Raw genomic sequence first — 57,671 nt, 5'->3', positions numbered from 1 at the left:
CCTGTTACAGCAAGATCTCCTTCATCATTGTAAATCTCATATCCATAGCTGACGCGGAATCCGTCATACTCTTCAATCCAGGTTTTTATCGTCGCAGTTTGACCATAGCGCAGTGGTTTTTTGTAGGAAGCCAGGATATCCAGAACAGGCGAAATGATGCCATCCTTCTCCATTTCAGCATAGCTGAACCCCAGATCTTTTATGATCTGTGTCCGGCCAAGCTCCATCCATACCAGATAATTGGCGTGATACACGACTCCCATTTGATCTGTTTCTGCATATCTTACTTCTATTTCTTTTGTTGAAATGAGCATACCTATTCCCCTTTGCTGATCTTTTTTAAGGCGATTTCAAAATCTTCTTTTTCCAAAATGCTAACCTGTTCTATATCCTCATCAATTGCTGATACGATTCTCATTGCCTGTGCCTGAATAGCCTCATCTGCGAGGTTGGCGGCAAAGCGTCCATTCCCATTTATTTCGATCTTTGCTAAAGTGCGGTTAAGGTAGTCCCCTGCTTCTTCCGTAAGCGTATATTCATATTGTCCAGCATACGATATTATAATTTCCAATAGCTCTGCCGTTGAATAATCCTTAAAATGAAAGAACTTTTTAAAGCGGGACTTTAGCCCCGGATTACTTGACATTAGTTTTTCCATTTCATTTGGGTAACCCGCTAAAACAACGACAAGATTTTCATTATGTTTTGTCATTTCATCCACTAATGTATCGATGACTTCTTTTCCGAAATCTCCTGATGTCTGGGAAAGAAGTGAATAGGCCTCATCGATGAAAAGGACCCCGCCTAACGCTTCTCTTATCTTTTTCTTTGTTTTAATGGCGGTTTGGCCTACATAGCCAGCTACAAAATCAGCACGGCTCGCAACCATCAAATGTCCGCGTTTCAGAAATCCGCATTCCTTCAGCAATTCTGCATAAATCTTTGCTACAGTTGTTTTCCCAGTCCCCGGATTCCCGGTAAATACTGAATGCAGCTGGATAGGGACAACAGGCAGCCCTTTTTCACGGCGCAGCTGCTGCATCTTAACAAATGACACTAAGTTATGAACTTCTATTTTAACTGTTTCAAGTCCAATTAATTGGGCAAGCTGCTCTTGTGGATCCATTAGCTTTTCTTCTTCTTCACTTTCAAAATCTTCTTTTTCCAAGAGTGTATATGCCATGATGTTTTCGTTCTTTTCAGCTTGTGAGCCTTTTCTAAAAATAGCATCTAGAACAATGTTTCTGACAGTCCGGGCATTTCCGAACGTATCATCAACCCGCTCTTTTTCAATTCGCTTTCCAAGTTCCTGCTTTGCCCCTTCCGTCAGGACATAATCATTATCCGCAGACAGCTTTTCTGCAATCTGGAGAAGCTCCTCATTAGAATAATCAGGCAGCGCAATAAAATTCGACTCTGGGAAACGGCTGCGAAGGCCAGGATTACTGTCCAGAAATTGTCTCATCTCTTCTGGATAACCGGCCATGATAACCGCAAACTTTCCTCCATATTCCGTACCGGTCATCAGTGATACGAGAGTATCAATGGCTGTTTGTCCATAGTCACTGCCGGTCTGTCCCTCACGCTTTAAGCTGTACGCCTCATCAATGAACAGCACTCCACCGATAGCCTTTTCCACGGCCGCCCTGACATTTTCCTCCGTTTGACCGACAAATCCCCCAACCAGCTGTGACCGATCTGCTTCTATTACTTCTTCCCGCGGCAATACACCCAGGCTATGATAAATCTTTGCCAAAAGCCGGGCGATAGTTGTTTTGCCTGTACCTGGATTGCCAGTAAGAATCATATTAAGGCTGAGTTCATCTTTCGTTTGAAAACCAAGTGACTTGCGTTCATTTTGATATTTTAAAAAACGGTAAAAGTCATGTACTCTGTTTTTGACCGAGTGCAGGCCAACCATTTCATTGAGTTCAACCAGAGGGTCTTTTGGTAAATCAGACTCTTCATCCTCCGATTCAAATATCTCTTTCCATTCATTTTTAAGTCTGTTGATGGCATTCAAGTGCTTTTTCATATCGGTGTAATAGGTTGAAGTATGGAAAACACCGGATATAGATTGCTCATATTCTTCAGCAGCTTTTAAAAGAAAAGCTGTTTCTTCAATAGCTTTTTCCAGTATTTCAGTCAGCTTCCGGTATTCCACATCCTCATAGGCATGCTGCTTTTTTTGCAGATCTTCCAACTCATCATCTGATTTGTTGATAAAGCTTCTGCAAATTTCTATGAATTGCTCAGCTGTCTTCTTTTTTGCTGCCCTGTTATCGGTTTCCCGAATCGGCGGGAAAGTCAGCGTTTCAAGAAGATTGCTTTTATTTTTCCACTCGGATTTTCCTAATTGGGCAGCCGCCAAACTATTGCCTGTGTCCAGTTCAACAGCCTTCTGAAGCCACGCACTGGCAAGAGTATCATCGGTATACTTGCTTAACCTGGATATAGCAGCGATGGTCAGTAATTCCGAAAGAAGCCGGGGATCTGCTTTTTCATTGATATTTTTAATAACATTTAGCAATTCTGCTTCATTTTGTATGTATCCGTACTGATCAAGCTCATTTTTCCAATGATAAACCTGGCCCTCCGCCGGTTTTGCCTGTCTTTTCTGTTGTGTCATCGATTATCACTTCTTCTTCTTAGTTTCCACAACTTATCTTACCATATTTCTGTAATGATCTATAAAGAATGAGCTCCTTATCATGATCTTTCAATAGGAAAAGACCTAATCACACTGGATTAGGTCTTTTTTGGTTGTTAATAATTATTGTTCTCGCTGGTATTGCCGTTCTGCTGTGCCTGATACTCGTCCTTTATTTCAGAACGGAATGAAGCAAGGCTTTCCCTGCGGCGTTCATTTTTTGCTTCAATCCTGGCTAGGTCCTCTGCATTTGCATACTTCATTGATTCTTCAGCTTCGTCCATATTCTCGATCGTATGAACGATCATGGACTGAAGCTTTTCAACGTTATCGCTGCGGTCATCTGGATTTGGTCTGTTATGTGCCATGGTTTGTTCCTCCCTTTTTTAGGTGTTGGTACAAAATTAGTTTGTGAAAGAACAAGAAAAATATTGGCGGAAATGTGTGGGCAGCTTGCCTGAAAGTATGCCTGACTTTTGAAACAAAAAACCTGCCGTAAATGAAACAGCAGGTTAATTACAGTTATTCGCCTTTAGTTTGAATCACTTGAGCATGCTGCCCGGATTTGTCCTGCATTTTCTTGCCTTTGTTGCCGCCAAATCCGCGTGATTGTGTACCAATATGGTTCGGGGCAAAATGATTAGGGTGTCTTTTTTGATTACTCATGGATATCCCTCCTCATTTTAAGTATGGTCAAATTCAGAGGGTTTCATGAATGGCAAGTAATTCTATTCGGCCTTGTTAAGTCGTTTAAGCTCGAGGCGTTCTTCGATTTTTTCCATTGCATCTTGATCTTTAAGCAGCTGGCGTTTATTTTCTGAAACTAATTCTGCAAAGGAGCGTTTTCTAGGCTTTCTCATAAATCTTTCACCTTCCTTTAATAACATTGTAACAGTCATTATCTCCAGAAACTCTTTAAATTATTACAACTTTTCGAAAATTTAATCCGCATATACCCAGAATACGTGAAAAAAGTACATAAGGTTCACTGCTATTGGTAAAATATTCAGAAAAAAAAACCATTTCATCTAAATTTCCTTTTTTATGGCGGTGTAAACCTATACAAAAAAACATCTGCTCCCGGCAGATGTTTTTTACATTTCATCTATATACTGATTCATAATTTCAAGGGACATCGCACTTAAATATTTATTCCGGATAATTCCTTCTTCATCAATAAAAAAAGTGGTAGGAATCGTTATTATTTGATAGGCATTGGATGCTTTATCATTCACATCAAGGAGAATTGGAAAATTCACGCGCATTTCTTCTGCAAAGCCGGCAACATCAGATTGAGGATCGATGTTCACTGCCAAAATAACAACTTCATTTCCCTTTTGAATATAGAATTTTTGGATATCAGGCATTTCAGCTTTACATGGAGGACACCATGTTGCCCAAAAGTTGAGCATGACTTTCTTTCCTCTATAATCTGAGAGCTTTACTTTATCCCCCTGAAGGTTTTTCAATTCAAAATCTGGGGCTTTCAAGCCAATTCCTAAACCAGTCTGATTAACGGGATGACTCTTGACTTCATCTTTTTCAACTGCCTGCACCACAAAAATTGCAGTAGTAATTATTAATAACACAGCAGCTGAAAACATTTTTTTGAACATGCTGTATTCCCTCCCGGCTATTAAGGGCTTTTTGCTTCCTTGATTGTATTTTAACCTAGAAAAGCAAAATTAATAAGGTTCTAAACAGCCAATAAGACAGCATAAATGTGACAGATCCGTAAACAATTCCATAAATCCAATTTTTGAGCGGATATTTGTATTTCATCATTTCCTTTACTAAATAGAAAAGAGCCAAAAAAGCCCCTAACATGGTTCCTTTACTTCCTCCTGAGAAATATAAAATCCCCATAGGGTTGCTTAGAATGGTTTTTGTCTGAAAGAGAATTGAACTAAATTTATAAGTAAAAAAGCCAATTAGAACTGCATTTATTATGACATTCAGAAAGATTTTTTTATATTCCCCGTTATCTCTTAATGCATTTGCAATAGTAAAATAAGCAACGATAGCTGAGAGCAGGACTAATGCCCATTCATACTTCACTAATAAAGGCCCAATTAAAAATGCACCCAAAGTCAGCCCCCCAAAGTTAATATATAGTTAACATACCTGAACCCGTATATTTTGTAAAATAAAAAACCGCTATGTGAACGAGCACATAGCGGCAGTCTTAATTAGTTAGCCAGTTTATCACGAAGAACCATTTGCAGGATTCCGCCGTGACGGTAGTAATCAATTTCAACTTCAGAGTCAAAACGAACAAGAGCTTCAAAAGAAGTCTGATTGCCGTTTTCATCTGTAGCTGTAACCTTAACAAAATCACGTGGTCTAACATTTTCATCGATTTGAACATCGATTGTTTCTTTTCCTGACAAACCAAGAGTTTCTGCACTTTCGCCTGCCTTGAACTGAAGCGGAAGTACACCCATTAGAACAAGGTTAGAACGGTGGATACGCTCATAGCTTTCAGCAATAACTGTTTTAATTCCAAGCAGGTTCGTACCTTTTGCAGCCCAGTCACGGGAAGATCCCATTCCATAGTCTTTGCCGGCAAGAACTACTAAGCCAGTTCCATCTTCCTTGTATTTCATGCAAGCATCATAGATGGAAGTTACTTCGCCTGTTGGCCAGTATGTTGTGAAGCCGCCTTCTGTACCAGGTGCGATCTGGTTGCGGATACGAATGTTTGCAAATGTACCGCGCATCATAACTTCATGGTTACCGCGGCGGGATCCATAAGAGTTAAAGTCGCGTGGTTCAACACCGTTCTCGCGAAGGTATTTTCCTGCTGGTGTATCTTTGCCGATCGCACCTGCCGGAGAAATATGGTCAGTTGTGACAGAATCACCGAACTTGCCGACAACACGCAATCCTGATAAAGGTTTAACTTCATCAGCATTAGGAGTTAAGCCTTCAAAGAACGGAGGATTCTGGATATATGTTGAATTATCATCAAATGAATATAACGGCTCATTGCTTGTCTGGATTTGGTTCCAGCGGGCATTGTCATCAAATACATGCTCATATTCTTTACGGAACAATTCAGGTGTAACAGTCTGTTTAACCACTTCATTAACTTCAGCAGTAGATGGCCAAATGTCGTTAAAGAAGACATCGTTGCCATTCTTGTCTTTTCCGATTGGCTCGTTTTGAAGATCGATATCGACTGTTCCAGCTAGTGCATAAGCAACTACTAATGGCGGAGAAGCCAGGTAGTTAGCTTTTACAAGCGGATGGATACGCCCTTCGAAGTTACGGTTACCGGAAAGAACAGATGTTACAAGAAGGTCGCTTTCAGCTACAGCCTTTTCGATTTCTTCTCTTAATGGGCCGGAGTTACCGATACATGTTGTACAGCCATAACCTACAAGGTTGAATCCAAGCTGTTCCATGTATGGAAGAAGACCTGAATCACGCAGGTATCCAGTAACAACCTTAGATCCCGGAGCCAAGGAAGTTTTTACGAACTTAGGAACTTCCATTCCAAGTTCAACTGCCTTTTTCGCCACTAAACCTGCACCAACTAAAACATAAGGGTTTGAAGTATTTGTACAGCTAGTGATTGCCGCAATGGCAACTGCACCCGTTTTCATCTTGGTTGAATCACCATTTGCAAACTCAACAGTGATTTCTTTGTCGATTTCTTTCTTATCCAAGCCAAAGCCCTGGTTGCCTTGAGGAGCTGTGATAGCGTCATTGAATTCCTTTTTCATAGCTGAAAGCGGAATTAAGTCCTGTGGACGCTTAGGACCTGAAAGGTTCGCTTCGATTTCGGCAAGATTGATTTCAACTACATTCGTATATACTGGCTCTAGAGCCGGATCAAAGAACATTCCATTTTCTTTGCAGTATTTTTCCACAATGTTGATTTGCTCTTCTGGACGTCCAGTCAGGCGCATGTAATCCAGGGCTTCCGCATCAACAGGGAAGAATCCGCAAGTAGCTCCGTATTCTGGTGCCATGTTAGCAATTGTAGCTCGGTCAGCCAATGGAAGCTGTGTAACACCAGGGCCGAAGAATTCTACAAACTTGCCAACCACTCCCTGGCTGCGCAGTACCTGGGTTACCTTTAAAGCAAGGTCAGTGGCAGTTGTTCCGTTAGGAAGCTCGCCAGTAAGCTTAACCCCTACAACTTCAGGCACAGGGAAATATGAAGGCTGTCCAAGCATACCAGCTTCAGCTTCAATACCTCCTACACCCCATCCAAGAACGCCGATACCGTTGATCATGGTTGTATGGGAGTCAGTACCTACAAGGGTATCAGGGAAAGTTTCAAAATCGCCTTCTGTTGTTTCCAGTGCATGAACAACATTCGCAAGGAACTCAAGGTTCACCTGGTGAACAATACCCGTTGCAGGAGGAACTGCACGATAGTTGTCAAATGCTTTTTGTGCCCAGCTCAAGAACTGGTAACGCTCAGCGTTGCGTTCGAATTCAAGCTCCATGTTGGCTTCAAGAGAATCAGGCGTACCATACTTATCTACCTGTACAGAGTGGTCGATAACCAGATCAACCGGCTTCTCAGGATTGATTTTGTCAGGGTCCCCACCCATGTCAGCCATTGCCTTACGCAATGAAGCCAGGTCAACTACTGCCGGAACTCCAGTGAAGTCCTGCAGAATTACACGTGATGGTTTGAAAGGAACATCTACTTCTTTTACTTCAGAAGTTCCCCATTTTGCCAGGTTTTCAACATGCTCTTTTGTAATTACACGGCCGTCATATTGACGAAGTACTGATTCCAATAATACCTTAATAGAATAAGGCAATTTGGAAACATTACCCACTCCAGCTTCTTCAAGAGCGCCTAAATGATAGTAGTGATAGCGCTTCCCGTCCAGATCAAAGGATTTGCGGGAATTGAACACATCATTCTTTGCCAAATGTATTACCCCCTCTTTCAATAAACATCATATACCAAGTGTTAGGTAATTGTCGAAAAGTTTGAATTTTCATCCATCCTTACTTTTCTCACAATTCCTATATTAATACAACCTGTTATATAAGTAAATAACAAGAAAGTTATTGTTTTTGATAAGTTTTTCTTATCATAATTTCTTATTTACTTCTTCTAGCCTTTTAAATGCCGTAATTGATAGCGTTTTTCAATTAGAAGATAAAACCGGTTCTTGCTTGGTTATTATACTGATAAAACGAAAAAGAGGAATGTCTCTTTTAAAAAACAACATAAAATGACATCATCCACGGAAAAATAGTCCTACGGAGGTGATTCGCTATGGCTAAAAGAAAGGCTAATCATATTATTGAGGGTATGAATGCTGCAAAAGGGCAGGGCATGGGCACCGGCTACAATGAGGAATTTGCCAATGAACCCCTAACAGAAGCGCAAAAGCAAAATAATAAAAAAAGGAAAAAGAATCAGTAAATAAGGAAAGCGGAAGCGCCTTGCCTGCCCCAGGACACTTCGAGGAGGCAGGCTGCTTTTGCCGTAAAGATATCGAAATGCACAATCCTTTATCTGCTTATTAAATTACCCGGCTGGGCTTCAGCCGGGTTTGGTTGATTTTATTCATTCATAACTTTCTAGTATTGGTTCACATCATCAACCATGGATCGCAAGTCCTGCTGAAATCTCTCCAATTGTGCCCGTTGATGATCCGATGCAACCTCTAAGGCATTTTCAATTTGAGCGTACGCTTCATTTACCTCCTGCTTAAGATGTTTAAGCTGATGGCCGTAACTGGCAGAATCTTTTACAATTTCAGCATATAGCTCCTGTGCATCTTCCATTCCCTGCTGTGCTGCCTGAAATGCCTGCTGTTTATCTTTATGATATGGCATGCTTAGTTCACTCCTAACAAAATTTGTACCATTAAATTGCGCAATTGACCCATAAAATATTCCGCCAAATCACTCAGGCGGAAATCTTGAAATTCAACCACAATTTGCAAGGCAATTTTTCATGTAAAAGAGCCAAACTAACACATGAGATGAAGGTGAATATCTCCTTCTATCTTATTGCCCATCAGCCAGTAAGACGGCAGCACAGTACAACAGCTGCCTGGAGCGGAAGTCAGCATCCTATATTATGAGGAGGGCATCAAATGAACAAAAACAATGGCAAAGACATGCGAAAAAATGCACCCAAAGGACATAATAACGATGGACAGCCTGAACCATTAAGCGGCTCGAAAAAAGTGAAAAACCGTAACCATACCAGACAAAAACATAATTCCCACCATGATATGTAAAATTTAATCAAAAGCAGCTGCCTAAAGATCAGGCAGCTGCAAGAATTAAATGGCAGTTAATGCTTTTATAATGATGTCTTCCTCATTTGCAGTTACTGCCCGGAGATCAATCAGTATTTCTTCCTTATATATCCTGACTATTACAGAAGGAGTACAATTTATTCTTAACTTGCGGCCAATATGCTCCGCTGAGTAGCGCCTGTGCTTTAAAACGGCAATCCAGGACGGCAGTTCAACATCAGGCATTGTGCCTCCCCCAACTTGCCCTGTACTTTCTCTCATAGAGCATTCATAATCCTTCGCAGCTGCTTGTAATCTGTGAAGAAATTGTGCTGTTCTCGCTTCGAGTTCATCACTGGTCGTCAATACATCATGGACCACCGGAATATTTTTCAGACCCTCTTCCCCTTTTAAGTAATCCATAAGCGTGCCTTCAAGCGCAGCAATTGTCATTTTATCAACCCGAAGAACCCGGGCAAGCTGGTGTTTTTTCAGCTTTTCGATTAAGTCCTTTCTACCGGCAATAATGCCTGCCTGCGGACCGCCCAAAAGCTTGTCCCCGCTAAAAGAAACGATATCTGCTCCCATTTTTACCACATCGCTAACAGCTGGCTCATTGCCGATTCCCTTGCTTTTAAAATCAAATAGTGCACCGCTGCCCAAGTCTTCATAGAATATGATACTTTTTTCTTTTGACAGGCGGGCAAGTTCGTCAGTTCCAACTTCTTTGGTGAAGCCAATAATTTTAAAATTGCTCGTATGCACCTTCATAATCATCGCTGTATCTGCGTTGATGACTTTTTCATAATCTTCCAAGTGGGTTTTATTCGTAGTTCCTACCTCAACCAGCTTTGCACCGCTTTCTTCCATTATGCTTGATACCCTGAAGGAACCCCCGATTTCAACAAGCTGGCCGCGGGAAACTATTACTTCTTTTTCTTCAGCAAGCGCTTTTAGAATGATATAAACGGCAGCAGCGTTATTGTTAACTGCCATAGCAGCTTCTGCACCTGTCAGCTCTTTGACCAGGCTTTCCAGGTGACTGTGCCTGGATCCCCGTGCTCCTTCATTCAAGTTATACTCCAAATTGGAATAGTTCCTGGCAATTTCAAGCATATGTTCGGCTGCTGATTTGCTTAAACGCGCTCGGCCAAGATTAGTGTGAAGAATAGTGCCGGTGGCATTGATAACCCTTTTAAGTGTATAACCATACCGAACAGTGATTACCTCTTCTGCTTTTTTAAATATAGCGGCCGTAAATTCTTCCGTACCAGGCTCCTCACCGGCCCAATTCCCATCAAGAATGTTATTCCTGATCTCAGCAATGACCTCTTTAAAAACGTTAGTTGTATGTATAAAGTCAAGTTCATACTGTTTCATTAAATGAGTAAATCGCCGGTCTTGTTGCAGTTCATGAACCGGCAAAATATTTCTGACTGTACTTTTCATAAAGATCCCTCCAGCACTTGCCTGATTATTATATCATTTTTCACTATTTTACATTAAATGAATACTATAGATTGAAACAAGGGGGTTTTGAAATTGAACAAAAAGGAAGATTTCCATCCGTTTAATTTGGATGAATTGGAAAAATGGATGGAGGATTATTACTTGGACCCGCTTTCATCATATTTGGATCAAATTACTTTTCGCATCGACTTATATGATACGGAAGCGGAAATTATTGTTGAGGCGCTTTTAACAGGTTGCGTTTCAAAAGATGTAACCGTTTCCTTAAAAGAAAACACCGTGATCATTAAAGCGGTTAAAATAGATGAAACTGGTCCAATTCGCTGCGGCCAGCCATGTATGCGTAAGGTAAAGCTGCCTTTTTCAGTTATTAATAAAAGGGTAAGCGCAGATTTTTCAAATGAGATATTAGAGATTTTTATAAATAAAAATGAAGCTGGTCCAGGATGCGATAGAGATATCAGCATCGATTGATAAACTGAGATAGAGGTAGCCTTTTTGCCCTTTGTTTACATAAAGTGAAACCTCAATCAGCTGGGTTTTATCCCCCACTGATTGTTTGTTGAACCAATCGGGCCTTTACGGGCAGTTTGACCCCTAATAATCCTCCATTGATTCTTCTGAGTCTTGAAGCGGGAGTCTTACTGCCCGTTAGACTGCGATAATATTATTATGGATCAGTAAAAAACCTCCTCCCTGAGGAGAAGGTTTGGCAGTTTATAACTGCATCTTTTCAATTATTTCTTTGGTTTTAGGAAAAATGCCAGTCTCGAGCTTGGAATATAGCTTTTTTCCATTAACTGTCACTTCAAAAGCTCCACCTTTACTTGGAACCAGTTCCATTTTTGAAATCTCAGAGCGAAAATGTGTAAAAAGTTCTTCCGCGAAACTCGCGGCTTTTGGTGCGTAGTTTCACATCATGCAAAATTCAACAGTTACTTCATATGCCATATTAAAACCCCCGTGTGTAATTTGCTAAAATGTAAATATAATGACATTTTAGTATAATTATTTCATTACTGCAAATTGATTTGCTTTTCCTTCTTAATGGTTAAAAAAAGATTATGGAGTGATTTAATGGATGCACAAAAATATTTAAAACGCATTGCAGTATCGGCTGAACGTAATCTGGATCTTGATTATCTGAAAGAACTTCAGAGCAGCCATATGCACAAAATTCCTTTTGAGAACTTGGACGTAACAAGAAAAATTCCTATTCAGCTGGACAGAGATGCGTTTTATGAAAAAATTCTTGAAAGAACCAGGGGAGGCTTTTGCTATGAATTAAACGGCCTTTTTCAATACCTGCTGTCAGAACTGGGATTTCAATCCCACTTGATTTCCTGCACCGTCAAAAAGCCGGATGGATGGGTTAGAGAAGATTCCCATGCAGCCATACTGGTTTATTTGAATCAAATTCCATATTTGGCGGATGTAGGATTCGGCGATTCTGTCAGGCAGCCTTTACCTTTAACGGGTGAGGAAAAAACAGATGTAAGCGGAACTTACAGGATAAGAGAGTCCGTTGAAGGTAAATATGACCTTCAAAGACTTGAGGATGGTGAATGGAGGATTCTTTACCGTTTTTCTGATAAGCCAAAGCAGCTGATTGAATTTCATGATGCATGTTTTTTCAATCAGACTTCTCCTGAATCCCATTTTACACATGGCGACCTGGCCACTATTGCGACAAAGAATGGCCGTGTTACACTCTCAGGATTGACTGTCACTAAGTCTGGAGAAGGCACAAAAGAAAAATATGAACTAACCGAAGAGGAAAAAAAGGAATTTCTCCGCGAGCAATTCAATATAAAATTGTAAAAAGGGACTGCCATACGGCGTCCCTTTTGCTTTTTCATAACTTTGTTCTTAGTTTATCAAGCATATCAGCAGTCATCTTGGCTAGATCGAAATCTGCTTTGAAGCCCCACTCTTCTTTTGCTGCGCTTGCATCAATCGAATTTGGCCAGCTGTCGGCAATCGCCTGGCGCACTGGATCCACCTCATAGGAAATTTCAAACCCCGGAATATGCTTTCTGATCTCTGCCGCAATCTGTTCAGGTTCAAAACTCATTGCAGTTACATTGAAGGAATTGCGGTGAATGAGTTTATCTGCATCGGCTTCCATTAAATCAACGATGGCATTTAATGCATCCGGCATATACATCATGTCCATATATGTGCCCTGGTCGATATAAGAAGTATAGCGGCCATTTTTAATCGCTTCGTAGTAGATCTCAACAGCGTAATCAGTCGTTCCGCCTCCTGGAGGAGTAACATAAGAAATTAAACCAGGGAACCGCAAGCCTCTGGTATCAACACCAAATTTGTAATAGTAGTAATCAGACAGTAATTCGCCCGCTACCTTGTTCACGCCATACATAGTAGTTGGGCGGTGAATTGTATCCTGAGGTGTGTTGTCTTTTGGCGTAGAAGGGCCAAATGCGCCAATGGAGCTTGGCGTAAAGAATTGTGCGTTGCACTCTCTAGCCGTTTCAAGTGCATTCATAAGCCCCCCCATATTTAAATTCCATGCAAATACTGGGTTGGCTTCAGCTGTTGCTGATAACAGGGCTGCCATATGGATGACTGTATCCACATTATATTTTTTAGCCGTATCCAGCATTGATTTTGCATCAGTAACATCAACCATTTCAAACGGTCCTGATTGGGCAGCTTCAGACTCATTTTTTCTGATGTCTGTTGCAATAACATTGTCTGTTCCATAGATTTCTCTTAATTTCAAGGTTAGTTCAGAGCCGATCTGGCCTAAAGCTCCAGTAATCATAATTCGTTTCATCTTATTCCTCCAACATTTCCTCTTTGCCTTCTAGATTTTGCTTTATAGTCAAACTTAAATAATTCCCATTTCTTTGCCGACTTTTTCATAAATGGCAATAGCCTGATCCAGCATTTCTTTCGTATGTGCCGCAGAAGGCATATTTCTGACACGTCCCGTTCCCCTTGGGACAGTCGGGAAGACGATTGATTTCGCATAAACGCCTTCTTCATTGAGTTTTTTGCTGAATTCCTGTGTTTTTACTTCATCTCCAACAATACAAGGAGTGATTGGTGTTTCACTGTCCCCGATATCAAATCCTAATTTTTCCAGACCATCCTTAAGATAGTTGGCATTTTCCCATAACTTTTCATTCAGCTCTGTGCTTTCCATCAGCAGTTCAATGGCTTTCGTGCTTGCTGCTACATCAGCAGGTGTTAAAGAAGTTGAGAATAGGAATGGTCTGCTGCGGACTTTCAGCCAATCAATCAGGTCCTTTTTGCCGGCCACATATCCGCCGACAACACCTATTGCCTTAGAAAGTGTTCCGATCTGGAAGTCGATTCTATCGGAAAGGCCAAAGTGTTTAACAGTCCCTGCTCCTTTTCCAAGCACTCCTGAACCGTGTGCATCATCAACATAAGTGATCAGATCGAATTCTTCCGCGATCTCCACAATCTCAGGAAGCTTTGCGATATCCCCATCCATTGAGAAAACACCGTCAGTAATGACCATGATTTTGTTGTACTGTCCAGATTCTTTTGCTTCCTTCGCTTTCGCCCTTAAATCTTCCATATCAGAATGATTTACGCGAATAATCTTAGCTTTCGATAGACGGCATCCATCAATAATGGATGCATGGTTTAATTCATCAGACAGAATTGCATCGTTTTTATCCATTACAGCTGAAATAGCTGCCATGTTACAATTAAAACCAGACTGGTATGCGATGGCTGCTTCTGTATGTTTGAACTCAGCAAGCTTTTCTTCAAGTTTTGTGTGAAGTTCAAGCGTTCCATTTATAGTACGGACAGCACCTGCTCCAACCCCATATTTCTCAATTGCTTCGATGGCTGATTTTTTAAGTCTTTCATCAGTGGCCAAACCTAAATAGTTATTGGATGAAAGATTAATCAGTTCTCTTCCATTGATTTTGATTATAGGGCCATTTGGGCTTTCAAGAGGGTCGATTACGTTGTAAAGTCCTCTATCCTTTAAATCCTCCAGGTTTTCCTGTAAAAAAGCATCTAAAATTTTGCTGGTCATCTCAGTATCCCCCAGTTCATTTTTATTGAATGTCGCCAACTCATACACAACTGTATTTTCAGCACGGACATTATTTCATGAAACAAATAAAGCTATGTAAAGGTTTTTTCAATTTATACTTTAACACATTTTTTCATTTTGTACACTTATGAAGGACAGATTTTCTTTCAGTTTCATTATGATTGCCTGTTATATAGTTTGCCCTTTTAGTTTGAAAAAATTTACCCTTCCCATTTTACCCAATTGAATAAATATGCACACAAATTAGCTGTTTACTCTATGAAAACAAAGGGAACCAATCAAACATAGAAAAATAGGTCAGGCATTTTGCCTTTGGAGGTATTTATAATGAAACATCCATTAAATGTAACTTCTGAAATTGGAGAATTAAAGACGGTCCTTCTGCACAGGCCGGGCAAGGAAATTGAAAATCTTACACCTCAATATTTGAAAAGACTTTTATTCGATGACATTCCCTTTTTGCCTGCCATTCAAAAAGAACATGATTATTTCGCCAATATACTAAGCAATCGGGGAATTGAGGTCTTATATCTTGATAAATTGATGACAGAAGCCATTCAGCAGGACGAGACGAGAATTTCCTTTATTGAAAAGGTCTTATGGGAAAGTCAATCGAATATAAATGGTTCCTACGAAACAGTAAAAGACTATCTCTTATCTCTTCCGCCAGATGAGCTGGTAAGGAAAGTGATGTCAGGTGTCGTAAAATCGGATATTGATCAGGATAAGAAAATTCATCTTCATGAACTGATGCCGGATCATTATCCTTTTTATCTGGACCCGATGCCAAACCTCTATTTTACCCGGGATCCTGCTGCGGTTATAGGTGAAGGGATTACCATTAATCGAATGCATGAACCTGCAAGGAGACGGGAATCCATTTTTATGGACTACATAGTGAATCATCATCCCCGTTTCAATAAACATGAAATCCCTGCTTACTTTAAACGTGATGATCTCTATTCACTGGAAGGCGGAGATGAACTGATATTGAGCGATGAAGCGGTAGCCATTGGTGTCAGCGCAAGAACTTCTGCACAAGGGATAGAAAAACTTGCAATGGAACTATTCGCCCGCCAGAAATCCATAAAAAAAGTTGTCGCAGTTGAAATTCCCAAAATCCGGGCATTCATGCACCTGGATACTGTATTTACTATGATTGACCACGATAAGTTCACCTACCATCCAGCTATTGAAGATAGAGATGGCAGTATGAAGATTTACATACTGGAACAGGAGGAGAATTCCGACCTTCTTAAAATTACAGAGAAAAACTCTTTGAAGGAAACTCTAAAAGAAGTTCTTCATCTTGATGAATTAGTGTTAATCCCTTGTGGAGGAGGCTGCCCGATTGCATCGGCACGTGAACAATGGAACGATGGATCCAATACACTCGCAATTGCTCCAGGTGTTGTTGTAACTTATGACCGGAATTATGTCTCAAACGACATCCTCCGTCAAAATGGGGTTGAGGTCATTGAAATTCTCAGCTCAGAACTCTCAAGAGGACGGGGTGGCCCAAGATGCATGAGCATGCCGATTATAAGAGAAAATATTAGCCAGTAAATCGGGCGGTTCCCTATACCGCCCGATTTTTTTATGTGCTCCAATAAATTTATATGATCATCCTCCTCTCCTCCTTCTGAAAAAACCAGTTCTTTTAAGAAAAAACGCAAATATAAATATATTAATGCCATTTAAAACAAGCATTCTCCTCACCTTTTTATAGGATTTTCTTCTTAATAATTGATTTTTATTTATAATAATTATAAAAAAGTATTGATTTTACTTTGAGAAGTGTTATCATTACAAATATAAGCAAGTTATTAAAACTTTTATGAGGTGATTATCGAATGACAAAAAAGAATAATCTCACGACAAGCTGGGGCGCACCTGTTGGCGATAACCAAAATTCAATGACTGCAGGCTCAAGAGGGCCAACATTGATTCAGGATGTTCACTTACTGGAGAAGCTCGCCCATTTTAATAGAGAACGTGTGCCTGAGCGTGTTGTTCATGCAAAAGGTGCGGGTGCACATGGCTATTTTGAAGTTACAAATGACCTCACTAAATATACAAAAGCCGCATTTCTGTCTGAAGTAGGCAAAAGAACGCCTTTATTCGTACGCTTTTCAACTGTAGCCGGCGAACTTGGTTCTGCTGATACTGTACGCGATCCGCGCGGCTTTGCCGTTAAGTTTTATACAGAAGAAGGAAACTACGACCTTGTAGGAAATAATACGCCTGTATTCTTTATCCGGGATGCAATTAAATTCCCTGATTTCATTCATACACAAAAGCGTGATCCAAAGACACATCTGAAAAATCCCACAGCCGTTTGGGACTTCTGGTCCTTATCCCCTGAGTCTCTGCACCAGGTAACCATCTTAATGTCAGACCGCGGCATACCTGCAACCCTTCGACATATGCACGGTTTCGGCAGCCATACATTTAAGTGGGTAAATGAACAAGGAGAAGGTGTCTGGGTAAAGTATCACTTTAAAACTGAACAGGGCGTTAAAAACCTTAGCGTGGACGCTGCAGCGAAAATGGCTGGAGAAAACCCTGATTACCATACAGAGGATTTATTTAATGCAATTGAGAATGGCGATTTCCCATCGTGGAAACTATGCGTGCAAATCATGCCGCTAGAAGATGCAAATACTTACCGCTTCGATCCATTCGATGTAACAAAGGTATGGTCACAGAAAGATTATCCTTTAATCGAAGTAGGACGCATGGTACTGAATAAAAATCCTGAAAACTACTTTGCTGAAGTTGAGCAGGCTACCTTCTCTCCTGGAACGCTCGTGCCGGGTATTGATGTTTCACCTGACAAGATGCTCCAGGGCCGTCTGTTCGCCTATCATGATGCACACCGCTACCGCGTAGGTGCAAACCATCAGATGCTGCCAATCAACCGCCCTAAGAACGAAGTGCAAAACTATCAGCGTGACGGTCAGATGCGCTTTGACAACAATGGCGGAGGTTCTGTTTATTACGAGCCGAACAGCTTTGGAGGACCTACTGAGGCACCGGAGCACAAGCAGGCTGCATACCCTGTTTCCGGTTTAGCCGAAAGCGCTGTGTATGATCATAATGACCACTACACACAAGCCGGTGATCTATACCGCTTAATGAGTGAAGAGGAACGCTCCCGTCTTGTGGCAAACATTGTTGCTGCCATGAAGCCTGTAGAAAAAGAAGAAATTAAGCATCGCCAGATTCAGCATTTCTTTAAAGCGGATCCTGATTACGGTACACGTATTGCTAAAGGTCTTGGCCTGGCAGTTCCGCAGGGAGTTAAGTGAACCATTAGAAACAGAGAAAGGTGCCAATAACCTAATTGGCACCTTTTTTCCGGGTAAAGTGTTAGTGTGACCCCCTATTTGATAATCCCCCAACATTACTTTCAATTTATCCCTATAATCGAATTACATTTTTCACAGGAAATAACTTTAGATAGAAAAAACAGTCTAAATCTAGTAAGATATCCACATGGAATATTAGAGAAGGGGTAAAAAAATGAGCGTATTAAATGTACAAAATTTAAGTCACGGTTTCGGTGATCGTGCGATTTTCAATGATGTGTCTTTTCGACTTTTAAAAGGTGAACACGTTGGACTAGTTGGGGCAAATGGTGAGGGTAAGTCTACTTTCATGAATATTGTTACCGGGAAGCTGCAACCCGACGAGGGGAAAGTTGAGTGGTCACGGAAAGTTCGTGTTGGTTACTTAGATCAGCATGCTGTACTTAAAAAAGGCACTACGATGCGTGATGCTTTGAGTACTGCTTTTCAATATCTTTTTGATGCGGAATCAGAGATCAATGAACTTTATGCAAAAATGGGTGATGAAGGCGCTGATATCGATGCATTACTTGCAGAAGTTGGCGAGCTGCAAGAAACTTTAGATAGTAATGATTTCTATCAAATTAATTCAAAAGTTGAGGAAGTTGCTCGTGGCCTGGGATTAGACGATGTTGGACTTGATCGTGATATAGATGATCTTAGCGGTGGGCAGCGTACGAAAGTTTTACTAGCTAAGCTTTTGCTGGAAAAGCCTGAAATCCTTTTACTGGACGAGCCTACAAACTATTTGGATGAACAGCATATCGAATGGCTGAAGCGCTATTTACAGGAATATGAGAATGCATTTATCTTGATTTCACATGATATTCCATTCTTGAACAATGTTGTTAACTTGATCTATCACATGGAAAACCAAGAGTTGAATCGCTATGTTGGTGACTATGATAACTTCTTAAAAATATATGAAGTGAAAAAGCAGCAGCTGGAGTCTGCATACAAGCGTCAACAACAAGAAATTGCTGATTTAAAGGATTTCGTTGCTCGCAACAAGGCAAGTGTTGCGACTCGTAATATGGCGATGTCTCGTCAAAAGAAGCTCGACAAAATGGAAATTATTGAATTGGGAAGAGAGAAGCCGAAACCAGAGTTTATTTTCAAAGAAGCTCGTGCAGCCAGTCGTTGGATTTTCACGACTGAAGATCTTGTTATTGGTTACAATGAACCACTTTCCCGCCCGCTGAATTTGAAAATGGAACGCGGACAAAAAATTGCATTCGTGGGTGCTAACGGTATTGGTAAGTCTACTCTTTTAAAAAGTATTCTTGGATTGATTAGTCCCATTTCGGGTAAAGTGGAACGCGGTGAGTATCAATACATCGGTTACTTCGAGCAGGAAGTTAAACAGTCCAACTACAACACTTGTATTGAAGAGATTTGGAGCGAGTTCCCAAGTATGAATCAGGCTGAAGTTCGTGCTGCTCTTGCAAAATGCGGATTAACGACGAAACATATTGAAAGTAAAATCGAAGTCCTTTCTGGTGGCGAAAAAGCCAAAGTTCGATTGTGTAAAATTTTAAACACAGAAACGAATTTATTAATTCTGGACGAACCTACCAATCACTTGGATGTGGATGCAAAAGAAGAATTAAAGCGTGCTTTAAAGGCATATCGCGGAAGTATCTTGATGGTATCCCACGAACCTGATTTCTATCGTGAAATTGCGACCGATATTTGGAATTGTGAGGATTGGACTACGAAAGTTTTTTAATCTCAATAAATAAGTTTAAACGGTATCAGGTCAATAAAGTAAACACAATCACACTCCCCTGCCAAGCAGGGGATTTTTCATTTCAGGCCCCTTTTTATCAGGTACAAACATTGTTCACAAAAGATACTTAATTGCCTTCAGGAGCTCCATATAAACATTCTAATAGCATACTCTGGTCATTTCCTATAAATGGATCACTCAAAAGCAATACAGGCAATGATTTCTTCGTGTATAATAAGGGAAGTTTTCAATAATGGAAGCGGTTAATATTGATGAAAAATAATTGGCAAAGGACTTAGAACATTCATGATAAAAAAGAAGATTGCCTGGATTACAGACAGCACAGCTTATATTTCTGAGGAGCTGCTCGAACATCCTGATGTTTATGTTGTGCCTCTATCAATAACATTCGGTGAGGAGTCGTTTGAAGATGGCATTGATTTAAACACAGAGCAGCTATATAGCCGAATCCGGACTGAAAAAGAAGTTCCTAAAACTTCACAGCCATCTTCCGGGAGATTTGCTGAGCTATTTGAATCATTGAAGAATGAATATGATGCTGCGGTTGCCGTACATGTTTCCAGCAAATTAAGCGGCACGATGAACAGCTGCCTGGCTGGATCAGAGCTGGCAGGGTTCCCTGTATCGGCAGTTGATTCAAAATGCATGTCTTATGCCATTACGTCTTTAATGTACAAAGGATTAAAGCTTGCTGAGAATGATATGCCAGCACATAAGATTGCTGAAATCCTGCAAGGTGAGGCAGCTAAATCTGAGAATTATATTTTGCTTGGAAGCCTTGAGCAATTTTATAAAGGCGGCAGAATGTCAGGAACACAATACTTGCTGGGAAGCATATTGAAAATAAAGCCAATAATCCGGATTAACCGGGACGGGGAGTTTGAATTGTTTGATAAAGTCCGTTCGGATAAAAAAGCAATTAAAAGAATGATAGAATTGCTCGGGGATGCATACGAAAGCCACACCATTCCTCAGGTTCAAATCATGCACGGGAATGTGCCCGGAAAAGCGGAGGAAATGGCGGAGGAAATAAAATCACACTTTCCCCGCCTCGATATTATCATTGGTGAAATAAGCTCAACTATTGCTGCCCATGCAGGTGAAGGAACCATCGCTATCATTTGGCAGAATGAAAAGTAGAAAAAAGCACTCTCCCTAAGGAAAAAGGGAAAGTGCTTTTTACTATTCAACCCACGTATACATGTACTTTTCATCTTCTATTGACTTAGCTTTCTTTACCAATTTTAATGGCCTGAATGTATCAATCATTACAGCAAGCTCGAGTGTTTCCTTTTTTCCGATGCTGGCTTCTGTTTTCCCAGGATGAGGCCCATGTGGAATCCCGCTTGGATGAAGGGTGATAGAGCCTTCCCTGATACCCTTTCTGCTCATAAAGTTGCCTTCCACATAGTAAAGCAGTTCATCACTGTTGACATTGCTGTGATAGTAAGGGGCAGGGATGGCCTCTGGATGGTAGTCATATAACCTGGGAACAAAAGAACATACAACAAAGTTATGTCCTTCAAATGTCTGATGAACTGGCGGGGGCTGATGGACCCTTCCAGTAATCGGCTCGAAGTCTTCAATATTAAATACCCACGGATAGAGATAGCCGTCCCAGCCTTCCACATCAAGCGGATGATGGTTCAGGATATGAGAATGCAAATATCCCCTTGTTTTCGTAATAACTTCATGTTCCCCTTTTTGATCATATGTTTCCAAGGTCTCCGGTCCCCGAATATCTCTTTCGCAGAATGGACTATGTTCGAGCAGCTGTCCATATTCATTCCGGTATCTTCTTGGGGTTGTAATTTGGCTGAAGGACTCCACCAGAAGCACTTTAGTCAATTGCTCTTTGTCCGGAATCACCCTGTAAATTGTGCCAATCGGAATAATGACATAATCCCCCGGACGATAGGTTAATGTTCCGAACATGGTCTCAATCTTTCCTGTGCCATAGTGAATATAGAGCATCTCATCGCCATCACCATTCCGGTAAAAGCTTTTCATCGGCTCTGTAATATTTATAGTGCCTATTAAAAGATCATCATTCCCAAGCAGATATTCCCTGGCTGAAAGCGCATCCCCTTTCTTTTCGATTTGATCTGTAAACAAATGGCGGTGCTTCAAGCTTTCCTGCTCTTCATACTCGGGAACATATTTTCCTATCAGCTCACTTCGTGCTACCTCTGTAGGCATATAGTGATTATAAAGAATGGATTGGGTACCGGAAAAACCTTTTGTTCCCATAACCTGTTCCCTGAAAAGAGTTCCATCCGATTTTTTGAAAGTCGTATGCCTTTTGTGCGGGATTCTACCCATTTGGCGATAAAACATGTTTCCACCTCACTCGTTTGCAATTCGATTTTTTAAGACTCCAAGACTTGCAATCTCAAGCTCCACTTCATCTCCTGATTCAAGCCAGCGGTGAACATCTGTGCCGAGCTCAAGGATGCAGCCGCTGCCAACAGTCCCGGAGCCTATCAGTTCACCTGGGCAAAGGGTTACACCGTCAGAAGCCCGCTCAATCATTTCGTAAAAAGAATAGTAGATATCCTGCATATTCCCTTCAGATAGAAGAGTCCCGTTTACTTTTGCTGTCATCGGCAAATCATAGCCGTTTTCAACACGGAAATCCTCAAGCTCATCTTTTGTAACGATATATGGCCCTGCAGAAGTGGCAAAATCCTTCCCTTTTGCAGGGCCAAGGCCTACCTTCATTTCTTTGCGCTGAATGTCTCTTGCACTCCAGTCATTTAAGATGCAATACCCGAAAATATAATCATCGGCTTCAGAAGCTTTGATATCCCTTCCTTCTTTTCCAATGATGCAGCCAATTTCAAGCTCATAATCAAGCCATTCGCAATGGCTTGGTCGTAAAATTTCTTCATTCGGCCCCTTGATGCTTAAATGATTTGAGAAATAAAAAACTGGTATGTCATACCATTCGGGTATCATATCAAGACCGCGGTTGGCTCTTGCTGTTTTCACGTGTTCCTCGAAAGCATAAAAATCCCGGAAGCTTTTTGGATTTGGAAGTGGAGCTTTTAAGGTGACTTCTGATAAAGGATAAACCCCTCTATCAGTGTCCTTCAGTTTTTTGCCGGAAGATAAGTATTCCATAAAAAATTCATGATTCTCCAGGAATGCCAGCATTGTTTTAGGAAGAACACCATTGGTTGCTTCATGCATATCAACGGCATGCTCCTCATTCTTCAGCCAGCCAGCTCTAATGGATCCATCTGATTTTTGGAAGGTTATGAATTTCATAGCATCACCTTGGGTCTGTTTTTCGGATTAATTCAAATATATCCGTCATCGGCCTGGTATATATATGTCCTGCCATCCGGCCAACTGGCTTCAATTTCTCTGAATTGATCCTTCCATTTTCGTATATTCCTTCAGCAACATGCACATGCTCCACTTTTCCAATCACAAGGCTTCCTGAACCAGGTTGTTCTCCAAAATGGAGCACCTGATGGAGACTGCATTCCAGGTGGACTTTTGATTCTTTCACCCGAGGAGGATTCACAGTCGCACTTTTTTCTTTAGTTAGCCCGGCGGCGATTAGTTCGTCTGTACCAGCAGGATAATCCGCAGCACAAATATTCATCTTTTCAGTAAAGTCCTCACTGACAATGTTAATAACGAATTCCTTTGTCGCTTCGATATTGGCGAGCGTATCTTTCTTAGAGCCATCCATCCCTTTTCGCATAGGTGAAAAACAAATCAGCATCGGATCTGCACATATAGCAGTAAAAAAGCTAAATGGAGCTGCATTTACATTTCCATCCACATCCATCGTGGTAACAAACGCAATGGGACGCGGCAGGATAGAACCAACCAGCAGCTTATAAGCGTCATTCCATTCCAGACTGGCAGGAGTTAATTCCATACACTTTACACCGCCTTTTCATTTAAAAGTTTGTTTATCACATTCATGGCTGCTTCATTATCTTCTCTTGTACCTAAAGTCATCCGAAAAGCATCAAGATATCCCTCAAGCTTCATTTGCCGTACAACTAAGCCATTTGCAATCAAGTTTTCCGCCAAAGGATACTGACTGTAAATATAAATAAAGTTGGTTTGGGAAGGAAAAAAGCCAACGTGTATATCTTTTAACTTTTGGCTCACAAATTCCATCTCATTGGCATTTTTGTCAGCACATTCCCTTATAAAGCCCTGATCATGTAATGCTGCTGCAGCGGCTGCCTGTGCCAGATGATTGACATTAAAAACATCTTTTACCTTTTGTAGTTCATTCACTATCTCGGAATCCATAATTCCATAGCCGACACGGAGTCCGGCTAGACCATAAATTTTTGAAAAAGTCCTCAGAATGATCAAGTTTGGCTTTTTTTCCAAAAGTGAAATAGAGTCAAGGTAATCTGCAGATTGCACATATTCATAGTAAGCTTCATCTAGAATAATCAAGACATTCGAAGGAACTTTTTCGATGAATTGCAGAAGTTCTGTTTTACCGACAATGGTTCCGGTAGGATTGTTAGGATTGCAGATAAATACCATTTTTGTTTTTTTGCTGATCTGCGCATACATGGCATTTAGATTATGAGTGCCATTATGCAGCGGGACAGTTATAGCACTGCCGCCTTCAATCAGGACGTTTGTTTCATATCTCGGAAAGGTTACCTGTGCCATAATAGCTTCGTCTCCAGGACTTATGTATGCTCTAGTCAATAAGCGGATGATTTCTTCTGAACCATTGCTTATTATAAATTTATCTTCACCAATATTGTAGAACCCGGCCAGTTTGCGCTTGAGCAGGGAAACAGTTCCGTCCGGATAAAAATAAATACTGTTCATTGCTCTGCTGATGCTGTTCTTCACGTCTGGTGAACACCCATACACATTTTCATTATCAGACATTTTCCGGACAGCCATTAAATTGAACTTTTCTTTGATCTCTTCCGGCGAGCTGCCAAGAGGATAAGAAACAATCTTCTCCACTGCGCTTTTGGTCTGGATTCTGGACATCTGCGCTGCCTCCTTACTTAATTATTAAAAAAGGGAGAAAGCATCTCCCTTTTAGGCTGAAAAATTATAGGTTCCCGCGTCTTTCCTGTTCCCTCTCAATTGATTCAAAGAGTGCTTTAAAGTTGCCTTCACCAAACCCTCTTGCACCTTTACGCTGAATGACTTCAATAAAAAGGGTGGGGCGGTCAACTATTGGCTTCGTGAAGATTTGCAGCAAATACCCTTCGTCGTCACGGTCAACGAGTATATTCAATTCTTTCAGTTTATCAATCTCTTCATCAATCTTTCCTACGCGTTCAGAAAGCATTTCGTAGTAAGAATCAGGTGTACTTAAAAACTCCACCCCATTTTTGCGAAGGATGCTGACAGTGCTGACGATATCCTCTGTCAGGATGGCCAGATGCTGCACACCTGGGCCGTTGTAGTATTCAAGGTATTCCTCAATCTGGGATTTGCGTTTCCCTTCTGCAGGCTCATTAATCGGGAACTTTATCCTGCCGCCATTATGCATGACCTTTGACATCAGTGCGGAATATTCTGTTGTAATGTCTTTATCTGTAAAGTGTTTCATTTCCTTAAAGCCCATTACATTTGCATAATAATTCACCCATTCCTCCATTCTCTCTACATTTCCAACAACATGGTCGATTCCTATAAAACCGGCATCTTCAAATGGAACTTCCGTTTGATAAGGCTCAAAGCCAGGCATGAATACGCCTTTATAGTTATTGCGTTCGACAAGTGTGTGAATTGTATCTCCATATGTACCAATAACTGCTTTTTTTACTGTGCCTTGCTCATCCTTTATCTCAAAAGGCGGCTGTATTTCAATTGCGCCTCTTTCGACTGCAGCATTGTAGGCAGTTTCAACATCATCGACGGCTAAAGCAATATCTTTTACGCCATCCCCATGCTTTTTAATGAAATTCGATACTCTGGAACTATCATTTAAAGTTCCGGTAATTACGAGGCGGATCTTTCTTTGCTGAAGAACATAAGACACCGTTTCCCTATTGCCTGTTTCCAGACCAGAATAAGCAACTGGCTTAAAGCAGAAAGCCGTGCAGAAAAAATGGCAGGACTGTTTCGCATTCCCTGAGTAGATTTCTAAATAATCTACTTCCTTCACAGGAAAGAAATCGGCTTTATTTTGTTCCTTTAACATTTTTTCATCTTTCATGCTAACCCCTCCATTTCAAATATTAGTAATATTTTGAATTTATCATATATGAAACCTGCAAACGTTCTCAAGAGTTCAAGTTAAAGCTATAATGCACTTCTGCATTAAAGTAAGCTACAATTTTAATATTTGCTCATTTATACTTTTGGGCGGGATGTGAATAGCCTGATTCCTTAAAGCTTCTACAGCTTCGAGCAAGCTTTCATTTACACTTGGATGGGGATAGTTTGGGAAAATTAGATCTTCATCCCTGGCTGCCATTTCCAATGCAATAATGCCGGCTGAAATTAGCTCTATTGCCCCAGTGCCTACCATGTGGATTCCCAGAAGAACTTGTTTTTCCTTGCAGCTGATGACTTTTATAAATCCTTCTTTTTTTCCGGTCAGAGCGCTAAATCCGTTGGCGGACAATGAAAATTGGCCAATTTCAATATCGTTGCCCATGTTAATTGCTTCCTTTTCCGTTAACCCTGCACTTGCAATAGGAGGCTGTGTATGAGCTACAATTGGAATGAAATGGAAATCCGATTGAGATTGAATCCCAGCAATAGCTTCTGCAGCTGTTTTTCCTTGTTTAATTGCTTTAACAGCAAGGGCCGGACCTTCTGTTACATCACCCACTGCGAAGATATGATTCTGTGTAGTCCTGCTTTGGGCATCCACCTTTATAAACCCCGCTGCACATTGTTCAACCCCTATTCGGGATAGTCCCAGCTGATCAGTGTTTGGTTTAATGGGTGTTGAAACAAAAAAATGTGAGCCTGAAATTGTTTCTTTTTTTCCCTTTAATTCGAAGGACACTGTAAACATGCCTTCATTTTGCTGTAATTCCATTACATCCGAATTTCTTACAATGTCTATTTTTTTCTTTTTTAAAATCCTCTTCAGTTCCCGGCAAATGGATTGATCAAAATCAAAATCCTCTTTACCATCATTAAGGATCATAGTCACTTTAGATCCCAGTGTCTGAAAAGCCATACCTATTTCAAGCGCAATATAGTCACTGCCATAGATTAATAGTTTATCGGGTAATTCACTCAACTCTGAAATGGAATGCTGATCTAATACCATTTCACTTAACTCTCTGATCCAAGGTGGTTTGTCAGGTGTTCCTCCGGTCGCAATGATTGCATTTCTGAATCTGAAAACATCAAATTTGTCTCCTTTTTCGATGCCAACCTTATCCTCCGACAGAAAAAAAGCTGAACCATTAAGCATCTCAATTTTATTGGCTTTACAGAGTGCTTCAATTCCTGCCCGGAGCTGTTCAACTTTCTTCTGCTTGTATTGCTTAAGCTTGTTTAAATTAATCGATATATCTCCTCCTTCAAGCCCCCAGTTTTCCCCCTCTTGAAATGAAGTGAATTTTTCTGCAGACTGTGTTAGGATCTTTGAAGGTATGCAGCCTTTATTTAAGCAAATCCCGCCAAGCTGGTCCTGTTCAACCAATGTAACACTGCGTCCAAGCTGTGCAGCACGGATCGCAGCATGATACCCTCCGGGACCGCCGCCGATAATGATGACATCGCGCTCATGTGCCAGTTCTCCAACTACCATTTATACCATCTCCAGAACGAGCATTTTCGGATTTTTAATCAATTCAGCAAACCGGTTAGTAAAGCGTACAGCTGTCGCCCCGTCTGCAACTCTATGATCAAAAGACATAGATATATTCATCATTGACCGGATCACAATCTGGTCATCGTCTGTCACAACAGGCATCTTCTTTGTTTTATGAAAAGATACCAGTGCGGTTTGCGGATGCTGAATAATCGGTGTCGCTCCAAAGCTTCCGCCCAGGGGTCCCACATTGCTGATCGTGAATGTCCCTCCAGATATTTCTTTGACAGAAAGCTTATTTTCCACTGCTTTTTCCGTGAGCAGTTTCATCTCCGCATGAATTTCTCTGATTGTCTTATTCTCAACATGGGTAATGACCGGAACGATGAGCCCCTCATCCGTATCAACCGCAATACCGATATGGTGTACACTTGCCAAATGTATTTCTTCTTTTTCTTCATGCAGGACTGCATTGAACACAGGAAATTCTTTCAGGCAAATTGACAATGCCTTCAGGAAAAAGGCTGTTGCAGATATATTTTCGTTCAGAATTTTAAGTTCTTTTCTGAAAGTGATCAGCTCGGTTACATCGATTTCTTCAAAATGGGTACAATGCGGAATGGTATTGAGGGATTGTGCCATTTTCCTGGCAATCTGTTTTCTTCTGCCCCTAAACGGAATGATTCCTTTCTCAGCAGGCGGGCTTATTATAGTATCTATCGAATCCGCTAGCTCCTGTTCAGCTGGGTCAGGCTTACTCTGTGCAGATGCTAAGTATTGATAGATATCTTCATCCAAAATACGGCCGGCAGGACCAGTCCCTGTAATATTCTCAATGTCTATCGAATTTTCGCGTGCTATTTTTCTCGTAAATGGGGAAGCAAGCACCCGTTTTCCTTTGAATGCCGAAAAAGATTGCACTGGCTCCTGCGGCTTAGGAGTGTTTGCAGGATGAGAAGTGACCTTCACTTTCTCAATGGCATCATGTCCCGAAGTCTCTATAATTAAGATGGTCGTCCCCACTGTAATCCTATCGCCAGGCTCCACTTTAAATTCCTTAATAATTCCCGCTCTGGGAGCAGGTATTTCAGCAGTCATTTTATCAGTCTGTACTTCAACTAGCGGTTCATCGGCTCTGACAGCATCACCAGGTTTGACTAAAAAGCAATTGATATCTGCTTCTGTCATGCCTTCTCCAATATCGTGAAGTTTCACTTCCACAGTCTCTCCTCCTAAAACTTCATTACTTTTTCTATTGCTTGCTGGATCCTTGCCGGAGTTGGCAGGTAATGGTCCTCAAAACCGAAATATGGCACTGGTGCATCAAATCCAGTAACCCGTTCAACAGGTGCTTTCTGATATAAAAACGATGTATCATTAATAATGGCGAGCACGTCATTTCCTACTCCGCCGGTAGCATGAGCTTCATGGACAATGACTGTTCTCCCTGTCTTTTGGACAGATTCTGCGATCATATCTTTATCCAGAGGGAAAAGAGTTCTTAAATCAATCACATCACAATGAGTGTTTTTTTCTTTCATCAGCTTTGCCGCTTTCATAGCCTCAGGCACCATGGCTCCCCATGTAATGACCGTCACATCATCACCCTCCATGAGCTTATTGCCTTTGCCAATATCAATGCTATACTTCCCTTCAGGAACTTCCTCCTTGGCCGAACGATAGCAGCGCATCGGCTCAAGAAACAGAACTGGATCCGGGTCTTCAATGGCAGCAATCAGCAGTCCTTTCGCGTCATAGGGACTGGAAGGACAGACTACTTTAATGCCTGGCATATGTGTAAAAATGGCTTCCGTTGAATCACAGTGAATTTCCGGAGCCCTTACACCTGCACCATATGGAGCCCTTATAACCATCGGAACAGTAAAATGTCCCATCGTCCTCATTCGGATTCTCGAAGCATGTGTCATGATTTGTTCATATGCAGGATAAATAAAACCCAGAAACTGAATTTCAATCACCGGCAAAAACCCATTTACAGCCATGCCAATCCCCGCTCCGACAAATCCCGCTTCACTTAAAGGAGTATCAATTACACGGCCTTCGCCATACTTAGCCTGAAGACCATCAGTTGCGCGAAAAACACCACCGTTCTTTCCGATATCTTCGCCCAGCAGCAAAACCTCTTCCTTTTCATTCAGCATGGTATCCAGTGCATCGGTAATAGCTTGAACCAATGTCATGGTTTTTGCTTCTACTGCCGTTTTCATTATCGGTCACCTCCCATCATCTTCAGGTACTCCTCTTTCTGCTGCCTGATTTGCCATGTCGGCTCTGCAAAGACATGGTCAAAAATAACTGCTGGATCGGCAGGAGGAAAATCCTCCATTTCAGCTATAGCCTTATCTATTTCAGCAGCAGCTTTCTCTTCAGTTGTCCGCACCCATTGCTCATCGAATCTCCCCTCATTTTTCAACCAGCGCTCCAGTCTTAAAATAGGGTCAGTCTCCTGTCTTCTATTGGTGCTTTCCGATTGATCACGGTATTTAGATGGATCATCTGCAGTGGTATGTGCCCCATATCTCCACGTAACTGCTTCGATTAGTGTCGGCCCTTCACCTTTACGAGCCCTTTCTAATGCATTTAAGGTTTCAAAATAAACCATGAAAACATCATTCCCATCTATTCTGACTCCCGGAATATCGTAAGCCAGGGCTTTCTGGGCGATTGTTTTTGTATTCATCTGCTTGTTAAATGGAACAGATATGGCGTATTGATTGTTTTGATTAAAAAAGACAACCGGAGCTTTAAAAATACTGGCGAAATTCAACCCTTCATGAAAATCCCCCTCTGAAGTCGCACCGTCTCCAAAATAAGCAATAGCGGCATTTGATGTACCTTTTTTCCTTTCAGCGAAAGCAGCTCCTGCCGCATGAGGGATTTGTGTCGCAATCGGGATGGCCGGAGGAAAAATTTTCTTTCCATCAGGCGGCACACACCCTTCATTTCTTCCGTTCCAAAACAACAGGATATTTCGCAGTGAGTGGCCAAAGGTCATAGCTGCTCCGTGATCGCGATAGGTAGGGAACATCCAATCGTTCTCCCTTAGGGCAGCTGCAGTTCCGACCTGGGAAGCCTCCTGTCCTTCATAAGGTGCATATGTGCCTATCCTGCCCTGGCGCTGGAGTGAAATAGCCTTGCGGTCAAAAATACGGATTCTTACCATATGTCTATAAAACTCTTTTACAAGTTTTTCAGTTATTTTTTCTTCATAATCGGAATTGATGATGTTTCCATTTTCGTCCATTATCCGTCTGATCGGAAAGTGATTTTCCATCTTCTCACCCTTTGGCTATTGAATTATTTTTATCACTTTTATACGGTACATACATTGTTATCCAAGCAAAAAAATTAGGTCCTTACTGACCACTTCGGGCGTTTCATATGGGAGAAAAAGCTATTTCTGCGTGTGCGCGCTTCAATGCGGCTCTCGCAGAATTGGTTGGCTGCTTCCACTGTTGTTATACCATTTGCTTCAGCATGTTCGTAGATGTTCAGAAGAGAGTTATAAATAGCTTTTGTTTTGCGGAGTACCCTTTCCTTATTAGGTGTGTATAATTCGTCTGCTACCTGGATTAATCCCCCTGCATTCACAATATAATCGGGAGCGTATAATATGCCCTTATCTTTTAGGATCTGACCATGTCGCATATCTATAAGCTGGTTATTGGCAGAACCTACGATCGCTTTTACTTTAAGCAGGCCGATTGTATCATCATTAATGACCCCGCCCATTGCACATGGAACAAAAAAGTCTGCAGGTGCCTCATATATATCATTTCCGGATAGTACCTTCACCCCGGCACCAATTTCTTTCGCTTTGCATAGGAGCTGGTCGATTGCCTGCCGGCTGATATCTGTCACATATAAATCTGCCCCTTCCTCCAGCAGTCTTTCTGCCACTTTATATCCAACTTTGCCTAGTCCCTGAATGGCATAACTTTTGCCTGAAAGGTCCTCTGCTCCTGTCAGGGCTTTACTGGTTGCCTGCAGGCCATAAATAACACCTTGTGCAGTTGGTACCGAAGAATCGCCGCTTCCTCCATAAACCTCATCAACCCCTACAATGCAATTCGTTTCCTTTAGGGCATGAACAAAATCTTCTGTAGAAGTACCCATGTCTGTTCCTGTATAGAATCTCCCGTTCAATGATTCAACAAATTGGCCAAAAGCACGGAATAGTTCGGGTGTTTTATCTTTTAATGGATCCCCGATAATTACAGCCTTCCCGCCTCCGAAGTCACAATCGGCAGCTGCACATTTATAGGTCATGCCTTTTGATAATCGGAGGACATCTTCAAGGGCATCATCGACACTGTTGTATGGAAACATACGGCAGCCTCCCAATGCCGGCCCCAATCTGGTGCTGTGGATTGCAATAATAGCCTTTAAACCGGTAGATTCATCGTTGCAGAAAACGACTTGTTCATGATCTTTAATTTTTTGAAACATATCTGTCATTTCATTCTCCCCTTTATTTATGATAGCGCTTACAATAAGATTAAATTAAAATGCCTTTTTTAGGCTCAGATGCTTCTAATCTTTTAAACTCTCTTTAACATTTCTGCAATCTTGCTTTTCTTCAGAATCACCTGTTTGACTTCACCTTTGCCTGCCAGGATTTTTCCATTATGGACGGTTACAGTTGAGTAAACTGAATTTCCATCCAGCTTGGATACGGTAGCCGTAATGATAATGGATGAGCCTTCAGGTGATGGGGATAAATGCCTGGCAGAAACAGCTCCCCCCATCCCTTCTTCTCCCTCTTCCAAGTAAGGGATAATCAGCAGGCGGGATGCCCACTCCATGTGATAGATCATCGTTACGGTTGAATAGACAGGATGAATGACCTCCCCTTCAAACTGTGCGAACATCTCAGGAGATACCACTGCATGGACAACTGCCTGATTTCCAATTTGCAGCCCAGGTTTCATTCCATCACTCCCTGTTATATATAAAAATATGTATGACGTTTATTTAACGATATGATACCATTACGTTAAATAAATAGTCAATAAATTGTAAAAACTTTAAAAATTCTTTTCATTTACACCCATAAAAAAAGGATTAACCAGCAAATTTGGCTAATCCTTTTTATTGTTCTAAGAAAGCAGAGCACGATCACTTGCCATTTTTGTTCCGCGAATCCGCTGAAATTCGTTCAGAAGCTGCTCAATTGTTAAATGCTGTTTCTGTCCATCATCTACTTCAAGAATAATCTGGCCTTTATCCATCATAATCAGCCTATTTCCTAAATCCAGCGCCTGCTGCATATTATGAGTGACCATTAAAGTAGTTAAGTTGTACTTTTTAACAATTTCTTTTGTCAGATTCGTTATAAGCTCTGCGCGAGCCGGATCAAGAGCAGCGGTATGTTCATCGAGCAAAAGAATGGATGGCTCCGTGAAGGTAGCCATTAATAATGAAAGTGCCTGCCGTTCTCCTCCTGATAATAAACCAACTTTTGCATTTAGGCGGTTTTCAAGGCCAAGATGGAGAGTTTCAAGAACTTCACGAAAATAGTCTTTGCGCTTTTTCGTAACTCCTTTTCTTAATGTTCTTGTTTTATTCCTTGAATATGCCATCGCGAGATTTTCTTCAATTGTCATGGATGGAGCCGTACCAGCCATCGGATCCTGAAAAACCCGGCCTATGAGTTTTGCCCGCTTATATTCAGACATGCCCGTGACATTTTGGCCATCAATATAAACGGAACCAACATCAGGGATCATGACACCGGAAATTATATTCATTAAAGTGGACTTCCCTGCCCCATTACTTCCGATTACGGTGACAAAGTCCCCCTCATTCAATGTGAGATTGATCGTATCCAGTGCAATCTTTTCATCTGGAGTACCTTCATTGAAGACTTTATGAATCTGATTTAATTGCAGCATCAGTCTCACCCTTTCCGCCTGATGGCAATTCACTTATGTTCAAGCTTCCTGCCAGTCTTTTGGCTTTCCGTTTCTTCTCCTTTGTGCGGTCAATAATCTTCGGCATTATTAAAGCAAGGATGACAATAGTTGCTGTAATCAGCTTCATATCACCAGGTTCCAGGAACTCCACTCTCAGCGCCATGGTCACTACGATGCGGTAGATAATCGCTCCGCCAATAACCGCCAGAGTAGTTCTGGCAATGGATTTTGTGCCAAATAACGCTTCACCTATGATGACTGAAGCCAAACCGATGATAATCATTCCGATACCCATGCCAACATCGGCGAATCCTCCTTGCTGGGCAATCAATGCTCCGGAGAAAGCAACCATTGCATTGGAAAGGCCAAGCCCCAAAATCACCATCATGTTGGTGTTGGCAGAAAGACTGCGGATCATCCTCTTGTTGTCACCTGTAGCCCTTAAAGCTAAACCAATCTCCGTCTGAAGAAACCGATCTGTCAAGAACTTTATTGCCAGTGTTACAACTAACATAAATAGGATAATGCCCCATGTTCTCGGGAGGCTGCCGCCAAGTCCCGCCATGGTTAATATACTATTGAAAAAAGAATCAATTCCTGTTTTATCCCAAAAATCCCTGACATGTGTAATAGCAGTTTCTGTGTTCAAGAGCGGAACATTCGATTTACCCATTATACGAAGGTTTATTGAATACAGAGCAATCATCATAAGGATTCCTGATAACAGCGCATTGATTTTTCCGAAAGTATGAATAATACCAGTAAGGCAGCCGGCAATAAAACCTGCAAATAAGGCAGTGATCGTAGCCAGAAAAGGATTCGCACCGCTGACAATCATGGTTGCGGCTACCGCCGCTCCAGTCACAAAACTTCCATCTACCGTTAAGTCAGGAAAGTCCAGGACCCTGAACGATAAATAAACTCCAAGTGCCATAATTGCGTAAATAATCCCTGACTCGAACGCACCGAATATGGCTGTAAACACTAAGAATCACACCCTTTATTTAATTCTTTATAGCAAAGTTGATAAAGCAGCCGGCAGGATATTGTGCTTCCAGCCGGCGGATATTCTCATTTATTCTTCATGGAACTCAGCGAAATCTGCCCATTCTTCTTTTACTTCCAGTCCTTGTGCGTCAGCTGCTTTTTTATTGATAACCAGTTTGAGGCTTCCAGGAAGCTCAACCGGAATTTCAGATGGCTTTTTATTTCCTTTTAAGATCTCAGCTGCCATTTTACCTGTCTGATAGCCAAGATCAAAATAGCTGAATCCGCTGGCTGCTATAGCACCGCGTTTCATGGAATCCAGTTCACCCACGAATAAAGGAATCTTTTTGCTGTCAGCAACAGAAATAACCGATTCAAGCGCAGACACAACCGTGTTATCTGTAGGGATATAAATGGCATCTACCCTTCCAACAAGAGAGTCGGCCGCCTGCTTAACTTCGGCAGAGGTTGAAACAGATGCTTCAACAATTTTTGCTCCTTTTGGTTCAGCAAGCTCTTTTACCTGATTAACCTGTACCTCGGAATTTTGCTCTCCAGAATTGTAAATGATGCCAATATTTTTAACTCCAGCTTCATCAATCATAAAATCAATTGTTTTTGAAGTTCCCTCCGGGTGGTTATCAGTAGTACCTGTGATATTGTCTCCGGGCTGATCAAAGGATTCGACAAGGCCGGCTCCAACAGGGTCTGTAACAGATGTGAATAGAATTGGAATGTCCTTCGTCGCATTTAGAGCACTCACGGCACTCGGAGTAGCATTTGCAAAAATCATATCCACTTTATCGCCGACAAAATTATTTGCAATCGACTGGGTATTATTCATATCAGCCTGAGCATTTTGGAAATCGAATTTTACATTATCGCCTTCTTTAAAGCCTTCATCCTCCAATGCTTTTTTAAACCCCTCTGTCGCAGCATCTAAGGATGGATGTTCAACAAATTGTGTGATGCCAATTGTGTACTGTTTCTTCTCATCACCTTCTGAAGAAGACCCGCTGGATTTTTCCTGTCCGCAGCCGCTCAAAACAAGCAGCCCTGCAGCCATAATTAAGGAAAGAGCTTTAAACGATTTTTTCATTATATGACCCCCTATTCAAATTTATTAACTATCAGCTTCCTGGTAGTTTAAACCTATTATGTATACGCTTACATCTTAAGGTGGAAATAGTACACAAAATGGTTTTTCACCATTTATATGATATTTACTTTTAATATCGTAAATACAACGTTATATTACCACCCTGAACGCTGAAGTGTCAATAATATTCTAAAAATTAAATATATTTCCATAAAAAAGCAAGCAGGAATAAAACTGCCTGCTTGCTAGTGTAAAAGTTTTTTAGCCTTATGAAGCTGAAGGTTAGCATCTTCTATCATATTATCCAAAAGCTCCTTTACGCTTGGAAGATCAGCAATCAGGCCAGCTATCTGTCCGCTGTTCATAAACCCTTCATCACCGTTCCCATTTATCGCTCCAATTTTATGATAGTCTTCTGAAGTGAGTTTATTAAACTCATCAAGACTGATGCCATGTTTTTCATAGTCCAGCAATTTTTTGGCATAACCTGTGGAAAGCAGTCTTCGTATTCTGCCAACTGAACGCCCTACAATAACGGTTTCATAATCGGATGCTTGAATAATTTTCTGTTTATACTGCGGGTGGAATGGTGCCTCCTTGGTAGCTATGAATCTAGTGCCCATTTGCACACCGCTTGCCCCCAGTGCAAGCATGGCAGCAAGCCCTTTGCCATCACCGATTCCCCCGGCAGCCACGACTGGAACTGAAACCTCGCCTGTAATCTGAGGGATCAATACGAGTGTAGTAGTTTCAAGTGAACTATTGATTCCTGCTGCCTCATACCCTTCAGCTGCAATAATATCCGCACCGGCTGCCTCTGCTTTCAGCGCCTGTCTGACCGAAGCTGCTACGGTTATGACCTTCACACCATTTTCATGCAGCTTAGGGATAAAGGGAGCCGGGTTTCCGGCCGAAAGGGAAACTGCTGGAACCTTATGTTTAATTACCAGGGACAGGATTTCCTTTACATAAGGTGAGACACTTAATGCAACGTTAACAGCAAATGGCTTATTTGTTAAACTTCTTGTTTCCTCAATTATCTTCTCAACTTCCTCAGGAGGCATTGTTCCTGCTCCGATGGTGCCCAGCCCTCCAGCTTCCGAAACTGCCGCTGTTAAAATGGCATTGCTAATATTCCCCATGCCGCCCTGAATAATTGGATATTTGATATTTAAAATGTCCGTTAATATATTCAATCAAATTCCTCCTCCGTTAAAATAATGTTATACTAATTTTAATAGTTTGACAATTAGGAACACATATACTAAACATCGAAGGATGCAATCAATGCATCAGGTAGAATACCCTTTCATTCACATCGCCGTTTTGCAGACAGGCCTCTATTCAGTCCCCTTTTCCATTTTTAGTGAAATTTTATAAAACATGATTTGCAGTGTTTGAACAAATGCATAAATAGGAAATGACCAGGCCATCTGATAGCCCTTTTCATAATGAAATATGCCGAGCTTAACAGAGAACCATTCAATCAATACAGCAACAATAGACCAGATGGTGACATACAGGATATTCATATATCCTTTTAGATTTAATTTCACATATAAATATATAAAAAAGTAACTGTATGGCCCGTACATAATATAGCTCACAAGATCAATGATTTGATAATTCGATGTATCATTTACATCATAAAAATCCCACGGCCTGATACTAATGGTATGATCGAAGAACATCCCTATAAATACGCCGATGGTGAGATGAACTGCCGTTTCCAAGCCAGATAGTTTTTTGGGCAGTTTCCATATAAGAATTAGGGATAGCAGTAAATTTGCTAATACAAACCATTCATTTGCGTCAAAAGCTCTTTCATATATCTTTTCCATAATTAGTAGGCTCCTGCTTTAGATACATTATCCCCCTGGACAATCCGAGCCCGGCAATCAAAAAAGCCGAATTTCCTATGCCTGCTTTAATTAAATTCCAGTCTAAAAAGGTAATTACTCCGGATGTGAAGCTGAAAAGATCCATACCAAGAAGACAGATTAAGAATATGGCGAATAAAGTTATCCTTTTTATGCGAGATTGAGTTTTCCAATAAATATTTATAAACATAAGAACTAGAAAGGGTCCAATAATTTCACGATGAATCAAGAACACAATAAATAAAATAGAATCTTCTGTAATATGAATCCAATTTAATTGAAGAGCAAGTATGGTTGTGTAGTTTCGGGCTGCAATTGAAATTAGCATAAGAACCAGAGAGTTTTGCAAAAAGGAAAGCTTTTTTTCTATAAAGAAAAAGAAACTTAGTGTATAAAATGCAATTACAAGTGCTGCAGGCAGAACCATAAAATCACCTTATTTTGATGGATTATCGGGATTAATAAGCTCTCATGAAGAAAAGAATCATAAAAGTAATATTGTTAAGGAATGATATATTTATTCATTAATGCGATGTTTTATTTTTGTGATTCGTATTGAAAGAGGGATTTGATGCACTTATTTTATAATTTGCTCTTTTTATTGGCGGGATTGAAATGGGGGGATTGGAGAAACTGGCGTGTATACTACCCAACCATCCTTTTTTTAATTGGAGGAGATTTGTTAAAAAACTTTCTTCTTCGCAATTACCCAATGTGGCAATATAAAGAGACTATATTTGCTGAGAATATTCTTATTGGGCACCCTGTCATTAATCTCATGATTATGGCCATCGTATATCCGGTAACAATTCTAATCTTCATCGGCCGCTATCCGTCTGGATTCTTTAAGCAGGCAGGATGGATTCTACTATGGGTGTTTCTATATACCACCATTGAATTTATCAATCTTTACTATTTGGACCTCATTGAGCATTCAAATGGCTGGTCAATCCAATGGTCGTTCTTTTTTAATCTTTTCATGTTTATTATTCTTAGAATTCATCATAAACGGCCGCTGGCAGCATTGGGAATCGGGTTCCTTTGGATTTTATTTTTATGGAAAACGTTTGAGATGCCGATAGATCTTTTACGTTAGATCTTTATATTGATACTGCGGCAGGATTTAATAGATATACTGATAAAAATAGAAATTGAGCCATCCTGCTCGTCTGCAAGATGGCTCTTTCTTATTCCACCATATAGGGATGATTTAATGCGTCATAATCGGCATCTCTGTTTTTAAGTTCATTTCCTTCCTTAAAAACACTTTCAAAAAATCTTGATGCCGGTTCTGCCAGTTCTTTATAATATTCACTGAATAAAGCAGCAGCATGGCTGCCCAGCCATTTATCTGGAAGAAGTTCTTCTGGGAGCCCCGGATCCACAAAGAGGAATTTCCGGTATTCATGCACAAGCTTTGTTCTTTCCACAAAACATTCTGCATCAGTCATATTCCCCTTCTGGATTTTATTTTTATCGATGATATATTTCTGGCTGTATTCTGAGATAAATTCCTGGTATCTATCATTTATCTCTGTCAGGTTCCAGCTTTTTTCAACTATTTCGATATTCTTATGCGGTCCTGCATACCTGGCAATAAAGAAATCAACATAGTCGGCAATTTCATATTTCTCAATCAAATCAAATACTTGTTTCTCAAGATTATTAGCAGAGATCCAGCAGCTGCTGGACATGGAGCCAAAACCGCTCCAAACAAGTTCCTTCCGCAATTCATCCCGCACATTGCGGATTTCCTCCGGAATAGTATACATGAGTATGCGCCACTTGCCATCCCACTCTTCAGGTTTTAATTTAAAAATTCGCTTAGCCGCTTCCTCAATTCTTTTCTGCCCTCTAGGCGTTAAGGAGTAATAGCTTTTATTGCCGATCTTTTCTGCGCTCACCCATCCCTGCTTATTCATTCTTGAAATCGCTGCTCTTACAGACTGATCATTATGACCAAATTCGCTTAAAAGCTTTATAAGGCTTCCAATCCAAATTTTGCTTCCATAATGTGAAATATAATCGCCATAAAGTGTGAAAATCATTGACCTTGTATTCAACTTGCTTTCATCCTCATTTCATCTTGTGGGTTGAACGGAAAAAATTCGTTATATACAATTGTACTAAAAGTAGATAGTTTTGAACAATACTTTTTCGGCATACTAAATAATTTAACTGTCTCTGCCTTCATACATCACGCCAAAGTCCTTATAAACCCTAAAAACCATAGAGTGAAAAAGCTCTATGGTCAGCGCTCAACAATTGTAGAAATCCCCTGGCCAACTCCCACACACATCGTTGCCAGGCCGTATTTTGAATTCCTGCGCTTCATTTCATGCAATAAAGTCGTCAGAATACGGGCACCGCTCGCTCCAAGCGGATGGCCCAATGCTATCGCTCCGCCATTTACATTTACCCGCTCCGAATCGGCGCCAAGTTCTTTTATGCAGGCAATGGATTGTGAAGCAAAAGCTTCATTTAACTCGATTAAGTCTATATCAGTCATCATAAGACCAGCCCTCTTCAAAGCTTTCTGGGTGGAATAAACAGGACCTGCCCCCATAATAGAAGGCTCAAGCCCTGCTGTTGCCGATACAATATAAGTTCCAAGGGGCTGTAATCCAAGTTCACTCGCTTTTTCCTCTGACATCATCAGCAATACAGACGCACCGTCGTTAACCCCTGAAGCATTGCCCGCCGTTACAGTTCCGCCTTGAAAAATCGGTTTTAAGCTTGCGAGCTTTTCAAAAGTAGTTTCCGGACGGGGATGCTCATCACGTGAAATGGTTATTTCATCCCCTTTTTTATCGATGTATGTAACTGGAATGATTTCATCGTCGAATTTGCCTTTTTCAATAGCTGCTTTTGCTCTCTTCTGGCTTTCAAAAGCAAATAGATCCTGTTCTTCACGCGATATGCCATATTTTTCTGCAACATTTTCTGCTGTCTTGGGCATGCTTTCAGCACCGTACATTTTCTCAAGCCTGCTGTTTGTAAATCTCCATCCAATGGTTGTGTCATACATCTCCATATTCCCTCTTGGAAACTCGCTGCTTGGCTTTGCCATTACAAATGGGGCACGTGTCATGCTCTCCGTTCCGCCTGCAATAAAAATATCTCCTTCTCCGGCTAAAATGGCCCGTGCAGCATAATTAACAGCATCTAAACCAGACCCGCAAAGCCGGTTAACAGTTGAAGCAGACACTTCGACAGGCAATCCGGCAAGCAAAGCTGCCATCCTGGCCACATTGCGATTATCTTCTCCTGCCTGATTGGCATTTCCCAGTATGACCTCTTCTATTTCTGCTGGATTCACGATCGGGTTTCTATCAAGCAGAGCCTTTATGACGATGGCTCCTAAATCATCCGGGCGAATATCCTTTAACACACCTTTATATCTTCCTATCGGTGTCCTGACAGCATCCACAATTACTGCTTTTCTCATTGCTTAACTTCCTCTCTGGCAGTGTAATCATAAACACCCCTGCCCGTTTTGCGCCCTAGCCTTCCTGCTTTAACATATTGTTCAAGGAGCGGTGCCGGCCGATATTTTTCACCCAGCTTGCTGTGAAGGTATTTTAAATTATTCAGGCGCGTATCAAGGCCGACAAGGTCGCCAAGTTCGAATGGCCCCATCGGATAATTTAGCCCAAGCTTAATTGCCTTATCAATTTCTTCAGGTGAGCCAAGACCTTCCTGAAGCATATAAAATGCCTCATTTCCAACGAGCGCACTGATCCTGCTTGTTACGAAGCCTGGAAATTCATTAATGACTACTGTTTCTTTCCCCATTAACTCAGCAGCACGTTTAATTGACTGTGATGTTTCTTCGCTTGTTTCAAGCCCTTTAATAATTTCAACAAGCGGCATTTTGGGGACGGGATTAAAGAAATGCATGGCAATCACTTTATCCGGACGTTTTGTAAATGATCCAATTTCGGTTGGACTCATGGTAGAGGTGTTTGTTGCAAAACAGCAGTGCTCAGGTGCGTGCTGATCAATCACCTCAAAAATATTCTTCTTAATATCCATCACTTCAGGGACAGCCTCAATAACAAGATCAGCTGCACTTACATGCTGAGCAAGACTTACAGAATAGGTAAGACGATTTTTGCCTGCTTCCATATCAACTGCTGTTATTTTATTCCTGATGAGTCCTTTTTCAAAGATGCTATCAATCTCTTTTTCCGCACGGATTAATTGTTCTTGGCTGATGTCTACAAGGGTGGTGTGAAATCCCCCTACTGCACTGACATACGCAATCCCCCGCCCCATTACGCCTGAACCGATTACGACAATATTTTTCATGGTGTAAATCCTCCTTTCAGTTTAAAAAAGACGAGCACCCAAAACGAGATGCTCGCAAGAAGAACATAAAAACGGGCAAAGAATTTAATGGATTCTAAGTCCTTTCATCCAGTAAAGTCTATTTCCCTTGAAACACAGGCTTTCGCTTTTGCATAAATGCGGCTACACCCTCTTTATGGTCAAGAGTAAGGCCGGCTAGCCGCTGACCCTGTGCATCTCTCTCCAAACATTCTTCTAAAGTGGATTCCCAGCTCGCTTTCAGGTTCTTCTTAATTATCGCAATGGCCGCTGTCGGCATGCCGGCCAGCCTTTCTGCAAAAGCTGTTATTTCATCCTTCCATTTCTCCATAGGAATTACCCTGGTAGCCAGGCCAAGCTCTTTGGCTTCCTGTGCATTAACCTTTTCACCGAGCACTGCAAGCTCCATGGCTTTCGCATGACCGATCAGTTTTGGCAGAAAGTAGAGATTCCCGGCATCAGGCACCAGCCCAACATGGATAAAAGCTTCTAAAAAGCTGGCTTTATCAGAAAGAAGCCTGAAATCGCATGCTAATGCGAGACTCATGCCTGCCCCTGCTGCCACCCCATTGACTGCAGCGATAACCGGTTTTTTACATTTATGAAGCTCCATTATCATTGGATTATAGAACCGGCGGAGTACCTCGCCATGATCCATATCCTCATTTACACCCTGAAGGTCCTGGCCAGAGCAAAATGCACGTCCTTCGCCTGTGATAACAAGGCATCTGACTTCTTTATCCCGGCTTGCCTGTTTTATGGACTGCTGAACCTCTTTATTAAGCTGTTCTGTGAATGCATTCAGTTTATCCGGCCGGTTTAATGAAATCCAAGCAACACCGTTTGCGACCTCATATTTCACCGTTTCAAACATTTGCTATGTACACCTCCTCTACTTTCCTTTGAATTGCGGCTTGCGTTTTTCAATAAAGGAATTCATTCCTTCTTTTTGATCTTCTGTCGAAAATAATAAATAAAAATTCTTCCGTTCAAATTCCATTCCCTCATTTAAAGAAGTATCTACAGCTTTAAGAACTGCTTCCTTTATGAGGCGTATGGCAATTGGCGCCTGATTGGCAATTTGTTCAGCCGCCTTCATCGTTTCTTCCAAAAGAAGCTCCTCTGATATAAGCTGGTTGACGATGCCATGTTGAAGCGCTTCTTTGGCGGTGATTCTTTTACCGGTAAAAAGCCATTCCATTGCTTTCGTTTTTCCGACAAGCTTAGTAAGCCTCTGCGTTCCGCCTGCACCTGGCATTACTCCCAGGTTTACCTCAGGAAAGCCAAATTCCGCGTTATCAGCGGCATAAAGCAAATCACAGCATAAAGCAAGCTCAAAGCCCCCGCCAAGGGCAAAACCATGAACCGCCCCGATAATCGGTTTCTTGATCATGGCAAGGCGATCCCAATCCTTAAATTGATTGCGAAGCTCAAAATCTATTGCCTGGTCGTTTGCCATCTCATCAATATCTGCTCCGGCTGCAAAGGCTCTGCCATTGCCGCTTAATACGATAGCCTTTATGCTGCTGTCAGCCTCAAACCCTTCCATCGCATCCAGAATCTCTGAAACCATAGGGCGGTTGATTGCATTTAAGACTTTTGGCCGGTTTAATGCAATTAAACCAAGCTTCCCAAGCTGTGAAACTTCAATAGCTTCATAGCTTTTACTCATTTTGCTTCCTCACCAATCATAAGACTGATAATATCACCTGCAAATTTCATGGCGTCTTTTCCTGATGCCTTGCCTTCATCTGTTCTCATAGCCTCCTGTAAAGCTTCATGGCTGTCGTAGTACATTTCGCACATCAAATAGTACTTCCCTTCGCCCCCCATAGGGCTGCCGACAATTTTTGTAACCTCCATTTTGCGGAGACCCGGAATTTTGGCTGTAAGCGGCGCGTGCGTATTAAAATAATGGTCATCAAATGCCTCCTTATTTTCAGGGTGCTTATAAAGAGCGATTAATTTTACCATTTGCCATCTTCCTTTCATGTTTAGTGGATTTGATTCATTTAATAGTATTCCTGGAGCCGGATTCATATGTTATTTGTGCTGTCTCCAGGAATTTATCATTGAAGGATTAACAGTTTACAAGCATCTTAAAAATAGCATTAGACAAAAATTTGACCTGCTTTCATAACAGTCCTTATAGCTACATCATCGTTGATACAGGCTTCATAGCTTCAAAGGGGTTTTTGCAGGATTTGCAGTATAAAATACTGCGGCAGGCTGTAGGGCCAAAAAGGTTTTCCATCGTCGTATATGTGGACCCGCAAAAAGGACAATCCACATGCCATTCGCCTGTTTCACTTATTAATTTTGGAGGCGGCGCAATCCCAAATTCTTTTAGCTTTATCCTTCCTGTTTCTGTTACCCGGTCAGACGCCCAGGGCGGATGATAGATAAACTGGACATCTATTTTTTCAAAAATCCCTGCCTTGCCTATCTCGGTTTCAACGTTTTTTCGAATGATATCCAGTGCCGGGCATCCCATAAAAGTAGGCAGGAGTTTAACCAATACTGAATTGCCCTCCACCTCAATTTGCTCCAGCATTCCTAAATCAACAATAGAAATGGTATCTATTTCAGGGTCTTTAACATTATGAAGCGCTTCTAACGCGGTTTTTATCAACATTTGATCCTGCTCCATTTACATCACCCTTAAAAAATACTACCAGCTTGCAGCTGGATTTATGTTATACACCTCGCTCAAAGTGGTTAAAGCCGCCTCAAGGTCGGCAGTATGCTCTCCTATGCGGCCATTTCCATTTTTCATTGCAAGGTCTGCTTCTGAGACTGCCAGATTGATAGATTCAAAAACAGGCTTCATGTTAAGCAGCCAGCGCTGCTTTAATATTTCTTCCTTATCAATGAGACCATGTTCCGCCATATCTTTTGCCAGCGCTCCCAATGTTAGGACTCCTTCAAAATCAGCTAAAACCTTCCCAGTGGCTGCTTCCATCCTCGTTCTGGCTTCCCCGCCAGCCTGCATCAGCTGGATAAACCATGTTTTCCAGTGAAGGAGATGATAATACAGCTCCATATTAACCTTTAATGCCACCTCGGCTAAAGGCCGATAGGAAGAATTTTTAAGTGAGTCCAATCTGATTTTTTTCGCTTGGATATAAAAATAATTTCTTACTACAGCGAATGCCCAGTCATATTGTGCTGAAGACAAGTAATGACCTGGTCCATTGACCACCTCCAAAAGGACAGCATTTTTCCTTTCAGAAGCTCCTCTTGCATGTGCAAGTCTGTCTACATTGCCTTCTCCGAGATCCTCCAGCAGCTGATAAAACATGGCCGCATGGCCCATGGTATCCTGGCTGATGGATGAAAAGGCGACATCCTCCTCTATATGAGGTGCCAGGCCAAGCCACTCTGAACCCCGGTAGGCAAGTATGAAGTCATCGTCAGCAAGCTGATATAATAATGATGTCAGTGCCGGCTTAATCCTGGCATCGATTGGCATTTTACTAACTGGCTCAGTCACCTTTCTTCATCCCTCCCCATGACAGAATTTCCTTTTCATCAAGCATTTCCTGCTCGTATTGGCGCCACTTTTTCTTCAAATATCCGTATCCTTTTGTCGTGCGGTAATCTTTGTTGTCCAGACGCTGAAGTGATTGCTTTTCTTCCGGTGTCAGCTTCCGGATATCAGAGCGTTTGACGACCCAGATATCAGCAACCGGTTCTCTCCTCATAAAATTTTCCTGTGCCATGACCAGTGCAAGCTCTCGATTTGGCGCCAGCAGGGAAAATTGATATTGCAGAGGCGAGGTATCGGTTCTTTGACTAAAGACTTCGAATTCCTGATAAAATCCTTCGTTTCCCAAAGGGATCCCCCCCATCTGAACAGTTTAGTTTGCAGGATTGAGAGCTTCACGCACCCATTTGTTAGTCTCATAAGCTGTACGGCGGAGTCCGAGTCGCTCCTGAGATTTTGGACCATTATTTTTAATAATGTCCTTGAACTTATTCCAGTCAGGCTGTCTATAAATCCAATGCTCCTGATCCTTGTCAAAATGCATTGTCTCATCCGGCAGTTTGAGGCCAAGCGAGAGAACGCGGGGAATATACTTTGTAAAAAAGTCCTGCCTTAAGTCTTCGTTCGTCTTTGTCCGGATTCTGTATTTTATCGTTATATCCTGTTTGGAAGTGCCGGTAGTAGAGGCATCACCGGGGCCAAAGAACATTAACAGCGCTTCCCACCAGCGGTTAACCGCATCCTGTACCATCGCTTTCTGCTCCTCGGTTCCTTCAGCCAGCGCCATGATGATTGCTTCACCATGCTGGGCATGAAAAACTTCTTCCGCGCAAATCCTTTTAAGTGCTCTTGCATAGGGTCCATATGAAGCATTTAGCATATTGGTCTGGGTAATGATAGCAGCACCGTCAACCAGCCAGCCGATCAGCCCGGCATCCCCCCATGTTGGAGCCTCCATATGAAAAACATTGTGGAATTTCAGTTTTCCGCTGAATAAATCCTGCATAATATCTTCGCGGGTTTTCCCGAGAGGCTTCATTAAATCCTCTGCAACACGAAGCAGCAGCTGTCCATGTCCCATCTCATCCTGCACCTTTGCCATAATTCCCAGCTTTCGTTTTAATGTAGGGGCTTTTGGCACCCACTCCTTTTCAGGAAGTGCTCCCATAATCTCACTGATTCCATGCATCGAAATCAATTTGATTAATGTTATTCTGTAATCTTCCGGCATCCAATCATCCGCTTCAATTTTTTCTCCTGTATTTATGCGTTTCATGAACTGCTCGTATTTTTGTTCTTCCGTCATCTCTTCAAAGAAAAGAGCTTCTGACACGTGATTCACCCCTATCGAGTTAAAAAATCATTCATTCAGGTTACTGCTTTTTTCACTGCCGTATTTACAATCCTGACAGCTTTCCCTTCCGATCTTGGCAGCATTTTCGGCGGATGGAGAACAAGGCCAATGTTAATAAAGCAATTTTGCTTCACTGCTTCCTTGATCTTCTTTTGTACATGCTCTGCTTCTCCCATATCTCTATAAAACTCCTCGCTCCATTCAGCATGAAGCTCTAAAACTTTTAAACTTCCCTTGTTATACACTTGGATATAGTAGTGGGGAGAAAGCTCAGGCATCTGAAGAATGCACCGTTCGATTTCGGATGGAAAGACGTTTACACCATTTACATTAAGCATATCGTCTAAACGGCCTTTCACACGGCTCATGCGAATCGTAGTTCTCCCGCAAATACACTTCTCTTTAGAAAGGGAGGCGATATCACCCGTCCGGTAGCGGATCACCGGAAAAGCTTCCTTCGTTAAACTTGTAAAAACAAGCTCACCTTCCTCCCCGTATGGAAGCGGTATCATTTTTATCGGATCGATGACCTCTGCATAAAAATGATCCTCAGCAATGTGCAGCCCGTCCTGAGATTCATGGCATTCCATAGCTACTCCCGGTCCCAGAACTTCACTCAGTCCATAAATATCGCATGCTTTAATCCCAAGCTTAGCTTCCAGTGTTTTCCTCATTTCTTCAGACCAGGGCTCTGCACCCAAAATCCCAAACTTTAATGATGTATCCGCCGGGTCTATTCCCCTCTCTTCCATCTTCTCTGCTAAATGGAGAATGTAGGAAGGAGTTCCGCAAATAACTTCTGGCTTAAAGTCTTGAATCAGCATAATTTGTCTGTCAGTATTTCCTCCGGAAACAGGTACTGTAGCCATGCCAAGCTGTTCACTGCCATAATGCAGTCCCAATCCACCTGTAAAGAGACCATATCCGTAAGCATTATGCAATGTCTGGCCAGGTTTGCCTCCTCCGATTGAGATTGCCCTGGCTATCAGATTGCTCCACATTTTGATGTCATTTCGTGTGTAGCCCACTACAGTCGGTTTTCCGCTCGTTCCGGAAGAAGCGTGCAGACGGACAATTTCTTTTTTATCCACAGCAAAAAGCCCGAATGGGTAATGTTCCCGCAAATCTGCTTTAACAGTAAAGGGCAGCTTTTGAATATCATCCAGGCTGTTAACAACTTCAGGTGCAAAATTACTTTCCAAAAACTTTTTCCGATAAAAAGGCACATGATTAAATACTCTTTCCACTGTCTGCTTGAGCCGGTTCAACTGTAATTCTTCTATAAAATCACGGCTTTCCGTTTCAATATCATGCAGAATCAAGACATGACCTCCCAGATTTTCATCATATTGAGATAATAATTCTATATAACGTTAAAATATCGTTAGATGAAATAAGTGTTATATGTTTAACACAAAGATACCGTGTAAACAGGAAAAAGTCAACTTATTTTCTGAAAATTTACTCATTTGTTTGGAAAATAATAAAAAGACCTAGCCCGAGGGCTAGGTTAACTTTCTTAGGACCATTCTTTTAATTTATTCATAATGCTATTTTTCCATTTAGATATTAAAGGCTTCTCGCCTTTTGCTGTTTTTTGCTTCTGCCATTCATGATAGCTTGCTGCAGAAATGAGAATAGAGCCTGCAATTAAAAGATACGCCCACCAAGGAAGATTTCCCCAATAAGGTCTTGTTTGTAGCAGCACATTCAGGAGCAGTACCCCGGAGCCAACAAAGAAGTAGGATTTTATTCTCCAGAAGGTTCCAGAAAGCATCGAAATCAGGGAGAGCGTGCCAACTATGAGCGCATCATAAACCGTATTGCTTGCAAGGCCATCCTGTACAAGCAGCAGGGAAACCGTTATTAGGACTGCCCACTGAATTTTGTTTGTTTGTGCTGCGTATTGCCCTTTCAGCACTTTTCGGACAAAAATAATCAGGATGATCCATGGAAGCACGTATGCCTCCCTTATGAAAAGGTCAGACAGCTCAATATTCTTTAATAAACTATAATAAGGCTCGAGCAATACTGCTCCCGACAGCAATCCAGGCAGCCATAAGTATTTTGATGCCATTCTGCCCCTCTGTAAAAATAAAAGTGTGCTGATCAGGAGTCCAGGGAGAACTTCCGCCCATAGGGAAACTGCCGGAAAAAGATAGGCGGCAAGGAAAAATAACAGCGAGATTATAGTGTAGCTATCAGCTTTTTTATTCATTAAAATTTTGGCATATACCATTTTGCCGATTATTGCCGATGCCAGGCCGAAACCAGCCACAACCAGAATTTTCATATCTGGAGCGATTCCGTTTATGAACAGGAATTTGAGTACTGCCGCATATAGTAATACCAATGGAACAGCAGCCAATATATCAAGTTTAGTTCTATGCAAATATACGATCAATCCTGCAGAATAGATAATAGAAACGAAAAACGGCACATAACCAAAGGGATATGAAGTTAAAAATGCCAGGATCCCAATCACAGACCAGGGTATGAGAAAGTAAACACTTCTCATTTTATCTTGAGTTTTTCCGGTTAGCCAGAATAAGAATACGGCACAGCTGACTAAAAGAACGGCATACTCACTGACGTTCTCTTCCAATATATGATCCATTCCCGTCAAGATTACCATGAATAAAGTTAAGAATGAGCTGTAAAGGAATATCTTTACCTTCCACTCTTTAACAGATAACCTGAAACTGACCCAATAGACCGCAAGGGTGACCAGGAAGGGCCAAATACTATTTTCCCTATAGATAAAAAATGTCAGGATCATGGCAAACGGCATGTAAATATGGCCAATCCAGCTGAACCCTCTGGCTAGGACAAGGTCCTTATTAGAAATATAGAAAGCCGCACAAAGCAGGATCCATGCCCCCAGCGGAAATTGCACCCAATTAAAAAATGTAAAGTTAAATGGCAAACCAATCAAGATCATAAAATAAGCAAAAAGTGAAATCGCTCCAGATACAAACGGAATCCAGCTTTGTTTATGGAATCGATACAAGGCAAGATACATAATAATGCCCCCAATAAATACTGCCGGTCTCATCCAGACTTCATTGATTGACAAAGCAGCTGCTGTAAATAGTGAGATTGTATAAAATCCCAATGAGATTAAAAACACGTTTCCGGCTTGATTTTTGTGCCCTTTCTTAGACAGAACGCCATAAAGTATAAGCAGGGCAATACTTGCCATCATGGTATTCATGGCCATACCTAACTGATTCTGATAAAAGCTTGAGCAGCTTCGCAGATGTTCACCATAAAACATAAAGGCAAACCCGATTGACAAAGGGATGGCCCAGGGAATCGCTTCTAAATAAAATATCCTATTTTCAGCCTTATTCATGAGGTACATGACAAAGCTAAAGATTAATAGCATGGAGCCAGCAGCAAGCCAATCAAGAAATCCTGCTGCAGTCACAACTGAAAATAACATAATACTAACAGCCACATCCCGTGAGCTTGATTCCACCACTTTTAAGAGCGGGTACTTTAGCAAATACCCGAGACTTATAAAAAGCACAAAGCCAATAAAGAAAACAGGGAAAGATAGATTATTGAACGGGGCGGCTTTATCCAGCATTAATACTGTTTCAAATAGAGCAGAGGCTAAAAACACGGGTGCCAGGTAAGCAAATAGCCCGTTTCCCATAACATTTGCCAAATATATAAACTGCACGGCAAGAATAATGTAAGCCAGCAGCAGTGCTGCAGAGGGTTCGCCGGCCATTAACAGGATACCTTCAACTGAAATATAGAGAAAAGCAAGTATGGAAACCGCTGCACTGGTCAGTCTAAATACCTTATCCCAGGAATAGTGCTTATCCATAACTCTAGGAACAAACAGAAAACCAATCCCTACAAGTGCAAATAAAACAGGTCCTGCCGAATTTAAAATTGTATTTTCAATCAGCTGATAGGCACCATAGACAATCAGTAAACTGAAAACGAAATGAAACTCCTTCCTGCCTGTTACATACACCATTGATAAGTAAACGGCTGCCGTTATCATAATATTCACACTATATAAAACGTGGCTATTAAAAAATAAAAGCATTAATAATGTAGAGATCACTAAATTGATTTGAGCAAAGTAAATCAATTCTCCCGAAAACAGTTTAAGGGAAGCCTGTTTTTTCAGGCGGTGATAAGCTGCTGACAGCAGAGCATTGAAAATCATCAATCCAAGAAAGAAACTGTCATTTTCAAGCTTCAATGCTGCCAGGGTATAACCAGCCCCGGCAGACAGGGCAATATAAGCAAACCATACAAAAAGACGTGAACCCAGCTTCTGTGCAAATATACTGTATACTGGAACGACCAGTAAACTGCCAGCCGCTCCGAGTATATAGCGTCCTTCCCCATAAAAGGAAAAATAAGGGCCGAGCAATTCAAACCAGCCGATAGACAAAATAAATATAGGCAAAAATAAACTCCCAAGAACTATGAAAGCAAACGATGTTCTTTCAATTTTTAATACTTTTCCGGAAACAAAAGCAAAACAATAGAAAAGAAGCGAAACCACTGCAATGGATGCACTTTTCATAAAATTAGACATGGTATCCCAGTTACTCGTGGCAACAAATAACCCGCCGATAAGGAGCAGGATGACTCCAACATTCAGCAGCCAGGAAATGTTTCTTTCACGGACTTCTTCCAGAGATAATTTCTTTTTCGCAGGTTTTTTTGCCTGTTGAACTGGCATTTGCCTGATTTCTTCTGCAGCTTTTGCTGCCTTAACCTGCACTTGCTTCAGCTCTTCCAGGTCCTGATAGTACAGTTGGTGGGCGCTCAAGGTGATTTCATAATGTTCTGCTGAAATATAGTCTTTCTCTTTCAACTTCGTGAGTTCAAATTGAAATATATTTTGATGATATTTTTCTGTTTCGGGGTTCAAGGGATTCACCTCATTTATATATTCACTTGGTTCGATTAGTGTAATTTTACACATTTTGAAATAATTAATCAATACCTGATTTGGCATTTTTTACTTCACATGTATGGTATATAATAATTATTTAATTAGAGGAAAAAATGGATTAATAAGGAATTATCCACGCTCTTTTTAACCGAATCTTCTCAGCTTAATATTTTATCCCTTGATAAATCAGCATTTCCCCACTCTCTTTCTGCTGCAAAAAAATCCAAATATTATATCTAATAAATTTTCAAATAACAATTCTATCCGAAAAATATTTTTTCCATTATATTATTCTAGAATTTATTATCTTATATGGAGGAAATATCATTGAGAAGACTAAGTATTGTTATTGCATCCATCCTATTGTTGAGCTTGTTTCCGGCTGTCAGCCTTGCAGCACCAAGCGATGATGAAGTGGCTGAACTCCTGAAGGAAACAAATTGGTCTGAAGAAGGATTAAATGACCATCTGGAATATTTTTGGGATATGAATATCGAAGATTTCGATACAATGGAGGAATTGATTGAATATCTGGGTGAGCCTATTACTGAAGAAAACCTGCAGCAGCTATTAGCTGACTATGATTTTGAAAATGAGGAAGAGTTAATTGCACTGCTTGCGGAGAATGGAGAAATGGAAACGACTGACGATGTTCGGGATGTTTTCCGATATATTGATGCTTTAGATTCTACCGTTTCTTTTTTAACCTATACAGGCACTGAAATTAACGATGAAACACTTCAGCAGCTATTAAATGATTATGGACTTACAAAAGAGGAGCTCATCTCCCTGCTTGAGGAAAACGATGACTCCCTTGAAAACTATGAATATATTGAGGACCTTGATATCATGGTTTCCATTTATCTGGGTGGAGATGAATTGCCTGGTGAAGACGAAATAAACCAAATATTCGCAGATATAGATCTGACAGATGAAGAACTTGAAGCATTATTTGCACATTTTATGACTTTGGATTTCGAGAATCCCGAATTGCTTGATAAAATGATGGACCTTGAAAGCCGTTTAATGGCCTTTGGTGAGTTTGACAGTGCCGGGGATTTAACAGAAGCAGAAATAGCTGAACTTATCAGCATTATGCAGGAAATGATGGATCTGTTCCAGCTTGATGCCGAGTTTTATCTTGTAAAAGATGGCGAAAAAATCCATTTAACAACAGATGAAATGGTGGCTTTGGAAGAGACAAATGGCTATGACCTGCTTATTGAACTTTATAATACTCAAGGCAAGTTCCTGGCAGATATGATTATTACAGCAGAGATGTTCAGTTCAGAGCTCATTGAAGACACAGTGACAGATTTGAATCAGGCGGAAACTGTAATCAAAAAACAGGAGCCTGCTAAAGTGAAACCAGATTCCAAACACGCAAAAACTGTAAAAGGCGGAAAACTGCCAAACACAGCAGGCAATTATATTGAAGGAGTATTTGCAGGCATTGGTCTGATCCTTTTAGGATTTGCCATTTTACACAGGCGGAAAGTGAAAGCTGCGTGAAAAGGAAACTCACATTAAAAGGAGCAATTGGACTAACTTTTATTTTGGGCGGAATTTGGATTGCAGCTTCAAATCTCTTGCCATATTTGCATAGTCAAAAAACTTCAGCCCATATAGACCCGTCCAGCACTGGTAGTACAGATGTAAAGACTGAACAAAAAAAGGAACAGCATAGCCTATATACTGTCCGTCCTAAAAAGGGAGAAGAAATGGGCGTTCTATCAATACCTAATATATCGGCCCATCTTCCAATCTTCCATGGTACGGATGAAGATGAGTTAGAAAAGGGAGTTGGCCATTATGCAGGCAGCGTCCTTCCAGGAGAAGAAGACAATTCAGTCCTTTCCGGCCACCGGGATACGGTCTTTCGCAAACTTGGAGAAGTAAAGATTGGCGATTTCCTTGTCGTGAACACTTCTGCTGGAGAATTCACCTATAAAGTTCGTAAAATAAGAATCGTCGATGCAGACGACAGAACCGTAATTGTACCTAAGCAAAGAGCAACCCTTACTGTCACAACCTGCTATCCTTTTGACTTTATTGGCGATGCACCGCAGAGGTATATCCTTGTTGGAGATCTTGTAAGAAAATAAAAACCCGCTAACCAGCGGGTTTTAGAGGGAGGCCATTTTTGGCCTTCCTTTTATTCTGTAATTGTGACTAACTTTACATCTGCAAAATCAAATCGATGATAGTGACCTTCAGAGCATGTTAGTTCTACAAATCCTTCCAGGTCTTTAATGCTTCCAATTACTTCAGATTTATTCTCTGCTTCAACTTCTTCTGTTACGGTAACACCTTTTTCAAAAGTATAAATAACCTTAAACGTATTCATGTGTGCTAAACTCTCCTTTCACCATTCATGTTCCCGTGCATACAAAGTTTAAACGCAGAAATTTATATTGCAGTTATTTTCCATTTAGTCAATATATCTTAAGACGAAAGTTAAGGCCAATGATTACATTTTGCGAGGAGGTAGCACTTGATAGCAAAATGCTATTCGACAGATATCGGCTGATATCACCATAAAGCCACATTTATTTCAGCGGTTTTTCAAATGAGAGTAAATTCAATTTGAATATCTAAAATTCCTTTTCTTCCAAATGATAAATCTGGTAACATAAATAGTTTACATAATAAAATTATTTTACAAAAAAAGAGTCCATCAATTAAGTGGACTCCTTTTCTCAGTTATTCACCCAGGTCTGCATTGTGATAAACACGCTGGACATCTTCCAGGTCTTCAAGGGCGTCAATCAGCTTTTCAAATTGCGCCTGTGCATCAGCATCAAGGGTGACTTCATTTTGTGGGAGCATTGTTAATTCAGCAACAGCAAACTCATTGATGCCCGCTGACTTGAATGCTTCCTGAACTGCATGAAACTGATCAGGTTCTGCATATACGATTACCGTATCATCTTCTTCCAGGATATCACGTGCATCTACGTCTGCTTCCATCAGGATTTCCAGCACTTCTTCCTCCGATTTGCCTTCAATGCCGATCACAGCGGTTGAGTCGAACATATAGGAAACAGATCCGCTCACACCCATATTCCCGCCATTTTTACCGAATGCAGCACGTACATTTGAGGCTGTGCGATTTACGTTATTAGTTAATGCATCGACTATAATCATGGATCCGCTAGGCCCGAATCCTTCGTAGCGAAGCTCATCATAGTTTTCTTCCGCTCCGCCTTTTGCTTTTTCAATTGCACGATCAATGATATTTCTTGGCACATTATATGTTTTTGCGCGTTCGAGCACAAATTTTAAAGCCTGATTTGCTTCAGGATCAGGCTCACCTTGCTTGGCAACCACGTATATTTCAAGTGCAAACTTGGAATATACACGGCTCGTATTTGCATCTTTGGATGCTTTCTTTTCTTTAATATTGTTCCATTTACGGCCCATATGTCCCACTCTCTTTCAACTTTGGATCTATGAAATTTATGATTAGAAATAGAGTCTTCTTTCTTTGGAAGAACTCTCACCTGATTATTATACATTAAAACACCTGATTTTTTCGAGTATTGTTTCATAAGAAGATGCATGGGATTGGCCTGGGTATTGATAATTTAAAAGAGACACAAATGTGCCTCTAATTAGCTTAATAGGATTTTTTCCAGCACCTTCTGCACCTGATACCCTTCTTTAAAGGAAACCAATAATGCACGTTCTCCTCTTATTGCTTTGAAGAGTTCTGAAGGCAGACTGTATACCGGCTCATCAAGCGTTAAAATTTCTCCGCTGTTTTCTGACGTACTCTGTACAAGAACACTCCAATTCTGCATATCTAAAGTACCCTTATCACCAAAAACTTTAAAAGACAGATGTTCTTTTTGCCCAATTCCCGCAATTCCGTTAAATAGAACAGGAATACCGCCAGGAAGCTTTAATGATGTGGTAAAGCTGGTTTCACATATACGTTCATCATCCGGGTATTCCACAAAAGATCGGACATGGAGCAGCTCTCCGAAGGTATCCTGAATCATATGAATAAAGTGAGGAGATACTTCCCGGATAAAGCCCCCTTGCTCCCTGCTGGAAATCCAATCGTTCTTTTGCCATTCACGCGGCCAGTGTGTAAATTGCAGGTGCAGTTCTACCTTCTTAATCTCACCCAGTTCACCATTCTGTATCTTTTCCCTAAACACTTTAAAGGACGGGCTGTATGCCATCGGAAAATTCATGGCATGGATGATTCCTGCATTTTCGGCAGCTTCATACATATCCTTCGCCTCTTCAATGGAATTGGCCAGAGGTTTTTCACAAAGAAGATGCTTGCCGCTCTTTATAATATCCATGCTAATTGAATAATGAAATTTTGGCGGAACACCTAAATAGATGATTTTGATGGTTTCATCCTGAAGCAGTTCCAAATGATTGGTATGTAATGCTGCATCTGTCAGCACAGCCTTAAATTTATCTAAGCGTTCGGCATTTCGATCACAAAGCGCTGCAATCTCAAACTCCTCATGCTGCCGAAATTGACGCAGTATCCTTTCCCCTACAGCACCCATTCCTATTAATCCAACTTTAATTTTTTCCTTCAACACACTTCACCTGCTTGTTAAAATTCATAGTTCCCCATTGAATTATACAGTTTATTAAAAAAATTCTAAAGATGCAATTTCTCTATTAAGTTAATAAACAAAAATATACTGGCCAATAATTGGATAGAAAAACAAAGAATGGGGACATTAAACATAATTAACTAATTAGGAGGTGTCATCATTGAACCTTGATAAGGATATGCAATTTGAAATCAAAAGTACTTTCGCGCCGAATCTTTACCGTTCCGAAACTCTTAGAATTCTGGAGGTGACTCCAAACAGTGTTGTCATCCAGATGGACAGATCAAATGGACGCGGGGTTTTCCCGGCCGATAATTTTCATTATTGGATTAAAAGAGGTTCCCTTATTAAATTGAATGACCATCATAAAAGAACATCATAGAACACTGGCAGAGTATGCCAGTGTTCTTTTATTTTATTAAATGGTCTTTACAAGGTAGAAGCCGGCTCTGTATCTGGAGCCGGCCCTTATGTCATCGTTCGCAAGCAAAGTTGTCCTTGTCTCTATCATGTTTTGAGTCATAGGCAGGATGTGTAGACGGCACACCATTTGGATAAACCTTTCTTAACTCTGTACAGTTTTGGTAGGACTCAGTGCTGCCTTCTGCGGATGACGAATTGGCGGCTGTACCACTGCTGTCATTCGACCCGCTGCCGCCGGCATTTCCTGAACCTGAAGAGGAACCGCTTGCTGCTGCAGAATCCAGGTCTCCTTTAGTTGTTCCCTCATCCCCGAGAGCCCATAATCCTTTAGTGGCTTCTCTTGCTTCCCTTCCGAATTTTCTGAAGTAGTCACTGTATTTCACATCCGGATTGTAGGTGGATGGCTCGGCATAACCATTCAGAACCAAATGGGCATTGAACATTTTTTCACGTATTTCATTTTCGTCCATATCATCAGTGGGGATGTCTACCCAAATGATTCTCAGCAGGCGGCCATACCGGTCTGTGTCTGAGACATCCTTTTGCATCCAGATTTTCTTGCCAGTCAGCTCAGATGCGGTAAATTGACTTGCTTCTATTCCGTATTCTTCTACTCTTGTTGTTGATTCGGGAGTGTTCACTCCAATCAGGCGGACCTTCCTCCCGTCTGATGTTTCTATTGTGTCACCATCTACTACTCTGCCGACAGTAACTAGTTCGAGGCCTAAGCTCTCTGCAGCCTGATTTTGATCCTGTACCTGTTTTTGCTTTTCAGCCTCTTCTTGTTTCTGTTTTTCTTCCTGTTCTTCTTCCAGCCTTTCCTGTTCCTCTGCCTGCATCTTGGCTTCCTCTTCTTTAGCCTTCTCTTCAGCAAGCTTCTCTTCTTCAGCCTTCTTATCTGCTTCATCCTGATCTGTCATTATTTGTTCTTTCTCAGGCTCACTTCCTGTTTCTGTTGCATTAGAATCTGCAGTTGCTAAAAAAATGGATAAAACAAAGCCAGCAGCCATAATCCAGCCAGATTTTTTAAAATTTATCTTATATTTCCGGTACTGATTATTCAAATATAATCCAATTAAAAAGACAGCTAACCCAATAAGTGCGGCAGGAACTGCAATTCCCAGTAACAACATAAACACAATAACAATAGTGATAATAGCCCCTCTTATAACTTTCAAACTCTTTTTTCTCTCCTCTTTTTACATTTATCCTAAATAAGCATAACTTTTTTCTATACAGATATAAACACCAATTCACTAAAGAACTGGTGTTAAACATAAGCTCTTTTCTCAAATTTTGTTTGCTTATGAACCCGGCCGTTGATTTCCGCTGCGGGCACTTGCTTTCCGCGGGGAGGAATGAGAGCCTCCTCGGCTATGCCTGTGGGGTCTCTCACTCCCTCTCCTCCCGCA

57 protein-coding genes (1 of these 57 running past the window's edge) are annotated in these 57,671 nt (G+C 41.2%); 12 read left to right on the top strand and 45 right to left on the bottom strand.

The features are described from left to right. From ACEQ1T_RS08640 to acnA, 8 genes are all read right to left on the bottom strand, one after another. Positions 1-314 carry the 5' portion of an acyl-CoA thioesterase gene (locus ACEQ1T_RS08640; protein WP_370222477.1) on the bottom strand. Its footprint begins 124 nt before the window's first position, so only the first 314 of its 438 coding nucleotides appear in the window; the start codon lies at positions 312-314; the stop codon falls past the left edge of the window. Between the two features lie 2 nt (positions 315-316). Continuing rightward, complete coding sequence (locus ACEQ1T_RS08635; protein WP_206837433.1) at positions 317-2,629, bottom strand: AAA family ATPase; 2,313 nt, start codon at positions 2,627-2,629, stop codon at positions 317-319. A gap of 137 nt (positions 2,630-2,766) precedes the next feature. After that, positions 2,767-3,018, bottom strand: coding sequence for a small acid-soluble spore protein Tlp (gene tlp / locus ACEQ1T_RS08630; RefSeq protein WP_370222476.1), 252 nt, complete (start codon positions 3,016-3,018; stop codon positions 2,767-2,769). 154 nt (positions 3,019-3,172) lie between these two features. Beyond that, positions 3,173-3,316, bottom strand: a complete 144-nt coding sequence (locus tag ACEQ1T_RS08625) for an acid-soluble spore protein N (protein WP_009334718.1) — start codon at positions 3,314-3,316, stop codon at positions 3,173-3,175. A 62-nt stretch (positions 3,317-3,378) separates the two neighbouring features. After that, the gene (locus ACEQ1T_RS08620; protein WP_026041570.1) at positions 3,379-3,510 is read right to left on the bottom strand and encodes an FbpB family small basic protein; all 132 of its coding nucleotides are present in this window, start codon (positions 3,508-3,510) and stop codon (positions 3,379-3,381) included. Positions 3,511-3,744: 234 nt separating this feature from the next. Then, complete coding sequence (locus ACEQ1T_RS08615; protein ID WP_370222475.1) at positions 3,745-4,266, bottom strand: peroxiredoxin family protein; 522 nt, start codon at positions 4,264-4,266, stop codon at positions 3,745-3,747. A 55-nt stretch (positions 4,267-4,321) separates the two neighbouring features. Next, positions 4,322-4,738, bottom strand: a complete 417-nt coding sequence (locus ACEQ1T_RS08610; RefSeq protein WP_370222474.1) for a hypothetical protein — start codon at positions 4,736-4,738, stop codon at positions 4,322-4,324. Between the two features lie 101 nt (positions 4,739-4,839). Beyond that, positions 4,840-7,548, bottom strand: coding sequence for an aconitate hydratase AcnA (acnA, locus tag ACEQ1T_RS08605; protein ID WP_370222472.1), 2,709 nt, complete (start codon positions 7,546-7,548; stop codon positions 4,840-4,842). Positions 7,549-7,901: 353 nt separating this feature from the next. On the opposite strand from acnA, the gene sspO reads away from it, so the two are divergent. Beyond that, positions 7,902-8,051: a small acid-soluble spore protein O gene (gene sspO / locus ACEQ1T_RS08600; protein WP_206837421.1), complete on the top strand. Its 150-nt coding sequence runs from the start codon at positions 7,902-7,904 to the stop codon at positions 8,049-8,051. A gap of 158 nt (positions 8,052-8,209) precedes the next feature. Here sspO and ACEQ1T_RS08595 read toward each other — a convergent pair whose 3' ends face one another. Further along, positions 8,210-8,467, bottom strand: a complete 258-nt coding sequence (locus tag ACEQ1T_RS08595) for a hypothetical protein (protein WP_009334724.1) — start codon at positions 8,465-8,467, stop codon at positions 8,210-8,212. A gap of 263 nt (positions 8,468-8,730) precedes the next feature. Between ACEQ1T_RS08595 and ACEQ1T_RS08590 the strand changes: the two genes are divergently transcribed. Beyond that, positions 8,731-8,877 carry a small acid-soluble spore protein P gene (locus ACEQ1T_RS08590; RefSeq protein ID WP_009334725.1) on the top strand — a complete coding sequence of 49 codons (147 nt, stop codon included), beginning with the start codon at positions 8,731-8,733 and terminating at the stop codon, positions 8,875-8,877. A gap of 45 nt (positions 8,878-8,922) precedes the next feature. Here ACEQ1T_RS08590 and selA read toward each other — a convergent pair whose 3' ends face one another. Beyond that, entirely contained in the window at positions 8,923-10,326 is a 1,404-nt protein-coding gene (gene selA, locus ACEQ1T_RS08585) for an L-seryl-tRNA(Sec) selenium transferase (RefSeq protein WP_370222470.1), read from the bottom strand. Between the two features lie 93 nt (positions 10,327-10,419). Between selA and ACEQ1T_RS08580 the strand changes: the two genes are divergently transcribed. Next, positions 10,420-10,821, top strand: coding sequence for an Hsp20/alpha crystallin family protein (locus ACEQ1T_RS08580; RefSeq protein ID WP_206837415.1), 402 nt, complete (start codon positions 10,420-10,422; stop codon positions 10,819-10,821). A 243-nt stretch (positions 10,822-11,064) separates the two neighbouring features. On the opposite strand, the gene ACEQ1T_RS08575 is transcribed toward ACEQ1T_RS08580, so the two are convergent. Next, on the bottom strand, positions 11,065-11,298 hold the full coding sequence (locus ACEQ1T_RS08575; RefSeq protein ID WP_349769501.1) for an Rdx family protein: 234 nt from the start codon (positions 11,296-11,298) through the stop codon (positions 11,065-11,067). 126 nt (positions 11,299-11,424) lie between these two features. On the opposite strand from ACEQ1T_RS08575, the gene ACEQ1T_RS08570 reads away from it, so the two are divergent. Next, a complete protein-coding gene (locus tag ACEQ1T_RS08570) occupies positions 11,425-12,168 on the top strand; it encodes an arylamine N-acetyltransferase (protein ID WP_370222467.1) in 744 nt (247 codons plus the stop codon). 34 nt (positions 12,169-12,202) lie between these two features. Here ACEQ1T_RS08570 and ACEQ1T_RS08565 read toward each other — a convergent pair whose 3' ends face one another. Together ACEQ1T_RS08565 and ACEQ1T_RS08560 are read right to left on the bottom strand one after the other, a co-directional pair. Continuing rightward, the gene (locus tag ACEQ1T_RS08565) at positions 12,203-13,147 is read right to left on the bottom strand and encodes an L-threonine 3-dehydrogenase (protein WP_206837410.1); all 945 of its coding nucleotides are present in this window, start codon (positions 13,145-13,147) and stop codon (positions 12,203-12,205) included. A 54-nt stretch (positions 13,148-13,201) separates the two neighbouring features. Further along, positions 13,202-14,392, bottom strand: a complete 1,191-nt coding sequence (locus ACEQ1T_RS08560; RefSeq protein ID WP_370222466.1) for a glycine C-acetyltransferase — start codon at positions 14,390-14,392, stop codon at positions 13,202-13,204. A gap of 348 nt (positions 14,393-14,740) precedes the next feature. Between ACEQ1T_RS08560 and arcA the strand changes: the two genes are divergently transcribed. The 4 genes from arcA (at position 14,741) to ACEQ1T_RS08540 (ending at position 20,653) form a co-directional block, all read left to right on the top strand. After that, positions 14,741-15,979, top strand: coding sequence for an arginine deiminase (gene arcA / locus ACEQ1T_RS08555; RefSeq protein ID WP_370222465.1), 1,239 nt, complete (start codon positions 14,741-14,743; stop codon positions 15,977-15,979). 287 nt (positions 15,980-16,266) lie between these two features. Beyond that, entirely contained in the window at positions 16,267-17,724 is a 1,458-nt protein-coding gene (gene katA, locus ACEQ1T_RS08550; protein ID WP_206837405.1) for a catalase, read from the top strand. A 214-nt stretch (positions 17,725-17,938) separates the two neighbouring features. Then, on the top strand, positions 17,939-19,492 hold the full coding sequence (locus ACEQ1T_RS08545) for an ABC-F family ATP-binding cassette domain-containing protein (protein WP_206837403.1): 1,554 nt from the start codon (positions 17,939-17,941) through the stop codon (positions 19,490-19,492). A 306-nt stretch (positions 19,493-19,798) separates the two neighbouring features. Further along, positions 19,799-20,653, top strand: a complete 855-nt coding sequence (locus ACEQ1T_RS08540) for a DegV family protein (protein WP_206837400.1) — start codon at positions 19,799-19,801, stop codon at positions 20,651-20,653. 42 nt (positions 20,654-20,695) lie between these two features. Here the strand turns inward: ACEQ1T_RS08540 and ACEQ1T_RS08535 are convergent, their stop codons facing one another. The 16 genes from ACEQ1T_RS08535 to ACEQ1T_RS08460 form a co-directional block, all read right to left on the bottom strand. After that, on the bottom strand, positions 20,696-21,850 hold the full coding sequence (locus ACEQ1T_RS08535) for a homogentisate 1,2-dioxygenase (RefSeq protein WP_370222464.1): 1,155 nt from the start codon (positions 21,848-21,850) through the stop codon (positions 20,696-20,698). Positions 21,851-21,859: 9 nt separating this feature from the next. Beyond that, complete coding sequence (locus tag ACEQ1T_RS08530; protein ID WP_370222462.1) at positions 21,860-22,783, bottom strand: fumarylacetoacetate hydrolase family protein; 924 nt, start codon at positions 22,781-22,783, stop codon at positions 21,860-21,862. Positions 22,784-22,787: 4 nt separating this feature from the next. Then, a complete protein-coding gene (locus ACEQ1T_RS08525; RefSeq protein WP_206837392.1) occupies positions 22,788-23,408 on the bottom strand; it encodes a flavin reductase family protein in 621 nt (206 codons plus the stop codon). A 5-nt stretch (positions 23,409-23,413) separates the two neighbouring features. Then, a complete protein-coding gene (gene hisC / locus ACEQ1T_RS08520; protein ID WP_370222460.1) occupies positions 23,414-24,508 on the bottom strand; it encodes a histidinol-phosphate transaminase in 1,095 nt (364 codons plus the stop codon). Between the two features lie 64 nt (positions 24,509-24,572). After that, positions 24,573-25,688, bottom strand: coding sequence for a 4-hydroxyphenylpyruvate dioxygenase (gene hppD, locus ACEQ1T_RS08515; RefSeq protein WP_370222458.1), 1,116 nt, complete (start codon positions 25,686-25,688; stop codon positions 24,573-24,575). Between the two features lie 114 nt (positions 25,689-25,802). After that, positions 25,803-27,245 (bottom strand): dihydrolipoyl dehydrogenase, encoded by a 1,443-nt coding sequence (gene lpdA / locus ACEQ1T_RS08510; protein ID WP_206837383.1) that lies wholly within the window; start codon positions 27,243-27,245, stop codon positions 25,803-25,805. Further along, positions 27,246-28,469, bottom strand: coding sequence for a dihydrolipoamide acetyltransferase family protein (locus ACEQ1T_RS08505; protein WP_370222456.1), 1,224 nt, complete (start codon positions 28,467-28,469; stop codon positions 27,246-27,248). Between the two features lie 11 nt (positions 28,470-28,480). Next, a complete protein-coding gene (locus ACEQ1T_RS08500) occupies positions 28,481-29,476 on the bottom strand; it encodes an alpha-ketoacid dehydrogenase subunit beta (protein ID WP_206837378.1) in 996 nt (331 codons plus the stop codon). Further along, positions 29,476-30,543: a pyruvate dehydrogenase (acetyl-transferring) E1 component subunit alpha gene (gene pdhA, locus ACEQ1T_RS08495; RefSeq protein ID WP_370222454.1), complete on the bottom strand. Its 1,068-nt coding sequence runs from the start codon at positions 30,541-30,543 to the stop codon at positions 29,476-29,478. Before pdhA ends, ACEQ1T_RS08500 begins: the two co-directional genes overlap by 1 nt. 74 nt (positions 30,544-30,617) lie before the next feature. Beyond that, on the bottom strand, positions 30,618-31,727 hold the full coding sequence (locus tag ACEQ1T_RS08490) for a Glu/Leu/Phe/Val dehydrogenase (protein WP_206837372.1): 1,110 nt from the start codon (positions 31,725-31,727) through the stop codon (positions 30,618-30,620). An 83-nt stretch (positions 31,728-31,810) separates the two neighbouring features. Then, on the bottom strand, positions 31,811-32,200 hold the full coding sequence (locus ACEQ1T_RS08485; protein WP_206837369.1) for a thioesterase family protein: 390 nt from the start codon (positions 32,198-32,200) through the stop codon (positions 31,811-31,813). Positions 32,201-32,368: 168 nt separating this feature from the next. Continuing rightward, positions 32,369-33,163 carry an ABC transporter ATP-binding protein gene (locus tag ACEQ1T_RS08480; RefSeq protein ID WP_206837366.1) on the bottom strand — a complete coding sequence of 265 codons (795 nt, stop codon included), beginning with the start codon at positions 33,161-33,163 and terminating at the stop codon, positions 32,369-32,371. Next, complete coding sequence (locus ACEQ1T_RS08475) at positions 33,138-34,169, bottom strand: ABC transporter permease (protein ID WP_370222452.1); 1,032 nt, start codon at positions 34,167-34,169, stop codon at positions 33,138-33,140. Before ACEQ1T_RS08475 ends, ACEQ1T_RS08480 begins: the two co-directional genes overlap by 26 nt. Before the next feature lie 90 nt (positions 34,170-34,259). Further along, the gene (locus tag ACEQ1T_RS08470; protein ID WP_370222451.1) at positions 34,260-35,270 is read right to left on the bottom strand and encodes an ABC transporter substrate-binding protein; all 1,011 of its coding nucleotides are present in this window, start codon (positions 35,268-35,270) and stop codon (positions 34,260-34,262) included. Between the two features lie 245 nt (positions 35,271-35,515). After that, positions 35,516-36,466, bottom strand: a complete 951-nt coding sequence (locus ACEQ1T_RS08465; RefSeq protein ID WP_206837357.1) for a nitronate monooxygenase family protein — start codon at positions 36,464-36,466, stop codon at positions 35,516-35,518. A gap of 144 nt (positions 36,467-36,610) precedes the next feature. Next, positions 36,611-37,111 (bottom strand): hypothetical protein, encoded by a 501-nt coding sequence (locus ACEQ1T_RS08460; RefSeq protein ID WP_206837353.1) that lies wholly within the window; start codon positions 37,109-37,111, stop codon positions 36,611-36,613. Between the two features lie 610 nt (positions 37,112-37,721). On the opposite strand from ACEQ1T_RS08460, the gene ACEQ1T_RS08455 reads away from it, so the two are divergent. Further along, on the top strand, positions 37,722-38,246 hold the full coding sequence (locus ACEQ1T_RS08455; protein ID WP_370222450.1) for a CBO0543 family protein: 525 nt from the start codon (positions 37,722-37,724) through the stop codon (positions 38,244-38,246). A 91-nt stretch (positions 38,247-38,337) separates the two neighbouring features. On the opposite strand, the gene paaX is transcribed toward ACEQ1T_RS08455, so the two are convergent. The 12 genes from paaX to ACEQ1T_RS08395 all read right to left on the bottom strand — a co-directional run bounded on the left by paaX (position 38,338) and on the right by ACEQ1T_RS08395 (position 51,235). Then, a complete protein-coding gene (gene paaX / locus ACEQ1T_RS08450) occupies positions 38,338-39,213 on the bottom strand; it encodes a phenylacetic acid degradation operon negative regulatory protein PaaX (RefSeq protein ID WP_206837344.1) in 876 nt (291 codons plus the stop codon). Between the two features lie 188 nt (positions 39,214-39,401). After that, the gene (locus tag ACEQ1T_RS08445; RefSeq protein WP_370222449.1) at positions 39,402-40,598 is read right to left on the bottom strand and encodes an acetyl-CoA C-acyltransferase; all 1,197 of its coding nucleotides are present in this window, start codon (positions 40,596-40,598) and stop codon (positions 39,402-39,404) included. Next, entirely contained in the window at positions 40,595-41,461 is an 867-nt protein-coding gene (locus ACEQ1T_RS08440) for a 3-hydroxyacyl-CoA dehydrogenase (protein ID WP_370222448.1), read from the bottom strand. Before ACEQ1T_RS08440 ends, ACEQ1T_RS08445 begins: the two co-directional genes overlap by 4 nt. Before the next feature lie 118 nt (positions 41,462-41,579). Next, positions 41,580-42,353, bottom strand: coding sequence for an enoyl-CoA hydratase-related protein (locus ACEQ1T_RS08435; RefSeq protein ID WP_206837335.1), 774 nt, complete (start codon positions 42,351-42,353; stop codon positions 41,580-41,582). 18 nt (positions 42,354-42,371) lie between these two features. Beyond that, complete coding sequence (locus tag ACEQ1T_RS08430) at positions 42,372-43,151, bottom strand: enoyl-CoA hydratase-related protein (RefSeq protein WP_206837332.1); 780 nt, start codon at positions 43,149-43,151, stop codon at positions 42,372-42,374. Next, on the bottom strand, positions 43,148-43,453 hold the full coding sequence (locus ACEQ1T_RS08425) for an EthD family reductase (protein WP_206837329.1): 306 nt from the start codon (positions 43,451-43,453) through the stop codon (positions 43,148-43,150). The genes ACEQ1T_RS08430 and ACEQ1T_RS08425 overlap by 4 nt, the downstream gene beginning before the upstream one ends. 178 nt (positions 43,454-43,631) lie before the next feature. Continuing rightward, the gene (gene paaD, locus ACEQ1T_RS08420; RefSeq protein WP_372530240.1) at positions 43,632-44,114 is read right to left on the bottom strand and encodes a 1,2-phenylacetyl-CoA epoxidase subunit PaaD; all 483 of its coding nucleotides are present in this window, start codon (positions 44,112-44,114) and stop codon (positions 43,632-43,634) included. A gap of 36 nt (positions 44,115-44,150) precedes the next feature. Then, a complete protein-coding gene (gene paaC, locus ACEQ1T_RS08415; RefSeq protein ID WP_211202467.1) occupies positions 44,151-44,951 on the bottom strand; it encodes a 1,2-phenylacetyl-CoA epoxidase subunit PaaC in 801 nt (266 codons plus the stop codon). A 13-nt stretch (positions 44,952-44,964) separates the two neighbouring features. Then, positions 44,965-45,330 (bottom strand): 1,2-phenylacetyl-CoA epoxidase subunit PaaB, encoded by a 366-nt coding sequence (paaB, locus tag ACEQ1T_RS08410; RefSeq protein ID WP_370222444.1) that lies wholly within the window; start codon positions 45,328-45,330, stop codon positions 44,965-44,967. A 9-nt stretch (positions 45,331-45,339) separates the two neighbouring features. After that, complete coding sequence (gene paaA / locus ACEQ1T_RS08405) at positions 45,340-46,272, bottom strand: 1,2-phenylacetyl-CoA epoxidase subunit PaaA (RefSeq protein ID WP_370222573.1); 933 nt, start codon at positions 46,270-46,272, stop codon at positions 45,340-45,342. A 62-nt stretch (positions 46,273-46,334) separates the two neighbouring features. After that, positions 46,335-47,642 carry a phenylacetate--CoA ligase family protein gene (locus ACEQ1T_RS08400; protein ID WP_370222442.1) on the bottom strand — a complete coding sequence of 436 codons (1,308 nt, stop codon included), beginning with the start codon at positions 47,640-47,642 and terminating at the stop codon, positions 46,335-46,337. Positions 47,643-47,839: 197 nt separating this feature from the next. Further along, a complete protein-coding gene (locus tag ACEQ1T_RS08395; RefSeq protein WP_370222571.1) occupies positions 47,840-51,235 on the bottom strand; it encodes a hypothetical protein in 3,396 nt (1,131 codons plus the stop codon). Positions 51,236-51,577: 342 nt separating this feature from the next. Between ACEQ1T_RS08395 and ACEQ1T_RS08390 the strand changes: the two genes are divergently transcribed. Continuing rightward, a complete protein-coding gene (locus ACEQ1T_RS08390; RefSeq protein WP_370222441.1) occupies positions 51,578-52,762 on the top strand; it encodes a processed acidic surface protein in 1,185 nt (394 codons plus the stop codon). Next, positions 52,759-53,355, top strand: a complete 597-nt coding sequence (locus ACEQ1T_RS08385) for a class D sortase (protein ID WP_206837310.1) — start codon at positions 52,759-52,761, stop codon at positions 53,353-53,355. The genes ACEQ1T_RS08390 and ACEQ1T_RS08385 overlap by 4 nt, the downstream gene beginning before the upstream one ends. A 50-nt stretch (positions 53,356-53,405) precedes the next feature. Here the strand turns inward: ACEQ1T_RS08385 and ACEQ1T_RS08380 are convergent, their stop codons facing one another. The 3 genes from ACEQ1T_RS08380 to ACEQ1T_RS08370 all read right to left on the bottom strand — a co-directional run bounded on the left by ACEQ1T_RS08380 (position 53,406) and on the right by ACEQ1T_RS08370 (position 55,818). Next, positions 53,406-53,597, bottom strand: coding sequence for a hypothetical protein (locus ACEQ1T_RS08380; protein WP_206837306.1), 192 nt, complete (start codon positions 53,595-53,597; stop codon positions 53,406-53,408). A gap of 356 nt (positions 53,598-53,953) precedes the next feature. Next, positions 53,954-54,673 (bottom strand): YebC/PmpR family DNA-binding transcriptional regulator, encoded by a 720-nt coding sequence (locus ACEQ1T_RS08375; RefSeq protein ID WP_206837303.1) that lies wholly within the window; start codon positions 54,671-54,673, stop codon positions 53,954-53,956. A gap of 191 nt (positions 54,674-54,864) precedes the next feature. Further along, complete coding sequence (locus ACEQ1T_RS08370; protein WP_206837300.1) at positions 54,865-55,818, bottom strand: Gfo/Idh/MocA family protein; 954 nt, start codon at positions 55,816-55,818, stop codon at positions 54,865-54,867. 169 nt (positions 55,819-55,987) lie between these two features. On the opposite strand from ACEQ1T_RS08370, the gene ACEQ1T_RS08365 reads away from it, so the two are divergent. Next, positions 55,988-56,218 carry a hypothetical protein gene (locus tag ACEQ1T_RS08365; RefSeq protein ID WP_312886133.1) on the top strand — a complete coding sequence of 77 codons (231 nt, stop codon included), beginning with the start codon at positions 55,988-55,990 and terminating at the stop codon, positions 56,216-56,218. A 91-nt stretch (positions 56,219-56,309) separates the two neighbouring features. Here the strand turns inward: ACEQ1T_RS08365 and ACEQ1T_RS08360 are convergent, their stop codons facing one another. Further along, the gene (locus tag ACEQ1T_RS08360) at positions 56,310-57,437 is read right to left on the bottom strand and encodes a thermonuclease family protein (RefSeq protein ID WP_206837293.1); all 1,128 of its coding nucleotides are present in this window, start codon (positions 57,435-57,437) and stop codon (positions 56,310-56,312) included. Positions 57,438-57,671: the final 234 nt, after the last annotated feature.

The sequence above is a fragment of the Cytobacillus sp. genome (assembly GCF_964223445.1).
Classification (GTDB): Bacteria; Bacillota; Bacilli; order Bacillales; family Cytobacillaceae; genus Cytobacillus.
Note: the sequence above shows the minus strand (reverse complement) of the source record. Positions and strands in the feature narration are given on the sequence as shown.

Coding starts and splice junctions, on each gene's coding strand:
- ACEQ1T_RS08590 (WP_009334725.1), top strand. CDS start 8,731: ATGAACAAAAACAATGGCAAAGACATGCGAAAAAATGCACCCAAAGGA.
- ACEQ1T_RS08570 (WP_370222467.1), top strand. CDS start 11,425: ATGGATGCACAAAAATATTTAAAACGCATTGCAGTATCGGCTGAACGT.
- ACEQ1T_RS08565 (WP_206837410.1), bottom strand. CDS start 13,147: ATGAAACGAATTATGATTACTGGAGCTTTAGGCCAGATCGGCTCTGAA.
- ACEQ1T_RS08430 (WP_206837332.1), bottom strand. CDS start 43,151: ATGAGTAAAAGCTATGAAGCTATTGAAGTTTCACAGCTTGGGAAGCTT.
- tlp (WP_370222476.1), bottom strand. CDS start 3,018: ATGGCACATAACAGACCAAATCCAGATGACCGCAGCGATAACGTTGAA.
- paaA (WP_370222573.1), bottom strand. CDS start 46,272: ATGACGGAAGAACAAAAATACGAGCAGTTCATGAAACGCATAAATACA.
- ACEQ1T_RS08500 (WP_206837378.1), bottom strand. CDS start 29,476: ATGAAAACGGCAGTAGAAGCAAAAACCATGACATTGGTTCAAGCTATT.
- ACEQ1T_RS08380 (WP_206837306.1), bottom strand. CDS start 53,597: ATGAATACGTTTAAGGTTATTTATACTTTTGAAAAAGGTGTTACCGTA.
- sspO (WP_206837421.1), top strand. CDS start 7,902: ATGGCTAAAAGAAAGGCTAATCATATTATTGAGGGTATGAATGCTGCA.
- ACEQ1T_RS08440 (WP_370222448.1), bottom strand. CDS start 41,461: ATGAAAAATATTGTCGTAATCGGTTCAGGCGTAATGGGGCGGGGGATT.
- ACEQ1T_RS08435 (WP_206837335.1), bottom strand. CDS start 42,353: ATGTTTGAAACGGTGAAATATGAGGTCGCAAACGGTGTTGCTTGGATT.
- ACEQ1T_RS08425 (WP_206837329.1), bottom strand. CDS start 43,453: ATGGTAAAATTAATCGCTCTTTATAAGCACCCTGAAAATAAGGAGGCA.
- paaD (WP_372530240.1), bottom strand. CDS start 44,114: ATGTTGATAAAAACCGCGTTAGAAGCGCTTCATAATGTTAAAGACCCT.
- ACEQ1T_RS08525 (WP_206837392.1), bottom strand. CDS start 23,408: ATGGAATTAACTCCTGCCAGTCTGGAATGGAATGACGCTTATAAGCTG.
- ACEQ1T_RS08470 (WP_370222451.1), bottom strand. CDS start 35,270: ATGAAAAAATCGTTTAAAGCTCTTTCCTTAATTATGGCTGCAGGGCTG.
- ACEQ1T_RS08635 (WP_206837433.1), bottom strand. CDS start 2,629: ATGACACAACAGAAAAGACAGGCAAAACCGGCGGAGGGCCAGGTTTAT.
- paaB (WP_370222444.1), bottom strand. CDS start 45,330: ATGGGGGGGATCCCTTTGGGAAACGAAGGATTTTATCAGGAATTCGAA.
- selA (WP_370222470.1), bottom strand. CDS start 10,326: ATGAAAAGTACAGTCAGAAATATTTTGCCGGTTCATGAACTGCAACAA.
- ACEQ1T_RS08530 (WP_370222462.1), bottom strand. CDS start 22,783: ATGAAATTCATAACCTTCCAAAAATCAGATGGATCCATTAGAGCTGGC.
- hisC (WP_370222460.1), bottom strand. CDS start 24,508: ATGTCCAGAATCCAGACCAAAAGCGCAGTGGAGAAGATTGTTTCTTAT.
- ACEQ1T_RS08540 (WP_206837400.1), top strand. CDS start 19,799: ATGATAAAAAAGAAGATTGCCTGGATTACAGACAGCACAGCTTATATT.
- ACEQ1T_RS08455 (WP_370222450.1), top strand. CDS start 37,722: ATGCACTTATTTTATAATTTGCTCTTTTTATTGGCGGGATTGAAATGG.
- ACEQ1T_RS08615 (WP_370222475.1), bottom strand. CDS start 4,266: ATGTTCAAAAAAATGTTTTCAGCTGCTGTGTTATTAATAATTACTACT.
- ACEQ1T_RS08460 (WP_206837353.1), bottom strand. CDS start 37,111: ATGGAAAAGATATATGAAAGAGCTTTTGACGCAAATGAATGGTTTGTA.
- ACEQ1T_RS08535 (WP_370222464.1), bottom strand. CDS start 21,850: ATGTTTTATCGCCAAATGGGTAGAATCCCGCACAAAAGGCATACGACT.
- paaC (WP_211202467.1), bottom strand. CDS start 44,951: ATGCCAATCGATGCCAGGATTAAGCCGGCACTGACATCATTATTATAT.
- katA (WP_206837405.1), top strand. CDS start 16,267: ATGACAAAAAAGAATAATCTCACGACAAGCTGGGGCGCACCTGTTGGC.
- ACEQ1T_RS08620 (WP_026041570.1), bottom strand. CDS start 3,510: ATGAGAAAGCCTAGAAAACGCTCCTTTGCAGAATTAGTTTCAGAAAAT.
- hppD (WP_370222458.1), bottom strand. CDS start 25,688: ATGAAAGATGAAAAAATGTTAAAGGAACAAAATAAAGCCGATTTCTTT.
- ACEQ1T_RS08445 (WP_370222449.1), bottom strand. CDS start 40,598: ATGAGAAAAGCAGTAATTGTGGATGCTGTCAGGACACCGATAGGAAGA.
- ACEQ1T_RS08485 (WP_206837369.1), bottom strand. CDS start 32,200: ATGAAACCTGGGCTGCAAATTGGAAATCAGGCAGTTGTCCATGCAGTG.
- ACEQ1T_RS08480 (WP_206837366.1), bottom strand. CDS start 33,163: ATGCTGCAATTAAATCAGATTCATAAAGTCTTCAATGAAGGTACTCCA.
- ACEQ1T_RS08545 (WP_206837403.1), top strand. CDS start 17,939: ATGAGCGTATTAAATGTACAAAATTTAAGTCACGGTTTCGGTGATCGT.
- lpdA (WP_206837383.1), bottom strand. CDS start 27,245: ATGGTAGTTGGAGAACTGGCACATGAGCGCGATGTCATCATTATCGGC.
- arcA (WP_370222465.1), top strand. CDS start 14,741: ATGAAACATCCATTAAATGTAACTTCTGAAATTGGAGAATTAAAGACG.
- ACEQ1T_RS08490 (WP_206837372.1), bottom strand. CDS start 31,727: ATGACAGATATGTTTCAAAAAATTAAAGATCATGAACAAGTCGTTTTC.
- ACEQ1T_RS08625 (WP_009334718.1), bottom strand. CDS start 3,316: ATGAGTAATCAAAAAAGACACCCTAATCATTTTGCCCCGAACCATATT.
- ACEQ1T_RS08375 (WP_206837303.1), bottom strand. CDS start 54,673: ATGGGCCGTAAATGGAACAATATTAAAGAAAAGAAAGCATCCAAAGAT.
- ACEQ1T_RS08595 (WP_009334724.1), bottom strand. CDS start 8,467: ATGCCATATCATAAAGATAAACAGCAGGCATTTCAGGCAGCACAGCAG.
- pdhA (WP_370222454.1), bottom strand. CDS start 30,543: ATGGAAAATCACTTTCCGATCAGACGGATAATGGACGAAAATGGAAAC.
- ACEQ1T_RS08560 (WP_370222466.1), bottom strand. CDS start 14,392: ATGACCAGCAAAATTTTAGATGCTTTTTTACAGGAAAACCTGGAGGAT.